The 55,876-nt window shown below is 70.0% G+C and carries 51 protein-coding genes (1 of these 51 cut by a window edge); 30 read left to right on the plus strand and 21 right to left on the minus strand.

Translation table 11 applies throughout. The features are described 5' to 3' along the window. The coding region (locus D7V97_RS46730) for an alpha/beta fold hydrolase (RefSeq protein WP_368668871.1) at positions 1-170 on the minus strand (170 nt) is incomplete at its 3' end. 85 nt (positions 171-255) lie between these two features. Here D7V97_RS46730 and D7V97_RS03405 point away from each other — a divergent pair. The 8 genes from D7V97_RS03405 (at position 256) to D7V97_RS03435 (ending at position 7,966) form a co-directional block, all read left to right on the plus strand. Beyond that, positions 256-816: a nuclear transport factor 2 family protein gene (locus D7V97_RS03405; protein ID WP_120609134.1), complete on the plus strand. Its 561-nt coding sequence runs from the start codon at positions 256-258 to the stop codon at positions 814-816. A gap of 66 nt (positions 817-882) precedes the next feature. Continuing rightward, positions 883-4,476 carry an HYR domain-containing protein gene (locus tag D7V97_RS03410; RefSeq protein ID WP_120609135.1) on the plus strand — a complete coding sequence of 1,198 codons (3,594 nt, stop codon included), beginning with the start codon at positions 883-885 and terminating at the stop codon, positions 4,474-4,476. A gap of 115 nt (positions 4,477-4,591) precedes the next feature. After that, a complete protein-coding gene (locus D7V97_RS03415) occupies positions 4,592-4,840 on the plus strand; it encodes a hypothetical protein (RefSeq protein ID WP_147444674.1) in 249 nt (82 codons plus the stop codon). Beyond that, entirely contained in the window at positions 4,840-5,016 is a 177-nt protein-coding gene (locus D7V97_RS44485) for a hypothetical protein (RefSeq protein WP_158623256.1), read from the plus strand. Before D7V97_RS03415 ends, D7V97_RS44485 begins: the two co-directional genes overlap by 1 nt. Before the next feature lie 12 nt (positions 5,017-5,028). Further along, the gene (locus D7V97_RS03420; RefSeq protein WP_120609137.1) at positions 5,029-5,322 is read left to right on the plus strand and encodes a hypothetical protein; all 294 of its coding nucleotides are present in this window, start codon (positions 5,029-5,031) and stop codon (positions 5,320-5,322) included. Next, complete coding sequence (locus D7V97_RS03425; RefSeq protein ID WP_120609138.1) at positions 5,319-5,846, plus strand: phospholipase D family protein; 528 nt, start codon at positions 5,319-5,321, stop codon at positions 5,844-5,846. Before D7V97_RS03420 ends, D7V97_RS03425 begins: the two co-directional genes overlap by 4 nt. Beyond that, the gene (locus D7V97_RS03430; RefSeq protein ID WP_120609139.1) at positions 5,836-7,185 is read left to right on the plus strand and encodes a phospholipase D-like domain-containing protein; all 1,350 of its coding nucleotides are present in this window, start codon (positions 5,836-5,838) and stop codon (positions 7,183-7,185) included. The genes D7V97_RS03425 and D7V97_RS03430 overlap by 11 nt, the downstream gene beginning before the upstream one ends. Before the next feature lie 25 nt (positions 7,186-7,210). Continuing rightward, positions 7,211-7,966 carry a ZIP family metal transporter gene (locus tag D7V97_RS03435; protein WP_120609140.1) on the plus strand — a complete coding sequence of 252 codons (756 nt, stop codon included), beginning with the start codon at positions 7,211-7,213 and terminating at the stop codon, positions 7,964-7,966. An 18-nt stretch (positions 7,967-7,984) separates the two neighbouring features. Here D7V97_RS03435 and D7V97_RS03440 read toward each other — a convergent pair whose 3' ends face one another. Together D7V97_RS03440 and D7V97_RS03445 are read right to left on the minus strand one after the other, a co-directional pair. Next, on the minus strand, positions 7,985-9,142 hold the full coding sequence (locus D7V97_RS03440; protein WP_120609141.1) for an alkaline phosphatase PhoX: 1,158 nt from the start codon (positions 9,140-9,142) through the stop codon (positions 7,985-7,987). Positions 9,143-9,266: 124 nt separating this feature from the next. Next, on the minus strand, positions 9,267-9,995 hold the full coding sequence (locus D7V97_RS03445) for an SDR family NAD(P)-dependent oxidoreductase (protein WP_120609142.1): 729 nt from the start codon (positions 9,993-9,995) through the stop codon (positions 9,267-9,269). Positions 9,996-10,033: 38 nt separating this feature from the next. Here D7V97_RS03445 and D7V97_RS44490 point away from each other — a divergent pair, with 38 nt between their 5' ends. Beyond that, on the plus strand, positions 10,034-10,195 hold the full coding sequence (locus D7V97_RS44490) for a hypothetical protein (RefSeq protein WP_158623257.1): 162 nt from the start codon (positions 10,034-10,036) through the stop codon (positions 10,193-10,195). A gap of 68 nt (positions 10,196-10,263) precedes the next feature. Next, complete coding sequence (locus tag D7V97_RS03450; RefSeq protein WP_120609143.1) at positions 10,264-12,768, plus strand: hypothetical protein; 2,505 nt, start codon at positions 10,264-10,266, stop codon at positions 12,766-12,768. Position 12,769: 1 nt separating this feature from the next. On the opposite strand, the gene D7V97_RS03455 is transcribed toward D7V97_RS03450, so the two are convergent. Together D7V97_RS03455 and D7V97_RS03460 are read right to left on the minus strand one after the other, a co-directional pair. Continuing rightward, on the minus strand, positions 12,770-13,534 hold the full coding sequence (locus tag D7V97_RS03455; RefSeq protein ID WP_120609144.1) for a glucose 1-dehydrogenase: 765 nt from the start codon (positions 13,532-13,534) through the stop codon (positions 12,770-12,772). 44 nt (positions 13,535-13,578) lie between these two features. Then, positions 13,579-14,565, minus strand: coding sequence for a zinc-dependent alcohol dehydrogenase family protein (locus tag D7V97_RS03460; protein ID WP_120609145.1), 987 nt, complete (start codon positions 14,563-14,565; stop codon positions 13,579-13,581). A 268-nt stretch (positions 14,566-14,833) separates the two neighbouring features. Between D7V97_RS03460 and D7V97_RS03465 the strand changes: the two genes are divergently transcribed. Next, complete coding sequence (locus D7V97_RS03465) at positions 14,834-15,904, plus strand: lysylphosphatidylglycerol synthase domain-containing protein (RefSeq protein ID WP_233582492.1); 1,071 nt, start codon at positions 14,834-14,836, stop codon at positions 15,902-15,904. Here D7V97_RS03465 and D7V97_RS03470 read toward each other — a convergent pair. Next, complete coding sequence (locus tag D7V97_RS03470) at positions 15,822-18,056, minus strand: molybdopterin-dependent oxidoreductase (protein WP_120609146.1); 2,235 nt, start codon at positions 18,054-18,056, stop codon at positions 15,822-15,824. The two genes, D7V97_RS03465 and D7V97_RS03470, sit on opposite strands and share 83 nt — an antisense overlap. Positions 18,057-18,315: 259 nt before the next feature. Between D7V97_RS03470 and D7V97_RS03475 the strand changes: the two genes are divergently transcribed. The 10 genes from D7V97_RS03475 to D7V97_RS03520 all read left to right on the plus strand — a co-directional run bounded on the left by D7V97_RS03475 (position 18,316) and on the right by D7V97_RS03520 (position 29,873). Beyond that, the gene (locus D7V97_RS03475) at positions 18,316-19,011 is read left to right on the plus strand and encodes a dienelactone hydrolase family protein (protein WP_120609147.1); all 696 of its coding nucleotides are present in this window, start codon (positions 18,316-18,318) and stop codon (positions 19,009-19,011) included. Between the two features lie 183 nt (positions 19,012-19,194). After that, the gene (locus tag D7V97_RS03480) at positions 19,195-22,596 is read left to right on the plus strand and encodes an ATP-binding protein (RefSeq protein WP_158623258.1); all 3,402 of its coding nucleotides are present in this window, start codon (positions 19,195-19,197) and stop codon (positions 22,594-22,596) included. Further along, positions 22,593-22,949, plus strand: a complete 357-nt coding sequence (locus tag D7V97_RS03485; RefSeq protein ID WP_120609149.1) for a response regulator — start codon at positions 22,593-22,595, stop codon at positions 22,947-22,949. The genes D7V97_RS03480 and D7V97_RS03485 overlap by 4 nt, the downstream gene beginning before the upstream one ends. Before the next feature lie 2 nt (positions 22,950-22,951). Then, positions 22,952-23,374 carry a hypothetical protein gene (locus tag D7V97_RS03490; RefSeq protein ID WP_120609150.1) on the plus strand — a complete coding sequence of 141 codons (423 nt, stop codon included), beginning with the start codon at positions 22,952-22,954 and terminating at the stop codon, positions 23,372-23,374. A gap of 195 nt (positions 23,375-23,569) precedes the next feature. After that, positions 23,570-24,121: a chalcone isomerase family protein gene (locus tag D7V97_RS03495; RefSeq protein ID WP_120609151.1), complete on the plus strand. Its 552-nt coding sequence runs from the start codon at positions 23,570-23,572 to the stop codon at positions 24,119-24,121. A 112-nt stretch (positions 24,122-24,233) separates the two neighbouring features. Further along, complete coding sequence (locus tag D7V97_RS03500) at positions 24,234-25,046, plus strand: OmpA family protein (protein WP_120609152.1); 813 nt, start codon at positions 24,234-24,236, stop codon at positions 25,044-25,046. Positions 25,047-25,076: 30 nt separating this feature from the next. Further along, a complete protein-coding gene (locus D7V97_RS03505) occupies positions 25,077-27,695 on the plus strand; it encodes a TonB family protein (protein ID WP_120609153.1) in 2,619 nt (872 codons plus the stop codon). Positions 27,696-27,699: 4 nt separating this feature from the next. Further along, positions 27,700-28,587 carry a hypothetical protein gene (locus tag D7V97_RS03510; protein WP_120609154.1) on the plus strand — a complete coding sequence of 296 codons (888 nt, stop codon included), beginning with the start codon at positions 27,700-27,702 and terminating at the stop codon, positions 28,585-28,587. A 68-nt stretch (positions 28,588-28,655) separates the two neighbouring features. After that, positions 28,656-29,309, plus strand: coding sequence for a hypothetical protein (locus D7V97_RS03515; protein WP_120609155.1), 654 nt, complete (start codon positions 28,656-28,658; stop codon positions 29,307-29,309). 141 nt (positions 29,310-29,450) lie between these two features. Further along, entirely contained in the window at positions 29,451-29,873 is a 423-nt protein-coding gene (locus D7V97_RS03520; protein WP_147444675.1) for a hypothetical protein, read from the plus strand. A 14-nt stretch (positions 29,874-29,887) separates the two neighbouring features. Here the strand turns inward: D7V97_RS03520 and D7V97_RS03525 are convergent, their stop codons facing one another. The 3 genes from D7V97_RS03525 to D7V97_RS03535 form a co-directional block, all read right to left on the minus strand. Continuing rightward, positions 29,888-30,457 carry a hypothetical protein gene (locus tag D7V97_RS03525; RefSeq protein WP_120609157.1) on the minus strand — a complete coding sequence of 190 codons (570 nt, stop codon included), beginning with the start codon at positions 30,455-30,457 and terminating at the stop codon, positions 29,888-29,890. Positions 30,458-30,474: 17 nt separating this feature from the next. Then, positions 30,475-30,840 carry a hypothetical protein gene (locus D7V97_RS03530; RefSeq protein ID WP_233582493.1) on the minus strand — a complete coding sequence of 122 codons (366 nt, stop codon included), beginning with the start codon at positions 30,838-30,840 and terminating at the stop codon, positions 30,475-30,477. Positions 30,841-30,969: 129 nt separating this feature from the next. Then, complete coding sequence (locus D7V97_RS03535; RefSeq protein ID WP_120609159.1) at positions 30,970-32,226, minus strand: Hsp70 family protein; 1,257 nt, start codon at positions 32,224-32,226, stop codon at positions 30,970-30,972. Positions 32,227-32,385: 159 nt separating this feature from the next. On the opposite strand from D7V97_RS03535, the gene D7V97_RS03540 reads away from it, so the two are divergent. Next, positions 32,386-33,204 (plus strand): hypothetical protein, encoded by an 819-nt coding sequence (locus D7V97_RS03540; protein WP_120609160.1) that lies wholly within the window; start codon positions 32,386-32,388, stop codon positions 33,202-33,204. A 97-nt stretch (positions 33,205-33,301) separates the two neighbouring features. On the opposite strand, the gene D7V97_RS03545 is transcribed toward D7V97_RS03540, so the two are convergent. From D7V97_RS03545 to D7V97_RS03590, 10 genes are all read right to left on the minus strand, one after another. Then, positions 33,302-34,189, minus strand: a complete 888-nt coding sequence (locus D7V97_RS03545; RefSeq protein WP_120609161.1) for an RNA polymerase factor sigma-32 — start codon at positions 34,187-34,189, stop codon at positions 33,302-33,304. 349 nt (positions 34,190-34,538) lie between these two features. After that, on the minus strand, positions 34,539-36,674 hold the full coding sequence (locus tag D7V97_RS03550; protein ID WP_233582494.1) for a DUF4114 domain-containing protein: 2,136 nt from the start codon (positions 36,672-36,674) through the stop codon (positions 34,539-34,541). Between the two features lie 116 nt (positions 36,675-36,790). After that, positions 36,791-37,681 carry a CHAD domain-containing protein gene (locus D7V97_RS03555; RefSeq protein WP_120609163.1) on the minus strand — a complete coding sequence of 297 codons (891 nt, stop codon included), beginning with the start codon at positions 37,679-37,681 and terminating at the stop codon, positions 36,791-36,793. Between the two features lie 6 nt (positions 37,682-37,687). Further along, complete coding sequence (locus D7V97_RS03560) at positions 37,688-38,227, minus strand: inorganic diphosphatase (RefSeq protein WP_120609164.1); 540 nt, start codon at positions 38,225-38,227, stop codon at positions 37,688-37,690. Positions 38,228-38,318: 91 nt separating this feature from the next. Further along, positions 38,319-38,828, minus strand: a complete 510-nt coding sequence (locus D7V97_RS03565) for a hypothetical protein (RefSeq protein WP_120609165.1) — start codon at positions 38,826-38,828, stop codon at positions 38,319-38,321. Between the two features lie 83 nt (positions 38,829-38,911). Continuing rightward, a complete protein-coding gene (locus D7V97_RS03570; protein ID WP_120609166.1) occupies positions 38,912-40,384 on the minus strand; it encodes a YdiU family protein in 1,473 nt (490 codons plus the stop codon). A gap of 21 nt (positions 40,385-40,405) precedes the next feature. Next, positions 40,406-41,023: a glutathione S-transferase family protein gene (locus D7V97_RS03575; protein ID WP_120609167.1), complete on the minus strand. Its 618-nt coding sequence runs from the start codon at positions 41,021-41,023 to the stop codon at positions 40,406-40,408. Next, on the minus strand, positions 41,020-41,895 hold the full coding sequence (locus D7V97_RS03580; RefSeq protein ID WP_199728686.1) for an SDR family oxidoreductase: 876 nt from the start codon (positions 41,893-41,895) through the stop codon (positions 41,020-41,022). The genes D7V97_RS03575 and D7V97_RS03580 overlap by 4 nt, the downstream gene beginning before the upstream one ends. An 89-nt stretch (positions 41,896-41,984) precedes the next feature. Then, the gene (dps, locus tag D7V97_RS03585; protein ID WP_120609168.1) at positions 41,985-42,548 is read right to left on the minus strand and encodes a DNA starvation/stationary phase protection protein Dps; all 564 of its coding nucleotides are present in this window, start codon (positions 42,546-42,548) and stop codon (positions 41,985-41,987) included. A 153-nt stretch (positions 42,549-42,701) separates the two neighbouring features. Next, positions 42,702-44,072: an FAD-dependent oxidoreductase gene (locus D7V97_RS03590; protein WP_158623259.1), complete on the minus strand. Its 1,371-nt coding sequence runs from the start codon at positions 44,070-44,072 to the stop codon at positions 42,702-42,704. Positions 44,073-44,153: 81 nt separating this feature from the next. Here D7V97_RS03590 and D7V97_RS03595 point away from each other — a divergent pair, with 81 nt between their 5' ends. Next, positions 44,154-44,645 (plus strand): DUF4442 domain-containing protein, encoded by a 492-nt coding sequence (locus D7V97_RS03595; RefSeq protein WP_120609170.1) that lies wholly within the window; start codon positions 44,154-44,156, stop codon positions 44,643-44,645. A gap of 419 nt (positions 44,646-45,064) precedes the next feature. On the opposite strand, the gene D7V97_RS03605 is transcribed toward D7V97_RS03595, so the two are convergent. Next, positions 45,065-46,207, minus strand: a complete 1,143-nt coding sequence (locus tag D7V97_RS03605) for a triacylglycerol lipase (protein ID WP_120609172.1) — start codon at positions 46,205-46,207, stop codon at positions 45,065-45,067. A 127-nt stretch (positions 46,208-46,334) separates the two neighbouring features. Here D7V97_RS03605 and D7V97_RS03610 point away from each other — a divergent pair, with 127 nt between their 5' ends. The 7 genes from D7V97_RS03610 (at position 46,335) to D7V97_RS03640 (ending at position 55,574) form a co-directional block, all read left to right on the plus strand. Continuing rightward, positions 46,335-48,413 carry a S46 family peptidase gene (locus D7V97_RS03610; RefSeq protein ID WP_120609173.1) on the plus strand — a complete coding sequence of 693 codons (2,079 nt, stop codon included), beginning with the start codon at positions 46,335-46,337 and terminating at the stop codon, positions 48,411-48,413. A gap of 81 nt (positions 48,414-48,494) precedes the next feature. Continuing rightward, complete coding sequence (locus D7V97_RS03615) at positions 48,495-50,165, plus strand: sensor histidine kinase (protein WP_120609174.1); 1,671 nt, start codon at positions 48,495-48,497, stop codon at positions 50,163-50,165. Continuing rightward, on the plus strand, positions 50,162-51,514 hold the full coding sequence (locus D7V97_RS03620; protein WP_120609175.1) for a sigma-54 dependent transcriptional regulator: 1,353 nt from the start codon (positions 50,162-50,164) through the stop codon (positions 51,512-51,514). The genes D7V97_RS03615 and D7V97_RS03620 overlap by 4 nt, the downstream gene beginning before the upstream one ends. A gap of 181 nt (positions 51,515-51,695) precedes the next feature. Further along, complete coding sequence (locus D7V97_RS03625; protein WP_120609176.1) at positions 51,696-53,270, plus strand: SulP family inorganic anion transporter; 1,575 nt, start codon at positions 51,696-51,698, stop codon at positions 53,268-53,270. After that, positions 53,267-53,965: a carbonic anhydrase gene (locus D7V97_RS03630; protein ID WP_120609177.1), complete on the plus strand. Its 699-nt coding sequence runs from the start codon at positions 53,267-53,269 to the stop codon at positions 53,963-53,965. The genes D7V97_RS03625 and D7V97_RS03630 overlap by 4 nt, the downstream gene beginning before the upstream one ends. 307 nt (positions 53,966-54,272) lie before the next feature. Continuing rightward, positions 54,273-54,884 carry an adenylate/guanylate cyclase domain-containing protein gene (locus D7V97_RS03635; protein ID WP_120609178.1) on the plus strand — a complete coding sequence of 204 codons (612 nt, stop codon included), beginning with the start codon at positions 54,273-54,275 and terminating at the stop codon, positions 54,882-54,884. A gap of 39 nt (positions 54,885-54,923) precedes the next feature. Continuing rightward, entirely contained in the window at positions 54,924-55,574 is a 651-nt protein-coding gene (locus D7V97_RS03640) for a glutathione S-transferase family protein (RefSeq protein WP_120609179.1), read from the plus strand. 29 nt (positions 55,575-55,603) lie between these two features. On the opposite strand, the gene D7V97_RS03645 is transcribed toward D7V97_RS03640, so the two are convergent. Continuing rightward, positions 55,604-55,876: the 3' portion of an HAD family hydrolase gene (locus D7V97_RS03645; protein ID WP_120609180.1), read on the minus strand. The gene runs 336 nt beyond the window's last position; only the last 273 of its 609 coding nucleotides appear in the window; its start codon lies off the right edge, out of view; the stop codon is at positions 55,604-55,606.

Consider the following 55,876-nt stretch of genomic DNA (forward strand, 5'->3'; position numbering starts at 1 on the left):
GCGGGGGACTGGCCGTGGCCGGTGAGGTCGGGGAGGAGGATGCGGCGGCGCGGGTCCGCCTGGGTCCACGCGACCGCGAGCGAGCGCAGGTTGCGGCCGCTGCCGAGGAAGCCGTGCAGCAACACCGTGGGCACGTCCCCCGTGCCCACCTGAAAGCTTTCGAGCACCACGTCACCACCGCCTTGTCCGCGCCTTGACCCGGAGGCACGCCGTGCCGCTTCATACCGCGAACCCCCTTCCCGTCGAGGTGAACCGGTGCCTTCCGTCTCCTTGTTGTTGCTGACGCTCGCAGCGAACCCCGCCGCGCCCGCGGCCCCGGCTTCACCCGTGGCTCAGGCCGACCCCAAGGTGGCGGTGGCCACGGTGCTGGACGACTGGCACCGCGCGGCGGCGGCGGCGAACGAGGCGCGCTACTTCTCCCTCTTCACGCCGGACGCCGTGTTCATGGGCACGGACGGGGCGGAGCGCTGGACGGTGGATCAATTCCATACATGGTCGAAGCCGTTCTTCGCCAAGGGCAAGGCGTGGAGCTTCAAGTCGGTATCACGCACGGTGTTCCTGTCGAAGGATGGGCAGACGGCGTGGTTCGACGAGGCGCTGGACACGCCCAACCTGGGGCCCGCGCGCGGCAGCGGCGTGCTGGTGAAGGAGCCGGCCGGGTGGCGCATCGCCCAGTACAACCTCTCCGTCCCCATCCCCAATGACCTGATGGGCGAGGTGACGAACCGCATCGCCACGTACGCCAAGACGAAGCCCGCGACGCCCACCACCGCCCCGGTGGCCCCGACGAAGTCAGCGCCCGCGCCCAAGCCCTGACTCCGGCCTGACCGTCCGGGTGGCTGGGTTTGTGCCCCCCGTGACGACGGGTAGAGTGCGCGGAACATGCGTCTCCTTTCAGGGCTCGCGCTCCTCCTGCCCGTCCTCGCCTCCTGCGACCTTCCGGATCCGGAAGAAGTCTCTCTCCGTCCCACGCTCGCGCACGTCGCGGCGCCGCTCGCCGGGGGCGTGGGACCGCCCGTCCTGCTCGGGGACTACCGCACGAGCAATGTCTACAGCCAGGACCAGGCCCAGCTCCTCGGCGCGGTAGGCGGGAAGACGGTCTTCAGGAACGCCGACGGCAACGGCTACGAGCCCTGGGTGACGGACGGCACCCCGGAGGGCACGCACGCGCTGGGTGACTTCAATCCGGGCCCGCCGAGCAGCATGGGGTTCAACAAGGGGGTCCCCTTCGGCTCGCGGCTGATGCTGCCGCTCCATGACGGCGTGCATGGCCTCAAGTGGTGGGTGACGGATGGCACCGCTGAAGGCACGCATCGGGTCGGCGGCGGCATGGCGGACCCGACGCTCACCGTGACCCCTGCCGCGGTGGTGATGAAGGGCGTCTTCTACTTCATCGTCGATGACGGCTTCCTGGCCTGGGAGCTGTGGCGCTCGGATGGCACGGACGCCGGCACCTGGATGCTCGCGCAGAGCCCGTCTGGCCAATACAACCACCACGAGGTCGACTCCCTGGAGGTGGTGGGGGACGCGCTCTACTTCGGCTCCAGCAACAAGCTCTACCGCTCCGACGGCACCTCCCAGGGGACGGGCCTCGTCTACGCGGTGAATGACAGCCAGCACAGCCTGGAGCTGAACCTCTTCGTGCGCGCCGGGCGGCTGTATTTCAACGCGGGCTACAGCGGCAACTGGTCGCTGTGGACCAGCGATGGCACCGGGCCCGGCACGCGCCGCCTCGGCAGCCCCTACGACCACCTGCTGGGCGTGGATGGCGACCGCAGCTTCTACGAAGACCTCAGCGGCTCCAGCCCCACCTGGACGCATTCCCTGTACGTCGTGCGCGGCGCGGATGACTCCACGATCCTGCTCAAGCGGGGGACCTCGAACGGGACCTCGCCCTACTCGCGGCTCCTGGGGAAGGTCGGCGAGCAGCTCATCTTCGGGTGGAACGCCTCCGCCGAGGGCATGGCGCTGTGGCGCACGGACGGCACGCCCGCGGGCACGGTGCTGGTGAAGGACCTCGTTCCGGGCACCGCCTCCTCGTCGCCCCTGTGGGGCGCGGTATTGGGCGACCACGTCTATTTCATCGCGGACACGGACACCGGCTCCGCGCTGTGGCGGACGGACGGAACGGCGGACGGCACGGTGGAGGTGAAGGCCTTCGCCGCGAAGCTGCCCCCCGGGACGGACCTGCGGAAGGTGGGCTCGGCGCTCGTCTTCATCGCGGACGATGGCGTGACGGGCGCGGAGCCCTGGGGCAGCGATGGCACGGCGGACGGTACGCTCCCACTCGGGGACCTGAACCCCGGCGCGGCGGGCTCCGCGTTGACGGAGCTGGTGGCGACCGGGGCCCGGCTGCACTTCCTGGCCACGGTGGCGGGCAAGAAGGAGCTCTGGGCGACGGACGGGACGGTCGCGGGGACGCGGCGGGTGAGGGCGGTAGACCCCACGCTGAACCTGGACTTCTGCGTCGATCCGCTCGGCCGTTTGTTCTTCAGCGCCGTGGAAGACAACCAGGCCCGGCTCTGGCTCAGTGATGGCACCGTCACCGACCTGCCGCCGGTCCAGGTGATGCCGGTGCACAATGGCAACTCAAACCCGGGGGAGTTCCTCTCCGTGGGGGCGACGGCGTACTTCGTCCCGAACCAGGACAGCTCGCAGGGGGGCCGCATCTTCCGGACGGATGGAACCCCCGCGGGGACCCGCGAGGTCATCCCGTTGCCGGGTGCGAGCTCCTCCGGAGGAGGCCCTTCGGGGCTCACGCTGTTCAATGGCAAGCTCTGGTTCAAGGTCGACTCCCGCCTGTATGTCGGCGACCCCGAGACGGGCACCGCCACCAGCATGCAGATGTGGGAGCAGTCCCTGTATGACTTCAAGCCCGCGGGGACGAGGCTGGTGGGCCTCTGGCGGGAGAGTCCGTACTCCCAGCTGTGGACGCACACCGCGAGCGCGACGGGCTCTACGCAGTTCGCCTCGCACTACGACAACCCCTCCACGATGCTCTCGCGGCTGTTCCCCGTGGGCAACTCGCTGCTGTACGCGTACGTGAACAGCTCGACGGGTTACTGGGAGGTGCGGCGGACGAATGGAACCTCCTCCGGCACCGTCCGGGTCGCGCAGCTGCCGATGCGGCCAGAGTCCTTCACCAGCACGGGCAACCTCGCCTTCTTCGTGGCGGGGGGCATGGTCAATCGCGCGGACGCCACGGCTGCCGTCTTCGAGGGGATGACGGCGACGCAGGGGCGTGAGCCCGAGAACCTCCAGGCGGCGGGAGGGCTCCTCTTCTTCACGGGAGCGGCGGACATCGGACGCGAGCCGTGGATGTCGGACGGGACGCAGACGGGAACGCACCGGATCGCCGACTTCCAGCCAGGGGCCGGGTCGAGCACGTTGGTCGCGGCGGCCCTCCACCACGGCACGCCGTACCTGCTCTTGCGCAACTGGGAGGGGACCTTCCTGGTGCGGACGGATGGCACCGAGGCGGGCACGGTGAAGGTCGCCGAGGCGCCGGGCGCGACGTGGCTCGTCTCGCGGGGCGGCGCGCTGCTGTTCAACGCGGCGGACCGCGCCTCTGGCCAGGAGCCGCGCGTGTACCTGCCGGGTGCCAGCGCGGCCACGCTGTTGGGGGACGTGAATCCCGGGCCTGTCGGCTCGACCCCGGGCGTGCCCGTGTTCGCGGGGAGCCGGCTGGTGTTCGCCGCGACGACGGCGACGGAGGGGCGTGAGGCCTTCGCGGTCGAGGTGGACACGACGCCGCCCACGGTGTCGCATGTCCTGTCAGGGACGCTGGGGCGCGGTGGCTTCTACCGGAGTGATGTCTCGGTGAGCTTCACCGTCACCGACGCAGAGTCCGGCACGGCGATGGGCACCCTGGGCTGCGAGCCGGTGACGGTGACGAGCGATACCCCGGGGCAGACCCTCACGTGCACCGCGTCCTCAATCGGTGGCGTCACGACGCGGACGGTGACCGTGCGGCGCGACCTGACGCCGCCCCAGGTGGTGTGCCCGCAGGACCTCGTCGTCACCCAGGGCGCCACGCCTGCCTATGGCGTGACGGCGATGGATGCCATTGACGCATCCCCGGTGGTCACCGTGACGCCCGCCAGCGTGCTCCCGGTGGGACAGCACGTCGTCCGGGCCGAGGCGACGGACGCCGCGGGCAACAGTGCTGCCTGTCAGTTCCAGGTCACGGTCCTCGCGCGGGTCGAAGTGGATGCGGGCACCGGCGCGGATGCGGGCACCGGCGCGGATGCGGGCACCGACGCAGGCACGGGCACGGGCACGGACGCGGGAGTCATTCCCGATGCGGGCACGGCCACGGATGGCGGCACGAATGGAAACGGGACGCCTCCGCCCGGAGGCGCGGGGCCTGACGACTCCGGCTGCGGGTGCTCGGGTTCAGGCTCGGGTCCGGCGGCGAGCATCCCCCTGCTCCTGCTCGCGCTCGCGGGGTTCACCGGCCGGCGGCGGAGGGCTTAGCGCGACAGGGCGGCCCATCCCTCCCGTTTGGACGTGGCCGGGCAGGGAGGCCCTCTGCCGGGTCGTCACTCGACCTTCAGTGGGAGCGTCCCATCTTCCCAGCATGGAACTGCTGGTGGTCCCCCTTCAGCCCCGCTTCGAGCGACTCCTCACGCGGGAGCTTCAGCGGCTGGCGAAGACGATGACGCGCGAGCAGCTCATCCAGCACCGGCTGAAGCAGCTGTACGCCTGGGAAGAGGTGGAGGACCCCGTCACGCGCCGCTTCCTCCGCGCGGCCACGCGGGCCTGGACCCGCGAGGAGCTGGAGGCGGTCGTCGCGGCCACCGTGCGCGCGTACCTGCCCGAAGAGGAGGCGGTGCACTGATGCCCTATCCCAACCTCGGGAACTTCGCGGATCAGCTCGAGCTCGGCGGCTCCGGCACGGCCATCGACCTGTTCGACTTCGGCAATCCCTATCTTCCCGCCAGCCCCGAAGAGGAACTCGAGCGGGCGCTCGATGAGATGCTTCAGCGGCTGCTCAACGAGGGCGGCAGTCCCTAGCAAGGAGAGGCCATGCCCCCGACGCCTGAGTATGAGCGACTGGAAGCCATCGAGGACCTGCTGGATGAGCACCGGCTGCTGATCGACGAACAGCTCGCGGTGCTCTCCTGGCAGGAGCAGGGCGAGGACCTCATGCGCGGGCTGGCGGCGCGGGCGAAGACGTCCGAGGCGAGGGGCGCGGCCACGCGAATCTCCCTGGCGCTGGTGGCGTATCAGGCCTTCAGCCGCCGCCTGCTGCTCACCTACCGCCATCACGAGCAGGGCCTGCGCGAGCGGCTGGAGACACACACACCGGAGGCGAGATGAGCTTCGAGTCCTTCCCGGTGTCCTCCGGCACGCTGCTGAGCAACGAGGACTACCTGCCCTTCGCGCTGGAGCAGTTCGAGCGGGCCCGCAAGCGACTGTGGGTGTCTGTCTTCATCATCGACACCCGGGTGCTCAAGGATCCCCTGCGCTCGGTGCGCGGGCTGGTGGAGCACCTGTGCCGGGCGCAGTGGCGGAACGTGGACGTGCGGGTGCTGGTGGGCGTGTCGGACACGGTGGAGATCCACCTCGCCAACACCACCTCCGCGCTCTACCTGAAGCAGCGGGGACTGGCGGTGCGCCACTTCCACTCGAAGCAGCACGGGAGCACCCACAGCAAGTTCGTGCTCGCGGACGACCTGTTGCTGGTGGGCAGCCACAACTGGACGCATTCGGCCTTCCACGGAGGCGACGAGGACTCCCTGGCGGTGCGCGCGCCGGAGCTGGCGGTGGGACTGGCGAGGGAGTTCGAGCAGCTCTGGGCAGGGGGCGTGCCGGTGGTGGAGGAGGGGTCGCATGCGCACTGAGTGGTTCGAACCGATGGTGCGAAGCTGGTCCGCCCAGGTGCGGTGGGAGCCGGGTGAGCTGGAGCAGGCCGCGGGGCTGTTGATGAAGCTCAGCCAGGCGCATGGCGGTGACATCGCCCCGGACGAGGAGCTGCCCGAGGAGGAGGCGCGCGAGTTCGCGCTGCGGCGGGCCGGTGAGGTGCTCCAGCGACGGATGAACCGCTACGCGCGCGCGCTGGAGGAGGGCACCGCGAGGCCCCTCTTCAGCGCGCCAGCGCGGGAGTCGGGGCGCGGCGGTCCGGCGCTGCCCTTCGTGACGCCGTGCCAATGGAAGGAAGCCCTGGATGTGAATGAAGCCAGCGTCGGGGAGCTGGAGGCCCTGCCGGGAATCGGCCCGGTGCTGGCGGCACGCATCGTGGACTACCGCCGCGAACACGGCCCCTTCGTCGGGTTGGAGGAGCTGGTGCAGGTGGAGGGCGTGGGCGCGCAGGGGGTGGAGCAGCTCCGGGCGCGGGTGACGCTGGGGGGACCCCGGCCGGTGTTCAGGAGCGAGACGCTGGAGGCCTTCGTCCGCAAGCCTTCCTTCGAGCGGTACGTGCAGTGGATGGCGCGCGGCGAGGGCTCGTTCCTGTGGCGCCTCGCGCAGGGAGGGGGGCCCGCGAAGCAGGTGCTGGTGGAGCTGGAGGACTGCCTGCGGGACGTGCGGGAGCACCCGTATGGCGTGGCGCGACGCCTGGGCGCCACGCGGGCCAGCGCGGTGCGTGCGGAGCGGGAGCGTGCGGACCAGGCCCGCTCCATCGAAGCGCATGCCAGCGGTCCTACGCGGGCGGGGGTGCTGCTGCGGCATGGCGAGTACCCGGCGTTCGTGGAGCCGCTGCTCGCGGGAGCGGAGCGCTCGGTGCGGCTGGTCCTCTTCTTCTTCCGGTATGTGGACGCGCGCTATCCCACGCAGGCCCTGCTCCAGCAGCTCATCGCGGCGCACGAGCGCGGGCTGGACGTGCAGATCATCCTGGATCGGGATGCGGAGCGGGATGTCTACCACTCCCGCCTCATCAACCTCGCGGCGTACCAGGCGCTGAGCGCGAAGCAGGTGCCCGTGCGCTACGACAGGGTGGCGCGGCTCACGCACTCCAAGGGGCTGCTGGTGGATGGCCGGCACCTGGTGATGGGCAGCCACAACTGGACGCTGAGCGCCTTCTCCCGCTACGACGAGACGAGCATGTACCTGGACTCGGAGGAGCTGGGGACGCGGTTCGAAGCGCGCTTCCAGGCCTTGTGGAAGGAGGCGGAGGGCAAGGAGTCCGCCCTGGCGACCGGGACCATTGCGTCGCACGCAGGCAGGGACAGACCCTCTCCTTGAAGTGAGAGGGATTGAAGGAGCGGGAATGCCGCTGTGGCTCCAGGCCGGCTTGTGGGGGTTGCTGGCCGGGAGCGCGCTGCTCGTCGGCGCGGCGGTGGGCTATGCCGCGCGCCTGCCCACGCGCCTCATCGCCGGCATCATGGCGTTCGGCGCGGGCGTGCTCATTTCCGCGCTCTCGTTCGACCTGATGGACGAGGCGTTCCACCGGGGCGGCTTCATCCCCACCGCCCTGGGCTTCATCTCCGGCGCCGTCATCTACAGCGCGGCCAACATGCTGCTCGCGCACCGGGGCGCCCGGCATCGCAAGCGCTCCGGTGGAAAGCAGGCGTCGGAGGAACAGCAGGGCGGCAGTGGGATGGCCATCGCCGTGGGCGCGCTGCTCGACGGCATTCCGGAGTCCATCGTCATCGGCGTCAGCCTCATCGCCGGGGGCTCCGTGAGCCTGGTGGCCGTCGCCGCCGTGTTCCTCTCCAACGTGCCGGAAGGGCTCTCCTCGGCGGCGGGAATGAAGCGGGCAGGGCGCTCGAAGGGCTACATCTTCGGCGTGTGGGGCGGCATCGCGCTGCTCTCCGGGCTCGCGTCCCTGCTGGGCTACGTCGTCTTCCGGGGCTTCTCCGCCGCGGTGGTGGCGGGGACCACCGCCGTCGCCGCCGGGGCCATCCTCGCCATGCTGGCGGACACGATGATGCCGGAGGCCACGGAAGGCGCGCACGACCTCACGGGCCTCATCACGGTCGCCGGCTTCCTCTGCGCGTTCGTGCTCACCAAGCTCGGGGGCTGAAGGTGCGGCGTCAGCGGCTCACCGGAAGGGGCCCGTCACCTCGAAGGTAACGCCCCCCGCGCTGGCGCCGGTGGTGCCGCGTTGCGAGCTGAAATACAGCCGCTTCCCGTCCGGGCTGAAAGCCGGGCCGGTGATCTCCGAAGCGGAGTGCCCTACCAGTCGGAGGAACGGCGCCACCACCCGGTCCGGGGTGATGATGCACAGCTCCAGGTTGCCGCCGTCCTCGGCCACGTAGAGGTCGCCCGAGCGCGACACCGTCACGTTGTCCACACCCGTCAGCGGCGAGCCCGGGTAGAGGGTGGCGGAGTAGATGAGCTCCAGCTTCGACGTGGACGGCGTGTAGGCCCAGACGCGGTTGTCGCCCTTGGTGGTGAAGTAGACGCAGCCGCTGTCGTACCAGCAGCCCTCTCCGCCGTTGAACACCGTGGACTGCGAGGCATTGGACTGCTGCGATGCGGGCTGCGATGCGGACACCGTCACCCAGCTCACCGTGGCGCCGGTGAGCGGATCCCCCGTCACCTTCGCCACCGCCAGCGTGCCCGCGCCCAGCGACGGCCAGGCGGAGGGCGTGAAGCGGTAGAAACGCCCGCTGGTGCTGTCCTCGGTGAGGTAGAGCCGCCGGTCCACCGGATCCACCGCCACGGCCTCATGGGCGAAGGTGCCCAGCGCCGGGCGCACCGTGCCCTGCGAGGCGCTCAGCGGGTTGCACTCCCACACCCGGCCGCCGCTGTACTCCTCGCAGGACAACCACGTCCCCCACGGCGTGGGCCCGCCCGCGCAGTTGCTGCGGGTGCTGGACAGGATGCGGTACGCCCCCACCACCGCGCCCCCACCGTCGAAGCGCAGCGCGCTCGCTCCTCCCGAGGACATCTCGCTGTTGGACACGTACACCCAGCCGCCTTCGCCGGTGGTGAAGCACGCTCCGCCATCCGGCGCCGAGTGCCACGTGTAGCCCGTGGCCGCCACCTTGGTGCTCGAACGCGCGACGATGCGGGACGCGAAGCCCGCGGACAGCTGCACCCCGTTGGCATCCGCCGTGCCCGACATGGCCCCGTAGGGGCTGGGGCCCGGCTGCGCGGGGGCGGCGTAGGCGTTGCGCCAGAAGCCGGGGCCCAGGGCCAGGGCTCCACCACCCAGCGCGGAGAGACGAAGGAAATGACGGCGATCCAGACGCATCCAGGCTCCTCCAGAAAAAGATGGAAGCGTGGATTATCCATGTCCCCGGTGGAAGGGCGGTCACCTTGGTGTGAGGAGTAGATGACGGACCGGTGACGGGCACATGCGGTAGCGGAGCGCCTGTTCAGACGGCGGTCCACCCGCCATCGAGGTCGATGACCTGCCCGGTGGCGTAGGAGTTCGTCGCGAGGAAGTAGGCCGCATCGGCCATGTCCTGCACGGTGCCCGGGCGCTTGAGCGGGATGTTCTTCACGAGGCCGTCCATGAACGCGCCCAGCTGCTCGGGCGGCACGCCCCAGTCGATGGCCGTGTCCTTCGTCAATCCGGGCGACAGGACGTTGACGCGGATGCCTCGGGGCGCGAGCTCGACCGCGAGTGATTTGCCCATGGCGTTGACCGCGCCGCACAGGCCCGCGCCGCCCGCGTAGTTCACCAGCGCCGCGTGTCCCGCGATGCCCGAGCACAGGACGATGGCGCTCCCGGCGGCCATCTTCGGCACGGCGTAATGGCAGGCGGACAGCTGGCCGAAGAACCGGTCGTTGAAGAGATCCCGCCATGCCTTCGAGGGGACGGTCTCCACCGCTCCGAACACCGCGCCCCCCGCGCACGTCACCAGCAGGTCCACGCGCGGCACGGAGTCGATGAGCCGCTTCACCTGCGCATCGTCGCCCACGTCGGTGACGACGCCCCGGGCCCCAGGGCCCAGCCGCGCCGCCGCGTCCTCCAGGCGCTGCGAGCGGCGTCCGGCGATGACCACCTCCGCGCCCTCGCTGGCGAAGCGCTCCGCGATGGCGAAGCCAATCCCCGTGCTGCCGCCCGTGATGACCGCGATCTTCCCGTCCAATACCCCCACCGTGTGCCTCCTGGAAAGAGAAACACAGGCAGCAAAGCATGTTGGCCAATCCCATGCGGAAGGTGACGGCGGTTTTCACCGGGTGCCCCGCGTGGATCCAGGGGCTGCCCAACCGCCATGCCCTCACGGGCCAGGGCGCCGCGGAAGGCCCTGGCATCTGCTGGTACTTCAATGCAGTGGCCGCGGCGCGGGGCCTGTGATTCACGAACGCGGGCCTTCAAGGCACCCCGGGATGCAACGAGGCCCCGGGCCGGAGTAGACACGGGGAATGTCCGCCCCGCTCGACAGCGGTGTGCGCCGGGGCGCGGAGGTGCGCTGCCCCGGGTGCACCCGCTTCATCCCGTCCGACGCCGCCTGTCCGCACTGCCTCTGTGGCCCCATCGCGCCGGAGCGGTACGGCGCCGCGCGGGCGCTGCTGAAGTCCGGGGTGGACCGCTTCGCCCTGTCAGCCCGCACCGCAGCGCTGGAGCCCGCCCAGGTGGACGTCCTCGCGGCGCGCTACGCGAGCCAGTGGGGCACGGCGCTGCGCCTCATCGAAGACGCGCGGCGCATCGAAGCGCGGCTGTTGCAGCGCGGGTTCGCGCGCGACCTGGAAGACACCTGGGCGGCGCTGCTGCCCATGGAAGATGACTTCCTGGCCGAGCGGTTCGCGCCCTTCAGCCCGCTGCCCGACTCCCTGGAGTACCTGGCGAACAAGGCGCCGGACCTGGACCTGCGACGACTGGCGGCGCTCGCCTGGGTCCACGAGGGCTCCGCGTCGAACGAGGCCCGCTTCACGGTGCGCTCCCTGCTGCACGAGGACGGGCGCGTGGCGGTGGAGGCGATGCTGGCCCTGACGCGCTGGCACACCGTGTTCTCCCTCCGGCTGAACCCGGAGGAGCGTGAGCGGATCCGCGTGCTGGCCCTGGGCGTGTTGGATGTGCCCGAACTGGGCGCTCGCGCCGCGGTGGCCTGGGCGCGGGTGACAGGGCAGGAGCCCACCGAGGCGGTCTCGGCCGCGCTGCACCGGGGCCTGTATGGCATTGATGCGGACGTGCGCTTCGAGTGCGCGCTGTGCCTGGAAGACGAGGTGGAGGTGGCGCAGGCGTTGGACTCACCCGACGCGCGCACCGTCACCTTCGCCCGGCGCACGCTGAGCGGCTGGGGTTCGCGCCGCCTCTTCGACCGGCTGAAGAAGGACGGGGATGCGCGCTTCGTGAAGGAGGTGCTGAGCAACCTTCCCTCGCCACCGCCCGAAGGCGCCCTGGAAGCGCTGCTCACCGTGTCCGTGCACACGCCCGGTGCGCTCGCGGATCAACTCCTGCCCTTCGCGAAGCGACACCCCTTCCTCTCGTGGGCACCCGAGGACCTCCAGCGCTGGGCCCGCTGGGCGCGTTCGGTGCTGCGCGACCTGCCCGCTGAAACCGCGCTGGACTTCTTCGACTGGGCCGCCACCCCCACCCAGGGCACCGAGCCGTCCGAGGAGGAGATGGAGGCGCTGTGGTGCTTCTTGGAGGAGACGGTGCATGTGCTCGAACGGGCGTCGGCGAAGGACCGCATCGCGTGCTTCAGGGACTTCGCGTTCGTGCGCTTCCTCCACCACGCGGGCGTGGACGAACAGCAACGGCTGAACGCCTGGGCCCGCGAACCGGACAGCGCAGAGGCCTTGCTGGAAGCGCTGCTGCTGTTCCCCTCGCGGCGGGAGCAGGCCGGGCTTGTCGGCTCCGACTCCGGCCATGCGGCCCGGTTGCTGATGGCGGTCTGGGAGGGACCGGGCCAGGACCGCCTGGTGGCGCCGCTGTCCCGCGTGGCTCGCCAGTGGGGCCCGTACTCCGGCCGGGAGGCCCTGCTCGACGCCGTCTGGCAGCGCTTCCAATCCCATCCCTCCGAGCGCGGCGCGCTGCTCACCGCCTTCGCTCCCTGGCGCGACGCCCTGTGGGAGAAGCAACGCGAGGCGGAGCCCGACGCGCTCGTGTGCTTCCAGACGTGGTGGCGCGTGGATCCGGAAGGGCTCTACCCGCAGGCGCAGCACCTGCTGGCGGACATGCCCATGGACGCACTGCCCCGGAGGCTGCGAGCCCTCTGGGACGCGGCCGAAGAAGCCGTGCTCACGCGCCCGCGCACCGCGTCCCTCTCCGTATCGAAGGGGGCCTGGGCGCTGCTCAACGCAGTAGAGTCCGAGGATCCGCGCTTCCTCGCGGAGCTGGAGCACTTCGAGTCGCGCCTTCCCTCCTTCGAGCAGCGCGTGCGCACCACGCCATCCCCGCCGGAGGAGTCCAACATCCACCGCGACTTCCTGGACGACACGCACGACGCGCTGCGGATGATGCGCGAGCGACGGGCCCGGCTCCAGGCGGACGCGGAGCACGAACGCGAACGGGAAATCGAACGCCGCGTGGCCGAATCCCGCCGACGCGACCAGGAGCGCCAGGCCGAGGACGCGCGCCGCGAAGCCGAAGCACTCCAGGCCGTCCAGGCCAGGGAGCGCGAACAGCAGGACGTCCGAGCCCGGGTGGAGGCCCTGCGCCTGCTCACGGACGTCCAGCCCCAGGTGGCCCCCCATCCCCTGGACCGCGAGGTGCTGTTCCCCGGCACCGCGCTGCCCAGGCTTGTGGACTACGCCCGCCTGCTCAAGGCGATGCAGGGGGGCGCGGACGTGCTCCAGCTCTTCCAGGCCCTGGGACTGACGCCCGCCACCTGGGCCACGCAGGCGACTGCGTGGGGGCAGGCGATGGTGGGGCGGATGGAGCTGGGCGTGCGCTTCGCGGAGCTGCTGGGCGCGCGCTGGGCGTGAGCTACTGCGCGGTGGCGCCGCCGTCGAGGATCATCTCCGCGCCGGTCATCAGCTTGGACTCGTCCGACGCGAGGTAGACCACCGCGTTGGCCACGTCGTCCGGCTCGCCGAAGTGGCCCATGGGGATGCCCTTGAGCATGCGCGCGCGCGTCTTCTCCGCCTGGCCGCCGGCCTGGGACAGCGCCTCCACCATGGCGGTCTCCACGTAGCCCGGGTGCACGGAGTTGCAGCGGATGCCGTAGCCCTTGGCCGCGCAGTGCAGCGCCACGGACTTGGACAGCAGGCGCACGCCGCCCTTGCTGGAGCTGTACGCGGGGAACTGGCCCACGCCGACGATGCCGGCGATGGAGGAAATGTTGATGATGGAGCCCTTCGCGCCGGACTTCTTCATGGCGCGGATGCCGTGCTTGCAGCCCAGGAAGACGCCGTCCAGGTTGACCGCGTGCACGAGCCGCCACTCGTCCAGGCTCATCTCCTCCACATCCTTCACGATGCCCATGCCCGCGTTGTTCACGAGCACGTCCAGGCGCCCGAACTTCTCCAGGGTGCGCGCCATCGCGTTCTCCCACTGGGCCTCCTGGGTGACGTCCAGCGTGACGAACAGCCCGGCGTCTCCCAGCTCCTGTGCCACCGCGCGTCCTTCAGCCTCGCGCCGGTCGGTCACCACCACCTTCGCGCCCTCGCGCGCGAGCATCCGCGCGGACGCGGCGCCCAGTCCGCCCGCGCCGCCGGTCACCAGTGCCACCTTGCCTTCGACTCGCTTCATGGTCGTTGCTCCTTGAACCGTGGGGATGTGGGCCGTCGGGTGCGTCAGGCCGCGGGGTTGGGGGTGAGGATGATCTTCCCGTTGCGGCCCGGCTCCTGGGCGCGCGCGACGGCGTCGTGGATGCGCTCCAATGGGAAGGTGCCGTCCACGGGCGCCTGGAGCGTGCCCACGGACATCAGCTCCGCGAGCCTCGCGAAGGTGGCGTTCTGCTCCTCGCGCGGGGCATGGCGCATCCAGCGCATCAGCCAGAAGCCGCGCAGGGTGACGTCCTTGAAGATGGACGCCGCGGCGGACAGCTTGGGGCCCTTGCCGCTCATCGCGCCGTAGTTCACGAGCACGCCGCCGGTGGCCAGACAGTCCCCCAGCCGCCGTGATGAATCTCCACCCACCGCGTCGATGCCCAGCCGCACCTTCGCGCCGCCCGTCGCTTCGCGCACCTGCTTGGGCAGTTCGTCGGTGTCCAGCAGCACCACGTCCGCGCCCTGGGACTTGAGCTCGTCCGCCAATTCCTGGCGGCGCACCACGTTGATTGTCTTCAGGCCCATCACCTGCGCCAGTGTGATGAGGTAGCGGCCCACGGCGGAGTTGGCCGCGTTCTGCACCACCCACTCCCCGGGCTGGAGCGTCACGAACTGACGCAGCATCAGGTACGCGGTGGGCGGGTTGACCATCAGCATGCTCGCCTGGAGCAGGTCCAGGCCCGGCGGCACGGGCAGCAGCTGCGCGGCGGGTGCGACGAGGTGGGTGCGCCAGGTGCCCGCGCCCAGCGGCAGGAACACGAGGTCGCCCGGGGCCACGGCGTCGGAGCCGGAGACTTCCACCACGCGGCCCACGCCCTCGTTGCCCGGGGTGGCGGGCAGCTTGGGCAGCACGCCGTACTCACCGGAGAGGGTGAGCAGGTCGGAGGGGTTGATGGGCGTCGCGAGCACCGCGAGGCGCGCCTCGCCGGGCTGGAGCGGCGCGGGGGATTCCTCCGCCACCTGGACGACATCCGAGGGCGGACCGAAGGCCGAGAAGCGCACTGCTTTCATTGCGTGCTCCCAACGTGAAGGCTTGCCTGAAGGCGGCGCCACCCTAACCGCCTTCGGTCCTGCTGCCGAGCGTGCAAAACAGCCCCACGGGCGGTGCGCGCCTGATCCTCCCCGGCCCCGGCGCCGGTCACGTCTGTCCACACGCGAACGCGAGCACGAGGAGGCTGGCGACCGTCGACAGTCGGCCCTCGCCAGGACGGTGGGGGCTGCACAGTTTGAGGAATAGACCCCTCGGGTGGGGCGCGTGGGATGGGCGAGGAGGGCGGGTGTGAGCAACGTGCACCACGAGGCGGCCCTGGCCGGGCCAATGGCCGTCGTAGCCGGAGGGCAGGCAACCGAACCGGGTGTCTGGAGGCGCAGGCTGCTGATGGTGTTCAAGCCCGTCTTCGCCCTGGGGGGCCTGGGGATGCTGACGGCGATGGTGCACAAGGCGGGCGCCGGTGAGCTGAAGACCACGCTCCTGGCCGCGCTGCCGCTGTTGCCCTGGGTGGTGCTCCTCGAGATGGGACGGCAGACCTGCGACGCGACGGCGACGCGGCTGTCCTATGGCGCACGCGCGGGGCAGGTGCCGCTGGCGGTGCTGGTGCGGGCGCAGCTCATCGGCACGGCGGTGTCGAGCATGGCGCCCGCGGGCCGCACCGCCGCGGAGGCGACGAAGGCGACGCTGCTCACGCCCTACACGGGAGCCGCGTCGGCGACGGCGGCGGCGGCCACGTCCCAGGCGGCATCGCTCGGGGCCGGAGGGCTCATCTCCTTTCCGTGCGCGGTGGCGTCCTATCTCATGACGGGCTGGTCCGCGTTCACGGTGGGGATGGTCGTGCACGGCTTCGTGCTGCTGCTGGCGTCGCTGGGCATGCGGGCGGGGCTGCGCGCGAAGCGGCTGGGCGCGTGGATGCAACGCCGGTGCGGAAAGTGGGGCGCGCACGCGGAGGTGTTCCAGGCGTCGGTGTGCGCCGGAGGGCTGTGTCCCTGGCGGCCGATGCTGGCGTTCCTGGTCAGCCGCGTGTTGCAGGTGATGCAGTACGCGGTGCTCGCGCACGCGGTGGGCATCAACGCGACGGTGGTGCAGGCCCTGTTCACGCAAGGCCTCTACCTGGTGGCGCTGGCGATGGGGTCGCTGGTGCCGGGACAGGTGGGCGTGACGGACGGGATGTTCTCGCTGGCCGCGGGGGCGATGGGGACCTCCGCCGCGAAGGCGATGTCCATCGCGCTGCTCGCCCACGCGGTGCAGGCGGTGTTCGTGCTCGCCGGGGCGCTCACGCCGCTGGTGTGGCGGGTCCAGAAGGTGACGGTGGCGCAGGTGGTGCCGCCGGCCGTACCCGTACCGGTGTGCCGCTGAAGGCGGCGTTGCCGCTGACGGCGTCCAGGGCCTGGTCGTCGGTGAGGTCGTTGATGCTGGCGCCCGCGTGCGCGCCGGCCACCTGGAGGCGGATGCCCGCGCGCTGATGGCCGTAGCCGTGGGGCAGGCTGACGACGCCGGGCATCACGTCGTCGGTGATGGCCACGGGCACGGTGACCTCGCCCACGCGCGAGCGGACGCTGGCGTCGCTCCCGTCGGTGAGCCCCAGGCGGGAGGCGTCCTCCGGGTGCATCAGGAGGGTGCAGCGGGGGCGGCCCTTCACGAGCCCCGGCACGTTGTGCATCCACGAGTTGTTGTCGCGAAGGTGTCGCCGACCGATGAGCAGCAGCTCCCCGTCGCGAGGCGCCGCGTCGTCGGGGAACGCCGCGCGCAGTCGGGCGACATCCGCGACGAGCAGCTCCGGCGCCAGCTGGATGCGCTTGGAGCGACCGCGGAGGCGGCCGGGGAGGCTGGGCTTCAGCGGGCCCAGGTCGATGCCGTGGGGCGCGGCGCGAAGCTTCGCGAGCGACAGGCCGTCCTTCTTGAGCGGGTGGAAGCGAGAGCCATAGGGCCCCATGCGCAGGCCCACGTCGAGCAGGCGCTCCGGCCCCAGGCGCTTGAGGGCCTGGTACTGGAGGGTGGCGCGGGCGCTCCGGCCATCGCGAAGCGTCTCCAGGCGGTGCTGGAGCTCCAGCAGGATTTCCCAGTCCTGGCGCGACTCCGGGCCGGCGGTGAACACGGGCGGTGAGTACTTGGCCGTGTTGCGCACGGCGAGCACGTGGAAGACGAGGTCGTAGTGCCCGCGCTCCAGCACGGAGGCGGGGGGCAGGATGTAGTGGGCGTGCCGGGTGGTCTCGTTGAGGTACGGATCCACGCTCACCATCAAATCCAGCTGGCCCAGGGCGGTGTCGAGCTGTGTGCCATTGGGCGTGGAAAGCACGGGGTTGCCGGCCACGGTGAGGAGGGCGCGGATGCGGCCGTCGCCCGGAGTGAGGATCTCCTCGGCGAGCGTGGCCACGGGAAGCTCGCCGGAGAACTCAGGCAGGCCGCGCACGCGGCTCTTCCAGCGGCCATGGCTGCCGGGGCTGACGCCCAGCGCGCGGGGGCCGCCGATGACGTCGAACGCGGGCTGGGTGAAGAGGGCGCCGCCTTCGCGGTCCAGGTTGCCGGTGACGATGTTGAGGACGTTGATGAGCCATTGGCAGAGGGAGCCAAAGGGCTGCGTGGACACGCCGACGCGGCCGTAGCAGACGGCGCCCTCCGCGGCGAGGAAGTCCCGGGCGATGCCGCGCAGCACCTCCGGAGCGATGCCGGTGTGCGGCGCCGTGCGCTCCGGAGGGATGTCGCGGACGAGGGACACGACGGAGTCCAGGCCGTCCACGAACGCCGCGAGCCGGCCCATGCGCCGGACGTTGTCCGCGGTGTCTGCGAACACGACGTGCAGCAGGGAGAGGAGCGCGAGCGCGTCGGTGCCGGGGCGCACGAAGACGTGCTGGTTGGCGATGTTCGCGGTCTCGGTGCGGCGCGGGTCGATGACGACGACCTTGCCACCGCGCTCCTGGATGGAGCGCAGGCGGGCGCGGACATCCGGGGAGGTCATCAGGCTGCCATTGGACGCGAGCGGATTGGCGCCCAGGACGAGCATGTACCGGGTGCGGTCGATGTCCGGGATGGGGACGAGGAGCTGGTGGCCGAACATGAGGTGGGCCACGAGCTGATGGGGGAGCTGATCGACGGAGGTGGCGGAGAACCGGTTGCGCGAGCGCAGCGCGCGAAGGAGCCCGGGGCCAAACATCATCGCGCCCAGGTTGTGGACGTTGGGATTGCCCAGGTAGGCGCCCACGGAGTGGGGGCCATGTTCCTGCTGGAGCGCATGCAGGCGCCGGGTGATGTCGCTGAAGGCGTCCTCCCAGGACACGCGCTCCCAGCCGGAGGCGGTGCGCTTCATGGGGTGGCGCAAGCGGTCCGGGTCCTCATGGAGGTCGCGAAGGGCCACGGCCTTGGGGCAGATGTGGCCCCGGCTGAACGGATCCGCGTCGTCCCCCTTGATGGACGTGATGCGCCCGTCCGCCACTTCAATGCGAACGCCGCACATCGCTTCACAGAGGTTGCAGGTGCGGAAGTGGACCTGGGACGGGGCGGAAGCGCTCATGGGCAGAGAGCCTACGCCGGCTGCCCGGTTTCCTCCTGGTTTCAGGGGCAGCTGGACCGTTTCCTGCGCGACGAATCGATTCCGAGAAGCGCCGCCTGTCGGGTGAGGCTGGACCTTTCGCAGCGGACGGCTCCCCGTCCGGCGGCTTCCCGCCGGGAGGCGATGACCAGGTTCCAGGGAGATGAACCGTTTTGAAGACAGACGTCCTGTCGGGCGCCTGTCCTGGGATTGAGTGCGCACTGGAAAGGCAAGGCAGGCAATGAACCTTCGAGAGGAAGAGGTCCAGGTCCTGGTAGGGGAGGGCGTCGTCCTGGAAGGCACGCGGGTCGTGCCCGAGGGTGCGCAAGGCGTGGTGCTCTTCGCGCATGGCAGCGGTAGCAGCCGTCACAGTCCGAGGAATCGCTATGTCGCTGCGGTGCTGCAGCAGGCCGGTCTTGCGACCCTGCTCATCGATCTCCTCACGGCTGACGAGGAAGAGGCCGAGCGGTTCACGCGCCACCTGCGCTTCGACATCGGACTCCTAGCGGACCGGCTGACGGGCGCAACGCATTGGCTGCTCCGCGAGCCTCGGACGTCCTCCCTGGCCATCGGCTACTTCGGTTCGAGCACGGGCGCGGCCGCGGCGCTCGTTTCCGCGGCCCGCGAGCCAGAGCGCATTGCTGCTGTCGTCTCCAGAGGCGGGCGGCCGGACCTTGCGGGCGAGGCATTGCCGCGGGTACGGGCGCCGACCTTGCTCATCGTCGGTGGAGACGACGTGCCGGTCATCGGCATGAACCGGGCCGCGCTGCGACTGCTTCGGACGGAGAAGCAACTCGACATCATCCCGGGTGCGACCCACTTGTTCGAGGAGCAGGGCGCACTCGAGCAGGTGGCCGCGCTGGCGGGGCGGTGGTTCGTCCACCATCTCACCGGGCCTGGGCGGGCATGGCTCCAGGATGTCGGGCCACGCCCCTAGAAAAGCCTGCGCCAAGCTGCCTGGTTGCCCCCCTGGTTCCAGGGGCATCCGGACCGTTTCCTGGGTGACGAACCAGGCCTGCGAGGTGTGGCTTGATGCCTTGTTCACCTGGACCCCGGTACGTATATCTCCGCGATGGGCACGCTCCCCGGAAGGCTCGAATGGCTGGCGGGAGGAGGCGAGATGGCGACGCTCATCGCGTCGCTGGACTGGTCACACTCCCCTCTGGGACCCATCGAATCCTGGCCGCAGAGCCTGCGCACCACCGTCAGCCTCTGCCTTGCGTCCAACTTCCCCATCAACATCATCTGGGGTGACGGCCACAATCAGATCTACAACGCCGGCTACCGCGTGGTGTGCGGCGCCGTGCATCCCCGCGCGATGGGGGAGAGCTACCGCGTCACCTGGGCTTCCGCCTGGCCGGCCATCGGGGAACCGTTCGAGCGAGCGCTCGCGGGCGAGACGTCCTACCTCGAAAACCAGCGGATGTTCCTCGAGCGCAACGGCTACCCGGAGGAGACGTTCTTCACCTTCTCCCTGAGCCCCATCCGCGACGAGTCCGGGAAGGTGGTGGGCCTCTTCCACCCCGTGACGGAGACCACCGCCACGATGCTCTCCCAGCGGCGGACCCGGGCGCTGCGGGACATTGCCGACCGCGCCGGGCAGGCCCTCGTGTTCGACGAGGCCTGCACCCTGCTCCTCACGACGCTGGGCCAGTACAGCTTCGACCTGCCGTTCGCGCTGCTCTACGTGACGACCCCCGACGGCACCGAGGCGCGGCTGCGCGGGACGTGCGGGACCCCGGCGGGCGGGCCGCTCGCGCCCCTCGCCCTCCGACTCTCCACCGACGCGGAAGCCGGGACCTGGCCGCTCGCGCGCGCGGTGCGCAGCGGACGGATGGAACAGGTGACGGACCTGGCAGCCCGCTTCGGGCAGGTGTCCGCAGGCCCGTACCCGGAGCCCCTGGAGACGTCGTTCGTGATGCCGATCCGGGTGGCGGGCGTGGACGCGCCGCTCGGGTTCCTCGTCATCGGGGCGAGCCAGCGGCTTCCGCTCGATGATTCGTACCGGGCCTTCGTGGAGATGCTGGGCGGGGCGGCGAGCGCGGCGCTCGGCAACGCGCGTGCGTATGAAGCAGAGCGCCGCCGGGCCGAGGCGCTCTCGGAGATCGACCAGGCGAAGACGGCCTTCTTCAGCAACGTGAGCCACGAGTTCCGCACGCCGCTCACGCTGATGCTGGGGCCGGTGGAGGACCTGCTGGGGGGCCTGCGCGGGGACCTGTCGGAAACGGCCCGCGGCGAATTGCAGGTCGTGCACCGCAACGCCCTGCGGCTGCTCAAGCTGGTGAACGCGCTGCTCGACTTCTCCCGCATCGAGGCCGGCCGCGCCCAGGCCACGGTGGAGCCCACCGACCTGTCCGCGCTCACCCGCGACGTCGCGAGCGCGTTCCGCTCCGCCGTGGAGCGCGCCGGCATGCGGCTCGTGGTGGACGCGGAGCCGCTCGGGGAGCCGGTGCTCGTCGACCGCGAGATGTGGGAGAAGATCGTCCTCAACCTCGTGTCGAACGCGTTCAAGTTCACACACGCCGGGGAGATCCGCGTCACGCTGAAGCGGGAGGACGGCTTCGCCGTGCTGTCGGTGCGGGACACGGGCATCGGCATCCCGGAGGCGGAGCTCGACCGCGTGTTCGAGCGCTTCCACCGCGTGCAGGAGGCGAAGGGGCGCACCCACGAGGGCAGCGGCATCGGCCTGGCGCTCGTGCACGACCTCGCGAAGCTACATGGCGGTTCGGTGGAGGTGCGGAGCGTCGTCGACGAGGGCTCCACCTTCTTCGTCCGCGTCCCGCTCGGAAAGGCCTACTGGATGGAGGCGCCGGCTCCTGGAGCAGCGCCGCGCCTCGTGGCCAACCCGGTGCGCGTGGAAGCGTTCGTCGAGGAGGCGCTCCGCTGGCTGGTGGCGTCGCCCGCGCAGGGGGACTCCGGAACGGGAGCACCGTCCGCCACGCCCACGCCGGTGCTGCCCATGTCGGACGCGGAGCAGAGGGCGCGTCCACGAATCCTGCTCGCCGACGACAACGCCGACATGCGCGACTATGTCCGTCGGCTCCTCGAGCGGCGCTACCAGGTGACGGCTGTGCCGAACGGGGCGGAGGCGCTCCGCTCGGCGCGGGAGTCGCGGCCGGACCTGGTGCTGTCGGACGTGATGATGCCGGTGATGGACGGCATCGAACTCGTGCAGCAACTCCGCGCGGACGAATCGCTGCGCACGCTCCCGGTCATCCTGCTGTCCGCGCGCGCGGGCGAGGAGGCCACGGCGAGCGGGCTGGAGCTGGGCGCGGACGACTACCTGACGAAGCCGTTCGCGGCCCGGGAGCTGCTGGCCCGGGTGCAGGCGCAGCTCACCATGGCGGCCATGCGGATGCGGGCGGCGGAGCAGGAGGAGCACGCGGAGAACCTGGCGCAGCAGCAGCGGTGGCTGGAGGCGGTGCTCAACCGCCTGCCGACGCCCACGCTGCTCGTCGATCCGGACTCGCGCCAGTTCACCTTCGCGAACCACGCCGCGCATCAGCTCGCGGACGGCCAGTTCCCCTCCACCCTCGACGCCACGGAGCGCGGCCCGTCGTTCCGCCTCACCGATGACGCCGAGCGCCCGCTCGAACTGGACCGCGCGTTGGACACGCCGGTCCGCGACCTGGAGGCCGTGGGGCACTCGCCCACGGGGCGCCTCCACCTCGTGGTCGACTCCGACGTCGTGCCGGCAATCGGGCAGCAGCCGTCGCGGACGATCCTCACGCTCCGGGACATCTCGCGGCTCAAGCAGGTGGAGCGCGAGCTGAAGCTGCTGCTCGGCGCGCGCGACGAGTTCCTCTCCATCGCCTCGCACGAATTGAAGACCCCCATCACGTCGCTGCGGATGCAATTGCAGCTGGCGGAGCGGGGCGTGAAGCCCGAGGAGAACCGCGCCCCCAGTCCGGAGCGGCTGGCGAAGACGCTGCGCGTGTCGTTGATCCAGGTGGACCGGCTGACGAGCCTCGTCGACGACCTGCTCGACGTGGCGCGCATCCGGACGGGCACGCTCGACCTGTCCTTGCAGGAGGTGGACTTCGCGCAGCTCGCCTCCGACATGGTGGAGCGCTTCTCCGGGCAGCTCGCGCAGGCCGGCTGTCGGGTGGCGCTGGACCTTCCGCCCGTGCTCGTGGGCGTCTGGGATGCGCGCCGGTTGGAGCAGGTGCTGACGAACCTCGTCTCCAACGCGATGAAGTACGCGCCGGGCTCGGCGCTGGAGGTGCGGCTGACGGAGCAGGGGGACTTCGTCCGCCTGGAGGTGCGCGACGAGGGGCCCGGCGTTCCGGAGGCGCAGCGGGAGAGCATCTTCGACCGCTTTGATCGCGGCATCGCTTCGCGCAACGCCGGAGGGTTGGGCCTGGGGCTCTTCATCTCCAAGCAGATCGTCGTGGCCCACGGCGGAAGGATTTCGGTGGAGGAGGGGCCGGAGGGGGGCGCGAGCTTCGTGGTATTGCTGCCCCGCGACGCCTCGTATTCGCAGCCGCAACCCGAGGTCACCGCGCAGGAGAGCCGGGCATGAGCCGTTGCATCCTGGTCGTGGAAGACGACTTCTACATCCGTGAGTCCATCCGCGAGGTGCTCGAGGAGGAGGGCCACACGGTGGTGTGCGTGGAGCACGGGGCCCAGGCGCTCGCCATGCTGGAGACGATGAAGACCTGCCCCGACGTCATCCTCCTGGACCTGATGATGCCGGTGAAGGACGGCTTCCAGTTCCGCACCGAGCAGCGCGCCGACGCACGCTTCGCCCACATCCCGGTGGTGGTGATGAGCGCCGACCCGCAGCTCGACAGCCGCCGTGAGGTGCTTGCGGCCCGCTCCTACCTGCGCAAGCCGGTGGACATCGACCTGCTGATCGCCGCCGCGGCGGTGTAGGGATGACCGAGACGATGGGCTTCCTGGGCGTGTCGGTCCATGACGCTGAAGTGACCGGCGTGAGGATGGACCGGGAGAAGGAGTTCCTCCAATTGGAGCTGGTCCTCCACGCCCTGGAGACCGTCTGGGTGGAGTTCCACGGCGCCGAGGAGTGGTGGCTCTCGCCCCTCGGCACGCAGAACGTGCTGTTCGACATCCGTGAACATCGGGCGGGGATGGACGGAACGGCGAAGTATTGCGCCGACATGGAGGTCGCCTCCTACTGGACGGAGAAGGTCCTCGCGGGTGAGCTCACGATGTATGAGATCGATCCCTCCGTGGGATTGGGTGGCTTCGTGGTGGCGCGCACCGTGACGGTGAAGCGCACGGCTCGGGATGAAACGCCGGAAGGACCTGCTGGAGGAACCGGCCGTGTCGGGCAGTAGCGCCGCAGCGACCGGCCCTGATTCCGCCCCCGGCCACCCCCCAGCCGGGGAGTCATTTGAACCTCCAACAGCCTTGCCAGAGAACGCGGATTGCCGTCCAATGGTGCACAAACCAATGATCGCGCCCGGTAGCGGTTTCCAGGACAGTGCACACCGTTGCGATCACCGGCTCGGAAGAGGGTGAAGGGGAAGGCGATGACGGGGACGGCGTGGAAAAAGGGAGCGCGAGGGTTCGCGCTGGGGATGCTCCTGCTGGTGGGCGGGGTCGCCCAGGCGGGACAGGCGGGCGGGGTCAACATGCCGGATTCCCTCCAGGTGGAGGGACGCACACTCGCGCTCACCCACATGGAGCTGAAGAAGAAGCTCTTCTTCAATGTCTACGTGTGGAGCCTCTACATGGAGGAGGAGCCCACGTGCTTCCAGCAGGCCGTGTCGTCCAACAGCCTGAAACGACTGCACTTCCGGTTCCTGCGCACCATCAGCAAGGACCAGCTCGTGGGCAGCTTCCGCGAAGGCCTGCGCCAGAACCCGGCCATGCGCGAGGACGCCCTCAGCCAGTCCCTGGAGAAGCTCCTCTCGTCGCTCCATGACGTGCGCAAGGGGGACGACCTCGTCCTCACCTACCTGCCAGGCTCCGGCCTCCACGTCTCCGGCGGCGCCAGCGGCGGCGTCCACATCCCCGGCAAGCCCTTCGCGGATGCCCTCTTCAGCTCCTGGCTGGACACCCACCCCATCTTCCCCCGGTAGCACTCCCGGCTGGGAAGTTGGTCCTCAAACCAGAAGCGCGTTTCTCCTAGGATGATGGCGCGGGAGCGGTAGGCTCGGACCCGCCAACATCTTGTCAGGAGGAAGCGTACATATGCGGACACGTCTGGTTCTGGCGGCCCTGGTTGCCCTGTCCACGGGTTGCGTCTCGCAGGGCAAGTTCAACGAGAAGGCCCTGGAGGCGGAAGGGCTGACGAAGAACCTCACGGACGAGAAGGCGGCCCGCGCGGCCGCCGAGGCGAAGATCAAGGCGCTGGAGGAGCAGCAGGCCGCGCTCAACCAGGAGAAGGCCGCGCTGGAGACGCGCCTCAACGCGTCCGAGAGCCGCCTCACCGGCGCCGCGGCCGAGCGCCGCGCCCTGGAGGAGAAGAACGCGCAGCTGACCGCGCTCAACGACGAGCTGGCGCGCAACTCCAAGAAGCTCGCGCAGGCGAAGGAGGAGCTGGAGAAGAAGAGCGCCGAGTACGAGAGCCTGGCCCAGAGCCTCAAGCAGGAGATCTCCGACGGCAAGATTGAGCTGTCGGAGATGAAGGGCCGGATGACCGTGCAGCTGAAGGACAAGATCCTCTTCGCGTCCGGCTCCGCGCGCGTGGGCAAGGAAGGCCAGGAGGCGCTCGTGAAGATCGCCGACGCGCTCAAGACGGTGCGCGGCCGCATCATCCGCGTGGAGGGGCACACGGACGACGTGCCCACGGGGGGCGGACAGTTCCCCAGCAACTGGGAGCTGAGCCTGGCGCGCGCGATGGCGGTGGTGCACTCGCTGCAGGATTCGGGCGTGGATCCGACGTCGCTGTCGGCGGCGGGTTACGGGCAGTATCAGCCCATCGTCGCGAACGACACGCCGGAGCACAAGAGCCAGAACCGGCGCATTGAAATCGTGCTCGCGCCGGGACTCGGAGGGCGCTAGGAGGTTGCGCGGGAGACCCGCGCACCCTTCATGAAAACGCTCGCTTGCGTCGTCTGTCTATTGCTTGCGACCGGGGCTGCCGCTCAGGCCCCGGACGCAGGTGTTTCCGCTGGCGATGCCGGCGCCCCCACCGGCGTGCTGACGAAGCCGCCCGCGCTCCTGCGCCAGGTCGAAGCGACCTACCCGCCGGACGCCGCCGCCCAGCAGCTCGAGGGCACGGTGGTGATGTTCATCGACATCTCGGAGACGGGCGCCGTCACGAATGTCGAGGTCACCCAGCCCGCCGGCCACGGCTTCGACGAGGCCGCGGTCGCCGCCGTGAAGCAGTTCCAGTTCGAGCCCGCGGAGGTGGACAACGTCCCCGCGCCGGTGCGCATCCAGTACGCCTACCAGTTCGTCTTCCGCGCGCCGGAGGCGCCCCCTGAAGTCGCCACCGACGGCGGCGTCGCCGAGCCGCAGGGTCCGGTGAACTTCAGCGGCAGGGCGCTGGAGCGCGGCACGCGCAAGCCGCTCGTGGGCGCGGAGGTGGTGCTGACGGAGCTGGATCGCTCCACCGTGACGGACAGCGAGGGCCGCTTCTCCTTCCGGGGCGTCCCGGTGGGCACGCACCCCGTCGTGGTGGTGATGGGCAGCTACGACCGCTTCCGCACGCAGGAGACCATCGCGGAAGGGCAGGAGACACAGGCCACGTACTACGTGCAGCGGCGCATCTTCAGCCCCTACGAGACGGTGGTGCGGAGCGACCGCGAGCGCAAGGAGGTGACGCGCACCACCATCCAGGTGGCGGAGGTGCAGCGCATCCCGGGTACGCAGGGTGACACGCTCAAGGTGGTGCAGAACCTGCCGGGCGTGGCGCGGCCCGCGTTCAACGGCGGCGCGCTGGTCATCCGTGGCACCAGCCCCCAGGAGTCCGGCGTCTTCCTGGACGGCCTGCGCATCCCCATCCTGTATCACTTCGGTGGGCTCACCTCCGTGTACAACTCGGAGCTGCTGGAGGCGGTGGACTACCTGCCCGGCAACTTCTCCGCGTACTACGGCGACATCACCGGCGGCGTCATCAACGTGCGCAGCCGAGAGCCGCGCACGGACCGCCTGCACGCCACGGTGGGCATCAGCCTCATCGAATCCAACGCGGTGGTGGAGGGCCCCATCACGGACACGCTGAGCTTCGCGATCGGCGGCCGGCGCTCGTACATCGACGTGGTGTTGAGGGCGGCGCCCATCGACGACGACAGCCTCCAGGTGGCGCCGCGCTACTACGACGCGCAGGCGAAGCTGGTGTGGAAGCCGAACAAGCGTCACACCTTCACGCTGCAGGGGCTCACGTCGCGCGACCGGCTGGCGCTGTTGTTGGACCAACCGGCGGACAACGACCCGTCCGTCAACGGCGGCCTGGACGTGACGACGGGCTTCAACCAGCTGCGTCTGCGCCACCAGTACCGCGAGGGCAAGCTGACGCTGGACACGCACGCGCTCATCGGCAACACGCTGCTGGACTTCTCCATTGGCGAGCGCGGCCTGCGCATCGCGTCCACGGACCTGTTCCTGCGGCCGACGATTGAGTACGCGTTCAACGACGCGGTGACGGTGGCGGGTGGCCTGGACGTGGTGGCGAACCTGGCGAAGGTGCGCGCGAGCATCCAGCAGCCGCCGCGCGAGGGTGAGCCGCCGACGCCGCTCGTGGCGGAGGACCTCATCAACATCGACGGGGCGTTCACCCAGTACTACCCGTCCGCCTGGGCGGAGGTGCGGTGGCGGCCGGTGAAGGACCTGCTGGTGGTGCCGGGCATCCGCACGGAGAGCTACATCTTCACCGAGCAGCAGGAGGTGAAGCGCACGGTGAACCCGCGGCTGGCGGTGCGCTACGCGCTCACGGAGACGCTGACGTTGAAGGGCGGCGCGGGCGTCTACCACAGCCCGCCGATTCAAGATGAGCCGTCCCCGGGGTTCGGCAATCCGGACCTGGGGGCGAAGCGGTCGCTCCAGTTCAGCGTGGGCGCGGAGTGGCAGGCGCGGCCCGAGTGGTTCGTGGGCAGCGAGGTCTTCTACAACGACCTGGACGACCTCATCGTGCGCTCGAACGCGCGCATCGAGCGCGACGGCGAGTCGGTGCCGGAGGTGCTGAAGAACGGCGGCGTGGGGCGCATCTACGGCTTCGAGTTGCTGGTGCGCCGGGCGTTGACGGACCGGCTGTTCGGCTGGATTTCGTACACGCTCAGCCGCAGCGAGCGTCAGGACGCGCCGGACGCGCGCTGGCGCCTGTTCGACAACGACCAGACGCACGTGCTGACGACCATCGCCAGCTACAAGCTGCCGAAAGGCTGGGAGGTGGGCGCGCGGTTCCGCTTCGCGTCCGGCAACCCGACGACGCCGGTGCAGGGCGCGAAGCGCGACGACACGACGGACGTGTTCATCCCGTACTACGGCCCCACCAATTCGCAGCGGCTGCCGTCGTTCAACCAGTTGGACATCCGCGTGGACAAGAACTTCATCTTCGACACGTGGAACCTGGACGTCTACCTGGACCTGACGAACGCCTACAACAACCAGTCCGTCGAAGGCGTGGCCTACAACTACAACTACACCCAGCGCGAGTTCTTCAAGGGCCTGCCCATCCTGCCCATCCTCGGCGCCAAGGGGAGCTTCTGACGCCATGCGCACTCCCGTCCTGTTGTCCGCCGCCCTGCTGGTGTTGAGCGCGTGCGGTCCCGACTTCGAGTTGCCGAGTGAGATCCGCCGCGTGCGCGTGCTGGCCATCAAGGCGGAGCCCGCGGAGCTGGCGTTGGACCCCAACGCGTCCACGCTGCCGCCGCCAGTGACGTTCAACGCGCTGGCGGTGACGCCGGACGCGCGGCCGGTGACGGTGACGTACGCGCTGTGCCGTCCGGACGTGAACCCCTACGGGGACACGGGCTGTCCGGGGGGCAACGGGGTGGCGTTGCAGAACGGGGTGCTGTCCCTGAGCGACCCGGCGGTGCAGGCGCTGCTCATCGCGTCGTTCCAGGCGGCGACGGGGAGCACGGGCGGAGGCACCGGGGGCGGGTTCGACTTCAACGACCCGGCGGTGCGCGAGGTGCTGGCGGCGGGGCTGCCGTTGTTCGTGGGGTATGAGGCGACGGACGGCAGCGGGACGCCGGAGGGAGTGGAGCGCGGCGTGCGGCGCATCACGTTGCGCTCGACGGAGACGCCCAACGTGAACCCGGTGATGCAGGACGTGCTGTGGAACGACGCGCCGCTGGTGGGGCCGTTGCCGCTGGACACGGAGGTGACGTTCACGCCGGTGCTCGCGGAGGGCAGCGCGGAGGTCTACCCGACGGCGGACGGGACGAGGACGGAGCAGGTCTTCTACAGCTGGTTCGCGACGGGGGAGGGCGAGGTGAACTCGTTCCGCTCACTGGAGCCGGTGGACGGCAAGCCCGGCGATCCGACGACGACCTACCAGACGCCCAAGGCGGCGGAGCGAATCACCCTCTGGGTGGTGGCCCGCGACGGCCGCGGCGGCGTGGACTGGGCCATCCGCACGGTGGACGTGGGGCCCTGAGGCCCGCTGTCATCACGGCGGTGTGCGTGTGCCTGTGGGGGTGCGCGTCTCCGCCGCCTCCTGGCGTCATGCGCTTCGATCCGCTGCGGATGCCCGCCCGGCTGGAAGGCCCGATGCCGGGCACACCGCTGTTCGATACCGCCTGGGATGCGCTGCTCGCGGCCTGTCCCCTCATCCTGGCCCAGCCCAACGCCTCGGCGGGAAACGCGGGGGCCACGAGCTTCGATGTGCGGTGGCGCATGTCGAAGGAGTATTGCGCGTGGCTGTACTACGTCCCGGATGAACGGTACGCGCTGAGCAAGCTGGTGGAGAGCTCGGACCCCACGCGGAACGGCTTCGAGCAGGGCTGCCGGGCACCCGCGTTCGTCGAGGACTCGCGCTATCCACCCGACAGCCTCAAGTACCTCTACTTCCTCCACAACCACCCCGCGACTCCCACCAACCTCTCCGAGCGTGACATCGCCGCGCTGGCGAAGATGGCGCGGATTCATGGCGGGTACATCGAGACGAAAGCGGGTCGACTTCCGATTGGGGTCATCGCCTTCTATTCAAACTCCTCCGCCGCGAGCCCCACCTCCTGTGACGGCTTCTACGAATACACCTACGGTGGCGCGGAGGTGGTGCGGTGGACGCCCGACGAAGAGGGGCACTGGCAACGAACGCGAGCCGGTACGGTCACCTGGACGAGCGGCACGGAGTTCCGCTTCGTTCCGACACGCTAGCCTGGAGGTTCGCGGATGCCGCGACAGGGAGACGCCATGCACTTGAGACATCTTGCAGTGGCAGGAGGCGTGTGGCTCTTCGCGAGTTGTGTGCGCTCGCAGAGCGCTCTGCCCGCATCCTGGGAAGGGGACCGGAGCATCGTGTTCCCGCCGTTCTACGCGCAGTCCGCGCTTCAGGTTGGAGCCGAGGCGAAGGTGTATGCGTTGGATGGCAGGCTGCTCCAGGCCGTCCGGGCGGCCATGGATGACTTCATTCCTCCTGGGAGCCGCGAAGAGCGGCCTTGCTGGGGGAAGCCGGAGTCGTACCGCTCCCGTGTCATCCGCGAAGGCGACATCTTCTTCATCCTGATCCACGAGGATCCGGATGCCTGCGGAGCGCAGTACGTCGGCGTGGATACCGGTGCCCGCTATGCCGTCAGCATCGACGGCCGGATTCTTCGTCGCAGCGTAGGGGCGGAGCCTGATGCAATTCAGGTCCCAGAACCAGTTGATGCCGGGATCCCTGGGGCGGAAAGGATGCTGGAGCCCGAGTCCCATCTTCAGGTGGATGGAGGAACCCTCTGAGGCCTGGTATCCCTTCAAGGGACGCTGGTGGGCTCGCTGTCGAAGAGCGCGTCGAACAGGGTGGTTTGGGGGGGACGCGTCCACTCCACGACGACCGGCACTGGAGTGGCCGCCACTTCTCGAGGCAGCTCGCTGACGTTGTAGCGGGCTTTCAGCTCCTGGGCGATGAGGCGTGCCGTCCCCGTCATGGCTTCAGGCAGTGGGTCCAGGTGCAGCTGGGCCTTGCTCCGCTTGCGTCCCTGGTATTCGAACGAGATGCCATACACGGTGAAGACAGGCGCCAGGATGCTCATGCAGCCCACGACCGCCCAGGGAATGGGCGGCATCGGAATGCCCTTCGCGGGATAGGCGACGCAGCGGAAGCTGACCCGAGTCGGTCCGGTGCCATCGCCCAGGGTGAAGCCTGGAAGCAGCGTGTCCAGGTGCTCAAGGAATCCGTGCCACTGCGGGAGGTCTTGTATCGCCTCGTCCCAGCGCTTGAAGAGACGTACATACTCCGGGCTGGTTTCGTCCGAGTCTCCTGGTCCTGGCGCTGGCCAGAAGTGTCTGGCGATGGCCAGCAATTCTGCCGTGCTTGGGAGCATGCCCGAGGACTCCGATATCAAAGGGTAAAGGCACCAAACTGCACCGGAAACGACTTCGCATGACACCGGACCGGGACCTTGGCGCCAACAATGGACGCCGGTACGGTCGTCCGCAGCGTTGCCTTCAGCGACTCGCAGAGCATCCCAAGTGGGGACTCCAGTGTGGCGGCCCCGAAAATGGAATGTGTGGCTTCGTTGATGCGATCCGCAGCAATGCGCTGGGCGAGTGAAGCGGAAACAGGGCCCTCCTGGGTGTGAAGAGGCGTTTCAACGCCGAACTTGCACACGATGGATTCACCGGTGTTGTCACGAGAAATCCGGATGTGGATGCAGGCAGCCTGCCAGCCGCCGACTTCACCCGGCGGCGTCTCGACGATGGTCACGAAGCGGATCTGCCGGGGCTCAATCCGCCCCGTGACGAAGGTCCTGTCCGTGGGTCCGACACACGCCGCCGACAGCGTCAGCGCGGCGCCCGCTGCGAGCCAGCGCCGTGCTGTCGGCCCACCCATGCTTCACCCCGCGAGCCACGAAGAGGCGCGTCCCAGGCCCTCCGCCACGGAGGTGAACGCATCCGCGGTGCGCACGCGGTCCTCACCGAAGCGCTTCACGTACAACTCCCGCACGGCGGGAATCTGGGACGAACCACCCGTGAGGAACACGGCGTCAATGTCCCTGGCCTCCGGGTGCTTCGCCAACAGCCCTTCGGTGCACTGCTCGAGTTCATCCAGCAACGTGCGGCTCGCCGTGTCGAACTCCGCGCGCGTGATGGGCTCGTGGAGCTGGATGCGCCCCTCCTCGAAGTCGATGGTCGCCACGTCCGCGCTCGACAGGCGCACCTTCGCCGCTTCGATGGACCGGAACAGCCGATAGCCCAGGTTGTCCATCACCAGGTCGTAGAGCGCTTGAATCTCCGCCGGACGGTCGCTCGTGTCGAGCATCACCTCCAGCAGCTCCTGCGTGGACTTCTCCCGGATGAACGACATCTCGTGCCAGTTCAACAGCTTCGCCAGCACGTGCTGCGGAATCGGCAGCCGCTTGTGGCTGAAGCCCTTCACCTTGTAGGTGGACCCCGCCCCGAAGCGCGGCAGCAGCTTGTGCCGCATGATCTCCGCGTCGAACCGGTCACCACCGATGCGCACGCCCGTGGACCCCACCACGTCCGGCCTGCGGTCCAGGTTCCCCCGCCGCGACGGCCCCAGTTTCATCAACGTCAGGTCCGTCGTACCGGCGCCGAAGTCCGCCACCAGCACCAGCTCGTCCCGCGTCAGCCGCGCCTCGTACGCGAGCGCCGCCGCGATGGGCTCGATGAGGAACTGCACGTGCGTGAAGCCCGCGAGCTCCGCCGCCTTGCGCAGCCTCTTCTCCGCCAGTGCGTCCGCATCCGGATCCGGGGTGAACACCGCCGGCCGTCCCAGCACCACCGCATCCGGCGGCTCGCCCAGGTGCGCCCCGGCCGACTCGCGCACGCGGCGCAGCAGGATGGCGACCAGGTCCTCGATGGTGAACGTGCGCCCCTTCACCTGCGTCGCCCGGAAGGACGTGCTGTGCAGGAAGGACTTCACGGACTGGATGAACCGCCCGTTGTTGTCATCCAGGTACCTGTTGATGGCATCCGCACCCGCGAAGATCTCCTTCTCGTCCTCCGCGAAGAAGAGCACGGAGCGGAAGAGCCGCGGCTCCGGCGTGTGGGGCTGCAGGGGCAGCACGGTGCCATCCGGCAGGGCCAGGGCGGTGTTGCTGGTTCCGAAGTCGAGTCCGCAGGCGCGCATGGGGGGGCGCCCCTTATCGCCATTCCTCCGGGCGCGGTAGCCCCAAAGTGACTGCCCGCCGCACGGAAGGCAGGTCACCAGGCGCTCACGCCCCCCTGGCTTGGTTCCCCACGGGCGCTCGCCATCTTTCCCGTGTCTTCCCTTCGACAGGAGAACCCCATGAAATCGCGCGCAGCATGGCTGACAGCGGGAGTCGCGGCACTGGTGGTGGGCACCGCCTGCCAGGACGGCGACAAGAGCCGCCAGGAGACCACCACCACCACGACCAAGGTTTCGGCGAACCAGGAAGTGGAGCAGGCCCAGGAGCGCTCGGAGAAGGCCTTCGACAGCGCGCGGGACGCCCAGAAGGAAGCGTCCAACCAGCAGCGCGAGGCCGCCAACGCCCAGGAGGACCTCCAGAAGAAGCAGCAGGAGCTCCAGGAGGCGCAGGCCCGGGCCCAGAAGGAGTCCCAGGAGGCGCAGGCCAGCCAGCAGCAGGCCCAGTCGAGCACCCAGCAGGCCCAGTCGGTCGCCCAGCAGGCGCAGGCCAGCGCGCTGGAGGCCCAGCGCCGGCTCCAGCAGAACCTGGGCACGCAGCAGCGCCAGGTCGTGGGCCAGAACGCCCCTGTCCAGCCGCCGTCAGGCACCCCGCGGCAGACGCTGGCCGTCGCGTCGCCGCAGGCCGCGCCGGAGCAGCAGATCTCCGGGCAGGTGCTGAGCGCGAGCGACCAGGAGGTGCTCCTCAGCCAGCGCGGTGAGCCGCAGCTGCGCCTGAAGATCAGCCCCTCCACGCAGGTGCAGGTGGATGGCCGCGACGCGAGCGCGGCGGACATCCGCGAGGGCGCGCAGGTGCGAGCCTCCTACCGCACTGACGCCAGCAGCGGCGAGCCGCAGGCGCTGCGCATCGAGGCCCAGTCCCAGGCCCAGCCCGCGGCGCCCGCCGCCCCGGAGAGCGGCGAGTCCTCGCCCGGCGCGGCCCCGCAGCCCCAGCCGCGATAGACAAACAGGACCCCGGACATGCCACGGCCCCGTGCCTTCGCGCTTCCCACGCGAGGGTCCGGGGCCGTGCCGTGTCGCAGGTGCCAAGCCTCGCGCGTTACGCCGCGAGTTCCGCCTGGTCCAGGCCGGCCTCGGCCATCAGGTTCGCCAGCTCCGCCTTCAGCTTGTCCTTGGCGCGGATCTCCAGCTGACGGGCGCGCTCGCGGGAGAAGCCGAAGTGCTCGCCCAGCTCGCTCAGGGTCATCTCCGAGTCGCTCATCACGCGCTGCTCGATGATGAAGCGCTCGCGCGGATCCAGCCGCGTCAGGGCGCGCTGCACCAGCGTGCGGGTGATGCCCGCCTGCTGCCGGTCCGCGACCTCGTCGCCGTGGGAGGCGACGTCGGACTCGACGAAGTCCAGGTGCGTGGCGTCGCCGTCCTCACCGACCGGCGCGTCCAGGGACAAATCCCTGCCGCCCATGCGCTGCTCCATCTCGCGCACTTCGGTGGGCTTCACGTTCAGCTTGCGGGCGATCTCCTCCGCGTTGACGATGTGGCCGTCGCCGGCGCCCAGCTTCTCCAGCTCGCGGCGGGTGCGAGCCAGGCTGAAGAACAGCCGGCGCTGTGCCTGCGTCGTGCCCAGCTTCACCAGGCTCCAGTTGCGCAGCACGTAGTTCTGGATGTACGCGCGGATCCACCACACCGCGTAGGAGATGAGGCGGATGCCCTTCTCCGGGTCGAACTTCTGCACGGCCTTCATCAGGCCGATGTTCGCCTCCTGGATGAGGTCCGACATCTTCAGGCCGTAGGAGCGGTACTCGTACGCCACCTTCACCACGAAGCGCAGGTTGCTCGTCACCAGGTGGTGGCCCGCGGACAGGTCGCCGGCGCGGAAGCTGCGGGAGAGCGCCTGCTCCTCCTGCGGGCTCAGCAGCGGGTACTGGTTGATCTCCGAGAGGTACGTGGAGAGCGAGTCAGCAGAAGAGAAGGAGTTGGAAGCCTGCATGGGGGTCTCTCGGGGAAGAGGGCGGGATGTGTTCCGCGCGTTTGCTGCGACGGGGAGACCTTTAGCAATGCAGGTGCCAATGCCAGCGGACGGCCAACCTCAATGATTCTGGTGAGTTGCGCGAAATGGCTTCGATGCTTAGGGCGGAAACCGGCAGTTTTTACAGAGCCCTGATCCGAAGCTTCTTCTGGGTGCCCTGAAGGGAGGGTTGTCTGCCCTCCGACCTGGGCGCCGGGGAGATCACATCCCTCCCTCAGGTGGGAAGGAGATGGGGACGCGCATCGCCCCACACCAGGGGTGCAGGGCGGCAAGTGTCCGGAAACGACGCGTGCCCGGCGCCCGGCCGCCGTCAGGGCGTGGCGGGCACGGACTGGAAGCCCACGTCCACGTTGAGGAGGGTGGCCTGGCAGAAGGGGTTCAGGTCATGAACGAACTGGGCCCTCCAGCAGAGCTGATTGCCCGGGGTGCTGGAGAGATCCACGGTGGTGGTGTCCAGGCCCGGGTTCAGCGCCAGCCGTCGCCAGGTGGGCGTGGGATTGACGACGCAGTAGCTGGAGTCGCACACGTTGCAGTCCGTGGCCACGTCATAGGAGGCGAGGACCTGGGGACCGCAGGGGCCTGGCGCCGTATCGCTCTTGCTGAAGCGCACGTTGGAGATCTTGCAGCCCGGGTGGGCCGGAGCGATGGCGCGTGAGCGCACGGAGCCCACCATCGCGCTTCGAAGCTGGAAGACGATGTCGTTGAAATCCCGGTCGCCTCCTCCGGGGAGGTCCTCGAAGCCCAGCATCCACCGGCCGGGGGTGGTGCTCGACGTGCTCAGCACGGCGTGCGGCATGCTGCCGTTGCCCGAGGCGGGGACGCTGATGGCATCCATCGGGAGCACGGTGTTGCCGTAGTCCACGGTGTTGAGTCGCGCGAGCGTCTCCCCGTCCATCCACCCGCACAGCTTCTGCGAGGTCGTGCCCACGTAGCAGGCGTCGGGCGAGGAGACGGGGTTGCTGGGGTCGCACACATCGCTGTACGCGCACCCGATGTTCCGGGCCGCGACGGGAACCTGGCCCAGGGGGTCCTGGTCCAGGTTCCACTTCGACTTGGAGAAGAAGACGGAGATGGGCGTCTTCAGGTGCAGGGTGCACTGCCCGTTGGCCGCCTTGCGCAGGCATGGGTAGACCGTGCCGTTGTCCAGGGAGTGGGAGGAGTCGAAGTTGCTGACGAGGAAGAAGACGATCTCCCTGCCACCCTCGATGAGCCCCAGGTCCACCGTCCGGTCCGCGGCGCTGATGCCCGGATCCGGGTTGACGGACCGGCGGCGGCCCTCGGCGTCATAAGCGGAGACGTCGTAGTCGGGGATGCCGTTGTTGGTGGTGGAGGTGTCCGCCACGGTCCCCAGCTGCTGATAGGTCTTCGTGTCCGAATCATCGTCTCCCAGCAGGAAGACGAGCTTCCCCACGCCCTTGAAGTTGTTCTCGGCGGTGGCGGGCTCCAGCAGGTTGGGGATGCGTGGATGGAGGCCGGTGTCCGAGAAGCCATTGCCAGGGGTGGTGGTGGAGGCGCGCCCGACGACATCGATGTTCAGCAACTCGTACGCGTGGCCGGGCCGGGCATCCTCCAGGGACTGGCTGGGGGCGAAGGCGCTGGTGCAGGAGGCGTCGAGCGCCAGCTCGGGCTGGCTGTAGGTGAAGCCTCCCGAGGAGAAGGTGCGGAGGCAGCGGCGGTTCAGCCCGATGTAGGGACGGGACTGGGGCCCGGAGGGAGGCGACAGGTTGTAGAGGTCCTCGTGCAGGTCCGCGATGCCATTGGCATTGGCATCCCTCAGCGTGTCGTCCTGGGGGTTGACGTAGCCGCGCGCCACGAGGTCGTCGTAGTACATCCAGCCCAGGGCGTTGCTCGCGGCCGCGTACTCGTAGACGAACGAGACGGTGAGCTGGTGGTCCGCCTGGAACATGATGCGCTCCGCGGAGATGGGCCCGAGGGGAATGTTCATCCGCACCGTCTGCTCCGGCGTGATGAAGGCACCCACGAGTGTCTGGAAGGCCGCGAGCGTGAAGGGCGGCTGATGGTCGATGCCCAGGTCCTGCACCACGCTGAAATCAAACAGCGCGGAGGTGGACAGGCCCAGCCCGTTGGTGACGGTGACTCCCACGGGCGCGCTGCCCTCCGCCAGACATGCCGGCGCGGTCCACTGCTGGCTGCTTGTGTTCGGACCGTTCACCGGCGTGCCCAGCGAACCCGCGCTGGCGCTCCAGGAGAAGGTGAGCGGGCTGCCCTGGGGGTCCGTGGCCTGGACCTCCAGCTGCGCGGTGCCGCCCGGGCTCAGCACCTCCTCGGACTGCGAGGCGCTGGTGAGCTGGGGCGGAAGAAGGACCAGGCTGGTGGGGCCTCCCGAGACAGGGGCGCCCGCGTGGGCCGGGCGCGCGGACGGAAGAATGATCAGCAGGACACTCCCGGCCACGAGGGCCAGGAGTCGGATGGGATGGGATTGCAAGGACAGACGCTCCGGTGTGATGACGGCCCGGAGCCCTTTAGCAGACAATCCCTGGAGGCCGCATGGGCCGGCGTGTGAGGCGCAGGGCGTGGTGGGCACGCCTTGACCCATCACCGTCAGGTCAATGCCTTGCGCAGCCGCTTGGGAATGGCCTCCGCGTGCCAGCGCTGCACCTCGCGGGCGATTTCGGCGGCGTGTGACGCGCGCTCCTCGCGGGCGCGGGGCAGCAGCACCTTGCGCGCGGCCGTGCGTTGCACGGGCGGGGCCTCGGCGGCGGCGCGCTCGAACAGCTCCAGGCGCACGTCCGCGTCGTGCAGCTCGCCCAGGCCGTCCTGCAGGGGCACCAGCACCTCCAGCAGCGCGCCCACGGTGCGGCGGAAGACGGGCTGGAAGACCTCCAGCTCGTATCTCAGCTTCTTCACCTCCTTGCGCAGGGCGTGCGCGGACGCGGCGTCGGGGGCGTCCGCGTAGCGCTCCAGGCGCTTCTCCACGCGGCGCAGGCGCTGGCGCAGCTGGGCCCGCACCTGCTTGCCGGCGAAGCGGTGGCCGTCCTCCAGCGTGTCCAGGCGCTTCAACAGACGCGGCACGGTGCGCGCCGTCCAACGCTCCAACTCCGCGCGCAGCGCCTTCTCCTTCGCCTCCAGTCCGGACAGGTGCGCCTTGCGCAGGTCGTCGAGGCCCTTCGCCGCGTCCTTCTTCCCCTTCGCGGCGGTGCCCATCCACGCGTCCTGGACATGCAGGTCGCGCACGGCGCCCAGCGCGTCCTGGAGACGCTTCACGCCCGCCTCCACGCGGGACAGCTTCCCGGTGGCCTGGAACACCTGGAGCGCGGCGCGCAGGCGGCGGGTGGCTACGCGCATGTCGTGCACGCCGTCCTCGTCCAACTCGCCGTCGAGCTGTGCCTCCGGCTGGCGCGCGTCGGCGAGGCGTCCGGCGAGGATGCGGCGGGCCGCGTCGCCCAGCTCGCTGTCGGGGCCCAGACCCCGGATGGGCGTGGGAGGGGGCATGGCGCGTCAGTCCTCCTTGAGGGCGTATTGCTGCACCAGGTGCTCGGCGGACTCGGGGCCTTCCCAGCCGAGGATGCGCGCGTCCTTGTCCGCGAAGTGCACCACCGCGAGGAAGAAGTGCTCCAGCTCCTCCCGCTCGCGCTGGGACAGGTCCTGATAGGAGCGCAGGCCGTCCGCGCGCGCGGCGTTCACCGGGACGAGCAGGATGCGGTCATTGCGCTCGCGCTCGCCCTTCTGGTTGTCGCGCTTCTTCTGGTCCACCATCAGCACGCCCAGCGGCCGGCAGGGCAGCACGACGCCGGGCCACGTGGGCACGTCCCAGTAGACCAGCGCGTCCAGCGGATCTCCGTCCGGGCCCAGGGTGCTGGGAATGAAGCCCCAGTCGAACGGGTAGCGGAAGCCGCGCGTCAGCGGACGCGACAGCGTGAAGGCCTGGAGCTTCGGCTCGTATTTGAGCTTCACCGTCGAACCGCGAGGCGACTCGACGACGACGTGCAACGCATCCTGGAAGCCGCGCAGCGGCAGACGGGTGAAGTCGGTGGCCATGGACCTTCAAGGCTTGCGTCGCCCCTGCCTGACGGCAAGTGCCGGGGCAGGGTGGGATTCACTCGTCAACCCTGGGCCGCGCGGAAGGGCCCTACCCGACGGGCCGGCCCAGGGGCAGTGTGATGTCGCGCCGCGCGAGCAGCCGCTTCGTCGCCCGCGCCGCGGCGAGTCCTCCCAGCGTGTACCAGGCCACGGTGAGCCAGGCGGTGGACGGACGCGCGCGCGACGGCGCCTTGCCCAATCCCATCCGCGGCGGCAGCACCACGGCGCCCAGGCCGGCGAGCAATCCCAGCACCGCGCCGCGCAGGTAGGGCCGCTGGGGCCGACCCACGGCGACCAGCGAGAAGAAGAGGCCGTTGGACAGCAGGTCTCCCGCCAGCGTCTGCCGGTGCAGCTGCCTGCCCTTGGCGGGCACACCGCCGAAGAAGCGAATGCCCTTCTCCAAGGCGCGCATGCCCAACACATCCATGCGCGGCGGATGCTTCAAGACGCGCCGTGCGCCCTCGTGCACCAGGGTGAGCGCGGTGGCACCAACAAGGCCCGGACCGAGGGCGCGGAACACGAGGCGGGGAGGCGCGGGAGGCGCGGGAGGTTCAATCATGCCCTCCAAGCTAGGCACCCCGTCCGCCGGCTTCCCGCCAGGAGGGGCCCGCCTGCCTGCTAGGCATCCGGTGCCAGCGCGCGTCAGGAGCTGCAGCTCACCACGAGGTGTCGTCCCCACGACGGAGGCGCTGCTGCATACGCTTCCGAGCCCGGGTGTTCGTCGAAGGGCGCGGACACGAGCGCGAGCACACGGTCCACCTCCGCGAAGTCTCCCTCCTGCGCGCGGGCGATGGTCTGCTGCGCCACCCAGTTGCGCAGGACGTACTTCGGATTGACGCGGTCCATGCGCGCGTGGCGGACAGAGTCCTCGCTGCCCTCGGAGCCCAGTCGTGCCCGGTAGCGCGCGGCCCACGCGTCGAAGCCCTCCGGCGGCAGGAAGTGGTCGCGCAGCGGCGTGTTGCGAGTGTCAGGCCGCGAGTCGAACCGGTTCAGCGCGCGGAAGAAGCGCGAGTAGTCCACGTGCGAGCGTGCCATCAACCCGAACAGGTCCTCCACGAGCGCGCGGTCCCCGTCACGCGCCTCCGTGAGCCCCAGCTTCTCGCGCATGCGCGCGAGGAAGTGCGCGGCGAACGAAGGCTGGAAGGCGCCCAGCGCGGCGCGGGCTTCCTCCTCGGAGATGAGCGTCAGCAGCGCTTCACCCAGACAGGCCAGGTTCCACAGCGCGATGCGCGGCTGCTGATCAAACGCATAGCGGCCCTGCGGGTCGGAGTGGTTGCAGATGAAGCCAGGCTCGAAGTCGTCCAGGAAGCCGTAGGGCCCGTAGTCCAGCGTGAGCCCGAGGATGGACATATTGTCGGTGTTCATCACGCCGTGCGCGAAGCCCACCGCCTGCCACCCCGCCACGAGCCGCGCGGTGCGCTCCACCACCTCCGCGAAGAAGCGCGCGTGGCGTCCTTCCTGTCCCTGCACCAGCAGGTGCGGCAGGTGGCCGGTGATGACGTGGTCGGCGAGCGTGGCCACGTGGCCGGGCTGCCCGGTGTGGTGGAAGAACTCGAAGGTGCCGAAGCGCACGTGCGACGGTGCCAGCCGCACCAGCATCGCGCCCGTCTCCACGTCCTCGCGGTACACCGGCGTGCGGCTGCCCAGCACGCACAGCGCCCGCGTGGTGGGGATGCCCAGGGCGTGCAGGGCCTCGCCGGCCAGGTACTCGCGCAGGGTGGAGCGCAGCACCGCGCGCCCGTCGCCTCCGCGCGAGAAGGGCGTGGGGCCGCCTCCCTTCAGGTGCAGGTCCCACTTCGCGCCGTCAGGGGCGCGCACCTCGCCCAGGAGCAGCGCGCGGCCGTCTCCCAGGCGTGGCACGTACCCGCCGAACTGGTGCCCCGCGTACACCATGGCCAGGGGCTCCATGCCGGGCAGCAACCGGGCCCCGCCGAACACCTGCGCGAACTCCGGGTGCGTCGCCGCGTCCGCGTCCAACCCCAGGAGCCGCAGCGCCGCCGGGTTCACGCTCACCACGTGCGCGTCCGGGAAGGGCGCGGGAGCCACCCGGGCGGCGAACCCGGGCGGCAGGCGGGCGTAGGTGTTGTCGAAGACGAGCTGTTCGAGCGGGGCCATGGCCTTGTGCCGCGATGGACGTCAGGGGACCTGCATGCCCCGCTGCACGGCGGGACGGCTGCCCACGCGGTGCAGGTACTGGGGGATGCTGTGCAGGTCCTGGAAGAGCTCGGGGAAGAAGTTGCGCCCGGCCATCAGCCACGGGTACGTGGCGATGTCCGCGATGGAGTAGGTGGTGGCCAGGTAGTCGCGCGAGCCCAGCTGCCGGTCCAGCACGCCCAGGATGCGTTTGGCCTCCTTCTGGTAGCGCTCGATGGCATAGGGAAGCTTCGCGGGGGCGGCGAGGCTGAAGTGGTGGAGCTGGCCAATCATGGGCCCCACGCCGCCCATCTGGAACATCAGCCACTGCGTCACCTCCGCCTTGCCGCGCGGATCCGAGGGCATCAGCGCGCCCGTCTTCTCCGCGAGGTACAGCAGGATGGCGCCGGACTCGAAGAGCGCCAGCGGACGGCCGCCCGGCGCCGCGTGGTCCACGATGGCCGGGATCTTGTTGTTGGGATTGATGGCCAGGAACTCGGGCTTGAACTGCTCACCCTTGGAGATGTCCACCGACTTGACGGTGTAGGGGAGGCCCAGCTCCTCCAGCGCGATGGAGATCTTGCGGCCGTTGGGCGTCTTGAACGTGTACAGGTCGATCATGTCGTCACTCCCGTGAGCTGTTCGCTCACCTGCCAGAGCCGCTCCGCGAGGGCTTCGTCCCGGGCGGCGGACGAAGGCTTCGCCTTGCGGCATTTGATGAAGTACTCCCCGCTGACGTCCGCGACCTCGGGCGAGGACGCCAGGTACACCGACGTGCGCGCGCCCTTCTCCGCGGAGATCATGAACGGCGCGCCCAGCTGCACGACATAGCGGAAGAAGCCCTGGCTGTTGTGCCCGAAGCCCGTGCGCACCAGCCCCGGGTGCAGCGCGTTCGCCGTCACCTTCGTGCCCTGGAGGCGCTTCGCGAGGCCGCGGGTGAACAGGATGTTGGAGAGCTTGGCGTTGCCGTAGACGCGGATGCCGTCGTAGCGCTGGTGTTCGGTCTGCGGATCATCCAGGAAGCGGGCGTTCGCGAAGCGGTGCCCCTCCGACGACACGTTGATGATCCGCCCCTGGTCGCTGGCCACGAGCAGGTCGCGCAACAGGTGCGTGAGGAGGAAGTGGGACAGGTGGTTCGTGGCGAACGTGGCCTCGTAACCATCCACCGTCACCTGCCGCCGGTCGATGATGAGGCCCGCGTTGTTGACGAGCACGTCCAGGCGCGGATGGCGGGCGCGGAACGCCTCGGCCAGGGCGCGCACGGATTGAAGCGACGACAGGTCCGCGAGCAGCGACTCCACGCGCGCCTGCGGAGCGGCTTCGCGCACGGCGGCGACGGTGGCGGAGGTGCGCGCCTCGTCACGGCCGGACAGCACCAGCGTGGCCCCGCGTCGGGCCAGCGCCTTCGCCGTCTCCTGGCCAATGCCGCCCGTGGCCCCGGTGATGAGGCACACCTTGCCATCCAACCGGGGGTCCTGAGCCTGTGCCGCCATGTGACGCGACCTCCTGGAATCCAGGGACGCGTTCTATACGGACTGGGGCTTCCCCGCGCAGGAGAACCTGCGCGGGGAGGGTGCGACGGTCAGGTCGCGGCCTGGCTGATGTCCTCGGCGGCGCGGCCGCGGCGGGTGCCGCCCCGGGGCGGAACGGTGGTGCCCACGCGGGCATCGCCGTTGAGGTGGCTCTCCAGGAACCAGAGGTCCTCCTCGGTCTCCCCCAGCGTCTGGGTGAGGATGTCCGCGGTGACCGGGTCATTCACCTCGTCCGACCTGGTGATGCCGTCGCGGAGGCTGGCGGCGTAGCGGCCGACGCGCTCGACCAGCGCGCGGATGTGCGCCTCGCCGTCCACAGCCTGCAGGTCGTACTCGGGCAGCTGGCTGTTGTTGCTGGCCAGGCGGATGGTGCCCTGGGCGTAGCCCCCCAGCGCGCCCGCGCGCTCGGCGTAGGAGTCCGCGTGCTTGCGCGCGTGCTTGGCCACCTCGTCGAAGAGCAGGTGCCGGCTGTAGAAGTGCGTGCCGCGGATGTTCCAGTGCGCCTGCTTCACCTGCCAGTGCAGGTCGACGGCGTTGGCGAGCAGCGTGTTGAGCATGTCGATGAGCTCTTCGCGCGCATCCTGGGGAAGGTTCACGTGGCTGGTGGAGTACATGGTCCGTATCCCTCGTTATGTGGTTTGCGCGCGGCGGGGCGTCGCGGCGCTTCCGGTAGGGTGGGGACGGCCTGCTTCGTACGCCACGTCAGGGAAAGCCCTGCCTGGTCGCATGGCCAGCCTGAGGACCAGGCGGCCGGACGGCCGACGCGCTCACGTGGCGTCGGGAGCGGTCAAGCGGGCGGCCAGTTCCGTGGCGGCGCGCTCGCCGGACTCCACCGCTCCATCGAGGTAGCCGCAGCCCTCGATGGCGGTCTCCGTGCCCGCCCAGTGCACCCGGCCGAACGGGGCCCGCAGCGCGTCACCGACGGCGGTGAGCGTGCCGGGGCGGGGCAGGCCCACGTAGCAGCCGGTGCTGAACGCCTCCGCCTTCCAGTCCAGCTCCACCACCGCGAGGGGTGTGAGCGCCTGGGGGCCGAAGAAGCGCGCGAAGCCCTCCAGCGCGGCCCGGTGGATGTCCTGGGCGGGGCGGCCGGTCCACGCGCGCGCGGTGTCGCCCAGGAAGAAGCCCACGAGCGCGGGGTGGTGTCCGTCGGAGCCGCAGTCATCGAAGCACAGCCGCACGGGGCCCACGTCGCTGACGGCCTCGCCGGACAGGCCCGCCTCGCGCCAGAAGGGCGTGGCATAGGTGGCCACGACCTTGATGACGCTGCCCATGGGCAGGTCCGCGTGGACGCGGCGGCGGCCCGCGGGGAGGTCCGCGCCGAAGTCGATGCGTTCAGCGAGCGCGGGAGGCGTGGCCACCACGGCGTAGCGCGCGCGGAAGGTCCGGCCGTCCTCGGTGGTGACGGTGACGCCGCGAGCATCCTGGAGGACCGCGCGCACGGGGGCGGAGAGGACGACGCGGCCCGGGGGCAGCTTCTCCGCGAGCCGGCGTGAGAGGGATTGCGCGCCGTCCACGAAGCGCTCCGCCTGGGCGCCGCCCTCGATTTCGGTGAGGGGCATGAGGCCGCCGTTGGAGTGCACGTAGGAGAGGAAGTGCAGGAACGACAGCTCTGAAGGCTCCGCGGCGAACACCGCGCGGGTGGCGATGTCCAGCGCGGCGCGAGCGCCCCACGTGGGCACATGGCGCTGCTTCCACTCCTCCACGGTGAGGGTGTCCCATTCGGCGGCGTGGGGCGCGGCGGAGGGCCGTTCCCGGGGGACGCGCTTCGCCAGACCGTCCAGCTTCCACACCGTGCGTTGCAGGTCCAGGAGCGACAGGAGGGGCAGCGACGGCACCTTGCCCTGGTACGTGCGGCGCTCGCCGCGCACCTCCAGCACCTTGGTGCCCTGGTGGTGCTGGGGGAAGCGGGCGAGGCCCAGGCCATCCGCGAGCCGCAGGACGTGGCGTTGGCGGGGGCCCACCCACTGGCCGCCCAGGTCCACGAGTCCGCCGCCCACGTCGCGGGTGAGGGTCCGGCCGCCCACGCGGTCGCGCGCTTCGAGCACGGCCACGGTGGCGCCGGTGCGGGAGATGTCCCGGGCGGCGGTGAGGCCCGCGAGGCCCGCGCCGATGACGACCACGTCCACGCTGGTGTCCATAGGGCCGCGGACTCTATGCCTGAAGCGGCGCATGGCTAGGATGCGCGTGGGAGCAGTCTGTCGGGAAGGGTGGAGGACCGGATGTTCGCGTTGGAGATGGTGGAGAAGGTGCGGCAGGTGTCACCGGGCGCGGCGAACGCGCTGACGACGCTCGCGGTGAAGAACATCGTCCCGCTGGCGGCGGCGATGGGCTACCGGGTGGACGAGGTGACGGACGCGCGCGTGAAGGCGACGGTGCCGCTCAACCGCAAGACGAAGAACCACGTGGGCAGCGTGTACCTGGGCGCCCAGGTGACGGTGATGGAGTTGACGATGGGCGTGATGCTCTTCCGCCGCTTCCCGCCCAGCCAGTACAAGCTGCTCGTCAACCGCATGGAGGTGGTGTTCCACGCGAAGGCGAAGAGCGCGGTGAGCGCGGTGTGCGAACCCTCGGAGGAAGTGCTCGCGGGGCTCGCGTCCGCGCTCAAGGCGAAGGGAGACAAGGCGGAGGCGTGGATCCCCGTGCAGCTCCTGGGCACCGACGGCCAGCGCGTCGCGGAGGCGCGCTTCCTGGCGGTGTTCAAGCGCGGCTAGGAGGGGTCTTCCCGTCGACGCCCTGCCCAGGAAGGTATTCCTCGGGCGGGGCCGAGAAGCCGTTCCAGAACACCCAGAGGCGACGACAGTTCGGGCATTTAAGGAAGCTGTTCATGGCCCCGTAGACGGCCTCCGCATCGACCTGTCCCGAGAACTGGTCGAAGGCCGTGTCCGAGATGAACAGCCACTCATCAGGGCAGGGGATCTGGCCGTACGAAATCCGTTGCCCGCACCTGCATTCCAAGCTCGGCACTGGTGGCCTCCCAGGGTGATCACATCCTGAATGATGGTTGCTCCCGCTCCCCGGACCAGGACGTTGCCAAGCTCCGCATGTGTCACGGAGGTCTGGCTCAGGTCGAGCACGACGCTTGTTCCCATGTGCGGTGGGAAGTGGCCCCTCCGCCAGTCTTCAAGCGCGGCTAGCGCGGCGGCTCTTCCTCCATCAGGAAGTCGCCAATGGCCTTCCACATGGCCTCGAACTGGGGCCGGCGGAAGCCGGAGCCGGAGATGAGCCAGTCCACGTGCGGGGGCTGGTGCGCCGGCTGGTCGAAGTGGCCAATCGCATCCAGGTGGTCCGCCCTCACCGCCGCCAGCACGCGCCCGTACACCTGCGAGCGCGTGGGCACGATGCCGTCGCACGCGGTAGGGCCCGGCATCGCGCCGTAGGCCTGCACCAGCGCCGCCGTCTGCGCGGGCGTGTGCAGGGGCAACTGCGTCAGCGGCATGCGCTGCGTCTGCCCGTACACGAACGCGTAGATGGTGTGCGTCAGCTGCGCGTACGGGTCCATGCCCGCCGCCAGCCGCGTGCGGAAGGACGGCGGCCGGGCCTGCGTCACCACGGAGCCGTACCGCACCCCGGGCCGGTCATGCGTGGAGGCGTTGAACAGGTCGATGCCTTCCGGCGTGAGCTGCGGAATCAACGACGTGTCGCGCCCCACGTCTCCCAGGAACTTCGCCACCGCGTCGCGCCGCTCGCTGGAGAAGTCCCCCAGGAGCTGATCATAGAGCTGATCCAGCAGCGTCGCCTTCCACCCCAGCTGATCATCCGCGCGCGCCATCAGGTGCCCGAAGCGGAACACCACGCTCAACGGCAGCCGGCCGAACCGCAGCACGTACATGGTGAACAGCGACAGCAGCTTCAAGAGCTGCTGCCCGAACAGCCCCAGGAAGAACGTGGCCAGCGGCGTGCCCGCGTGCGGCGCGGACAGCGTCACCACCGTGCGCACCCTGCGTGCGAAGGGCTCCAGCTCCAGCCCCTCCGCCAGCTGCGCACCCGGGCTCACGAACAGCCGGGCGTCCAGCCCGCCCGTGGAGTGGCCCACCAGGTGGATGGGGCCGTCGTCGCCGGAGGCCGTCTCGTTCACGGCCTTGAGGAGGTCCGCGGTGCGCTGACGGATGGACGCCGTGGGGTGCGAGACGACCGTCACCACCTCCGCGTCCACCCCCCTGCGGGCCAGGTCCTTCTTCAGGAACTCGTACGTGTGGCCGAAGTAGAGGAGCTCGCCCAGGTTGGTGAAGCCGAAAAACCCGGGGACGAGGTACACGTGGTGCTTCGCGGACATTGCGCCCCAGCATACCCGACCCCCCGCGCACCGGCTTGGAATACCCGGCGGCCTGCCTGGTTGACGCGCGCCCGTCCGCATTGACAGAACCGGGCGCCTTTTCCCTCTTGCCCAAGGAAGACTCCCCGTGCACCGCAGACTGCTCGCGCTCGGCCTGCTGCTGTCCCTCCCCGCCTCCGCCGAAGAGGGCATGTGGACCTATGACGCCTTTCCCGCCGACGCGGTGAAGAAGGCCTACGGCTTCGCGCCGGACCAGGCCTGGCTGGACAAGGTGCGCCTGGGCTCGGTGCGGCTCGCGGGCGGGTGCTCCGCGAGCTTCGTGTCGCCGGACGGCCTGGTGATGACGAACCACCACTGCGTGCGCAGCTGCATCGAGGACCTGACCACCGCGAAGGACGACCTGCTCGCGAAGGGCTTCCAGGCAAGGACGGCGAAGGAGGAGCGGCGCTGTCCCAAGATTGAAGCCAACCAGCTGGTGGAGATGACGGACGTCACCGCGCGGATGAACACGGCGACGAAGGGGCTCACCGGCGCCGCGTTCAACACCGCGCTCAAGAAGGAGACGGCCGCCGTGGAGGCCGCGTGCGCCACCGGCACTGACGTGCGGTGCGACGTGGTGACGCTCTACAACGGCGGCAAGTACCAGCTCTACAAGTACCGCCGCTTCCAGGACGTGCGGCTCGTCTTCGCGCCCGAGTTCTCCATGGCCGCCTTCGGCGGGGACGCGGACAACTTCAACTTCCCGCGCTACGGCTACGACGTGTCCTTCGTGCGCGTGTGGGAGGGCGACGCCCCGGCCAAGAGCCCGCACTACCTGCCGTGGGCCAAGGAGGGCGTGAAGGAGGGTGACCTCGTCTTCGTCTCCGGCCACCCCGGCGGCACCGAGCGCAAGAGCACCGTGGCGGAGCTGGAGTTCCAGCGCGACGTGGCCCTGCCCAACACCCTGCTGTCGCTGGCGGAGATGCGCGGGATGCTGCGCGAGTACGCCAGCGGTTCGCCGGACCGCTACCGGCTGGCGCGCTCGCGCCTGCGCGGCGTGGAGAATGGCCTCAAGTCCCTCAAGGGCCGGCAGCAGGCCCTGGCGGATCCCGCGCTGCTCGCGCGCAAGCGTCAGGAAGAGGCGGAGCTGAAGAAGCGCATCGACGCGAACCCCCAGGCGAAGGCCTCCACCCAGGGCATGTGGGAGGAGACGGCGAAGGCGCTGGATACGTGGCGCCGGACGATGGACGACTACCGGATGAAGGGGGCGGGGGACGCGTTCCGCTCGGAGCTGTTCACCCACGCGCAGCAGCTGGTGCGCGCGGCGGAGGAATTGCCCAAGCCCAACGCGGAGCGCCTGCGCGAGTACACCGACGGCCAGCTCCCCGCCCTGCGCCAGCAGCTCCTGCGCGAGGCGCCCATCCCCGCGGAGCTGGAGACGCTGGGGATGACGTTCGGCTTCAACAAGCTGCGCGAGACGCTGGGCGCGGATGACGCGTTCGTGCGGCTGGTGCTGGGCAAGGAGGCGCCGGCGGACCTCGCGCGCTCGCTGGTGCGCGGCACGAAGCTGGGCGACGTGAACGTGCGCAAGGCGCTCTTGGAGGGCGGCAAGGCCGCGGTGGAGGCCTCGAAGGATCCGATGATCCTCCTGGCGCGCAAGGTGGACGCGGAGACGCGCGCGTCGCGCAAGCAGTACGAGGACACGGTGGAGGCGGTGCTCAAGCGCAACGGTGAGCGGCTCGCCAAGGCGTACCTCGCGGTCAACGGCACGTCCGGCGCGCCGGATGCGACCTTCACGCTGCGGCTCAACTACGGCCAGGTGAAGGGCTGGGACGACAACGGCAAGCCCGTGCCCGCGCTGACCACGTTCGGCGGCGCGTACGGGCGCGACACCGGCAAGGAGCCCTTCAAGCTGCCCGACCCGTGGGTGAAGGCGAAGGGGAAGGTGCCGGACGAGACGCCGCTCGACATGGCGACGACCAACGACATCATCGGCGGCAACTCCGGCTCGCCGGTGGTGAACCGCGACGGGCAGGTGGTGGGCCTCATCTTCGACGGCAACCTGCCATCGCTGGGCGGCCGCTACGCCTACGTCCCTGAGTCCAACCGCGCGGTCGCGGTGCACGGTGACGGCATCCTCGCCGCGCTGGAGCACGTGTACGGCGCCACCCGCGTGGTCAACGAGCTGAAGGGCGCGCAGCAGGCGCCCGTGGCCCCGGGCCGCTGACGAACACGCGCAGGCGGTGGAGGGGGACAGCCGCAGGTCCTCCTCCACCCGTGCGGGGCGAAATGTGTTGATGATGGGCGCATGTCGTCGCCCCCGGCCCATCCCTCGCTGCCCTCTCTCGTGCCCCCACCGGGCGAGCTTCTTCGCGCGCAGAGAAAAGCGGGCCGGTCCGCCGTCGTCAGCCTGATGCTGCTCTGGGGCGCCGCCCTGGTGAGCCCCTTCGTGGCCTACCAGGAGGACGTGAAGACGGCGGAGGGCGAGCTCCTCGACCACCTGTCGGACCGCGCGGGCCTCCAGGCCCAGGCACTGGGCGCGCATATCGGACTGCTGCGCTCGGAGCTGCAACGGCTGGCGGAGCACCCGTCGCTCAGACCCGAGGATGGCGCCACGGGACCCGAGGTGGCGCTCCTCGAGAATGCCTTCAGCCACACGTCGCTCTTCTCGGCGGGAGTCGCGCTGGTGGCAGCGGACGGCCAGCGCATGTGGAGCGACCCGGCGGACATGCCGCTCGGGCGCACACCGCTCGCCGCGCGCCCGTGGTTCCGGCGGATGGTGGAAGAGCGGGTGCCTTCGGTCGGACTGCTGGACGAGGAAGGTGGAGGGCTCGTCGCGGTCGCGGTCCCCATCGTGCGCGACGCGCGTGTCGTGGGCCTCCTCGTGGGCGAGCTCGCGACGGCGAACGAGCTGCTACCGACGACCCCTCGCGGGACGGACGAGTCCGTGGTCGCCCTGCTCGGCGAGCGCGGTCGGCTCCTCCTCCCAGCAACGCCCCCGCCACTGCTGCGCCAGCCGGAGCTCGCCACACGCCTCCGCCCGCTGGTGGACGCTCCCGCGGCCATCACGCTCGGAGGCACTCGGCTGCTCGGCGCGGCGGCGCTCGTTCCCGGAACCGACATGCTGCTCGCCGTGCTCGATGACGAGGCGCGGGATCGCGAGATGCTCAAGCGCCGCTACCTCGGCCAGCTCGGCTTTCACACCGCGCTGCTTGGCGGAGTGCTCCTGCTCTTCACGGTGCTCCTGCGTCGCTCCTACCGTTCGCTGGTGGCCGCCGAAGAGCAGTTGCGGCGCCAGGAGACGATGGCGGCGCTCGGCACGGCCTCTTCGCTCATCGCCCATGAGGTGAAGAACGCGCTCAACAGCATGCAGGCCGCGCTCAGCATGATTCGCGCGAAAGGGGGGGAGACGACCTTGCCCGTCCAGGCGCTGCGTTCCCAGGCGGACCGGCTCGGCCACCTTGCCCGTTCATTGCTGGGCTTTGCTTCCCCCCATTCCATGCAGCGGCGCAGCTGCGAGATGCACCTGCTCGTCCAGGACGCGCTTCAAGCCGTGAGGCTCCTGCCGGAAGCCGCGGATGTCGCCATCGAGACCACGCTGCAGGAGGGGCTCTTCGTGAAGGGGGACCCGACGCTGCTGGTCTCCGCGGTCGACAATCTCATGCGCAACGCCGTCGAAGCCGGCGCCGTCGCCCATGATGTAGGCCAGCAGCCCACGCCTCGCGTCGAGGTCCGGCTCCTTCGCGAAGCCGCGGAGGTGGTGCTCGTCGTGGAGGACAACGCGGGAGGAGTGCCCCCGGCCTTCGAGCCGCGGCTCTGGGAGCCCTTCGCGGTGGGGCGGTCGAAGGGGATCGGGCTGGGGCTGCCGATGGTGCGCACGGCCATCCGTGCGCATGATGGGGGAAGCGTCTCCTACACCCGCGTGCCCGGAGGCAGCCGCTTCACGGTTCGCCTTCCACTCGAGAAAATGGCGTCATGAGCACCTCCCTGCTGCTCGTCGATGACGACAGGACCTTCTCCTCGCTCGCGGCGTCCATGCTGAGCCAGGAAGGTTTTCGCGTCCGGGTCGCGCGCTCGCTGCACGAGACCCGCGTCGCGCTCGCCGCCGAGGCGCCGGATCTCGTCGTGCTGGACCGGAGGCTGCCGGACGGAGATGGGCTCGTGTTCCTGCCCGAGCTGCGTGCCCAGCTTCCGGCGACGGTCGTGCTGATGGTGACCGCGCACGGCGATATCGAGAGCGCTGTCGAAGCCATCCGGGCGGGTGCTCGTGACTACCTGAGCAAACCCGTCGAGATTGACGACCTGGTGATGCGCGCGCGCCGCGCGGCAAGCGACCTCCAGCTGCAGGAACGGCTGCGACAGGCCGAGAGCGTCCTCGAAGGACGGCATCGGATGGCGGAGCCTCGCTCGCCAGCGATGCAGCAAACCCTCCAGATGCTGGCGCGGATCGCCACCACTCCGCGCAGTCCCGTCCTGCTGCTCGGGGAGACAGGCACCGGGAAGGCGGTGCTCGCCCGCCACCTCTATGCCCTGCGCCAGAAGCAGGGGGCCTTCGTGCAGATCAACTGCGCCGCGCTTCCGGACACGATGATGGAGAGCGAGCTCTTCGGACACGAGCGCGGCGCCTTCACGGATGCGAAGACAGCCAGGCGCGGGCTCGTGGAGCTCGCGAGCGATGGGCTCCTCTTCCTCGACGAGGTGGGTGAGCTGCCGCTCGCGCTCCAGGCCAAGCTGCTCACGTTCCTGGACAAGGGGGCCTTCCGACGACTCGGTGGCACGACGGAGCTCACGAGCACCGCCCGCATCGTGGCAGCCACCAACAAGGACCTCGAAGCGGAGGTCGCCGCCGGGCGCTTTCGCGAGGACCTCCTCTTCCGGCTCAGCGTGTTCCGGGTGGACGTGCCCCCCTTGCGCGAGCGCCGCGAGGATGTGCTGCCACTCGCACGCGCGCTCGTGCTGGAGCTCTGCTCGGAGCTCGGCCGGCGCCCGGTGCCCTTCTCTCCCGCCGCGGAGGAGCGCCTGCTGAGCTATCCCTTCCCCGGCAATGTGCGCGAGCTGCGCAACGTGCTCGAGCGAGCGCTCGTGCTCGAAGGCGGGCCTGTGCTCGAGCTGCCGTCCCTCGCCAAGGGGGGCGGCACACCCCCCTCGGTCGACCCCAACGCCTTCTCCGTGTCAGGCCCACCGAGGCCGCTCGAGGAAGTGGATCGACTCTATGTCCGGCACGTGCTCGAGCAGCTTGGCGGCAGGCGCATGGAGGCGGCCCGCGCACTGGGCCTGTCCTATCCGACCTTCCTCCGCCGCCTCGAGGAGAACCCACCCTCGGAGTGAAGGACTTAAAAAGTCTTTCATCGGCTGAGCCGCGGGCTTCAAGTTTCTTTCATCCCCGGGTCCTCATGCGTCACGCCCCCGCCGGGAAAGGCCCGGGATCGGGTGGCACGACGATTGCCTAGCCCCTCCTGTCACGTCGAGCCCCTGTACGGGTTCGGCCGATGACAGGGGAGTTCAAGCAATGACTTCGGTTGGAAAAGCTGCGGAGGCGAGGCCCTCGTTCAAGGAGATCCTCGCCTCGGATTTGCCGGCTTCGCTGGTGGTGTTCCTGGTGGCGCTGCCCCTCTGCATGGGCATCGCGCTCGCCTCCGGAGCGCCCATCATGGCGGGACTCATCGCTGGCGTCGTGGGCGGCTTCGTGGTGGGCCTGATGGGCGGCGTGCCGCTGCTCGTGAGCGGCCCCGCGGCGGGCCTCGCGGTGATGGTGTTTGGCTTCATCCAGCAGCTGGGCTTCGCCGTGACGTGCGCGGCGGTGGCCGCGGCGGGTCTCGTGCAGGTGGCGCTCGGCGCGCTGAAGGTGGCGCGTTCGGCGCTGGCCATCTCGCCGGCCGTGATCCACGGAATGCTCGCGGGCATCGGCATCCTCATCGTGCTGGGGCAGGTCCACATCGTTCTCGGCGGCTCTCCGCAGAGCAATGCCTGGAACAACCTGCGGGAGCTGCCCGGGCAGGTGATGGACCTTCATGGACCGGCCACGCTGCTGGGGCTGCTCACGCTGGGCATCCTCATCGCGTGGCAGTTCCTGCCGAACGGGCGGCTGAAGAAGGTCCCGGGTCCGCTGGTGGCGGTCGTGGGCGGAACCGCGGTCGCGGCGGTGTTGAATGCGAACGTGGCACGGGTGCAGCTGGCGGCGGATGCGCTGTCGGCCATCAAGCTGCCCGCCCTTCCTGAAGGGGCGGCGTGGGGTGCCTTCTTCGTGGCCGTGCTGTCCCTCGCCCTCGTGGCGAGCGCCGAATCGCTGTTGAGCGCGGTGGCGACCGACAAGCTCCACACGGGGGCGCGGGCGAACCTTGATCGCGAGCTGCTCGCGCAGGGCGTGGCGAACACCGTCTCCGGTCTGGTCGGCGGTCTGCCCATCACCGGCGTCATCGTGCGCAGCGCGGCGAACATCAACGCCGGCGCGAAGACGCGCTGGTCGGCGGTGCTTCATGCGGTGTGGATGCTCGCCTTCGTGACGCTGCTGGGGAGCCTCGCGTCCTACGTGCCCCTGACGGTGCTCGCCGGCCTGCTCGTGCACGTGGGCCTGAAGCTCGTGAACCTCGCCCACATCCGGGAGCTGCGGCACCGGGGCGAGCTGCCCGTGTACCTCATCACCGTGGCGGGCGTCGTGGGCATCAACCTGCTCGCGGGCATCGGTCTGGGACTCGGCGCGGCCATCCTCCGGCTCCTGTGGCAGCTCGGCCAGGTGCGCGTGGAGCGCCAGGTCGCCAATGACGTTCACCAGGTCTGCATCAGCGGAGCGCTGACGTTCGTCGGGGTGCCGAAGCTGTCGACGGCGCTCGCGCAGATTCCCTCGGGCTCCAAGGTGGAGGTGGACGTGGCGGTGAACACGCTCGACCACTCCGGCTTCGAGGCGCTGGAGAGCTGGGCCGACACGCATCGCAAGACGGGCGGCACCGTGATCATGGAGCCGCTCGAGGACGTCTGGAAGCGGCGTGACGCGCGTGCGGCCCCCGCCGTGGAGCCTGCCGTGGCGCTACCCCCTTCGTCCCCTGTTCATCACGCTTCGTCTCTCGCTTCCGGAGGTGCTCAGTGAAGAAGCTCATCAGAGGTCTGCTCGATTTCCAGCGTCACACCCTGCCCTCGTACCGGACGACCTTCGCGAGGCTCGCGAAGGGGCAATCCCCTGACTGCCTCTTCATCAGCTGCTCGGACAGCCGCGTGGTGCCCAACCTGCTCGTCTCCACGGACCCCGGTGACCTCTTCACCGTGCGCAACGTGGGCAACCTCGTTCCGCCCGCCGTGCGCAACGGACAGGCGGATCGCTCGGAGGCGGCGGCGATCGAGTTCTCCCTGGGCTTCCTGCCCATCGAGGACGTCGTGGTCTGCGGCCACTCGAGCTGCGGCGCGATGAAGGCCATCCTGGCCGGAGGCGTCGTGGACGGCGCACCGAACCTCGAGCAGTGGCTCGCGCACGGAACGCCCTCGCTCAAGGCGTTGCGGGAGAACACCCAGGTGGGCGTGGGGCTGCCCGAGGCGGATCGCCTCTCCCAGCTGAACGTCCTCGAGCAGCTCGAGCACTTGAAGACCTACCCCATCGTGCGGGACCGGCTCGCGGCGGGAACGCTGCGGCTGCACGGCTGGTGGTTCGACATCGGGGCGGCACAGGTTCACGCCTACCGGGCGGACCTCGGCCGCTTCGTTCCCATCGACGAGACCGAAGGGGATCGGCTCCTGATGGAGCTGAGCGACGCAGCGGGAGAGCAGCCGGGTCTCCGCGCCGTCCAGTAGGGCGGCATCGAGCCTCAGCGACCCTGCGTCCAGCGCGGATCGCTGAGGCTCCTGACTCGCAGCCAACGTCTCCCACCGCAGCGCGTCGGGTGCCTGACACGCACGGACCAGGATGCCCTGGGTGCTTGGTGCATTGCGTCAGCGGAGCACTACGTTGGGGGCGCGGACAGGGTGTCCGCCTCTGACTTCGCACGGTTGCGTCCCCCGGGGCGTCCCCGTCCGGGCAGGTTCCCGACCGGGTTGGGAGCCAGGGCCCGTCGTGCAGTAGCATCGCGTTCGTCTGCGCCGGGGGGAGGGAGGATGCACGATGGTGGTGGAGGCCCCGGAGCCCCGGAAGATGTCGGCCATCATGTTCACGGACATGGAGGCCCCCGCAGGTCAACGCTGGCGGGATGAGTCGCTACAACAAGACCTGCACGAGGAGCATGGACGGCTCGTGCGGGATCTGCTGCCGCGCCATGGTGGGCGCGAGGTGAAGCAGTTGGAGGAGGGTGGCTTCCTGCTGGAGTTCGAGGCGGGGCTGCCCGCGGTGTCGTTCGCGCTGGAGTGGCGCGCCGCCGTGGACGCGCGCAACCGGATGGCGCCGTCGGACAGGCGCATGTCCGTGCGTGCCGGCGCGCACCTGGGCCTCGTGGTGCACCGCGACGGCGACGTGTTCGGCGAGGGCGTCAACCTGGCGGCCCGCATCGAATCCCTGGCGCGCCCGGGCACCGTGTACGTCAGCGAGACGGTGGCCGCGCAGGTGGCGGGATGCCTCCAGGCGCCCCCGGTGCGGCTGGGCCGCAACGAGCTGAAGAACATCCGGCTGCCGGTGGCGGTGTTCCGCATCGACACGCCGGTGGAGCCCCGCGCGGAGGGCGCGCTCATGTCTCGCGTGCGTTCACTCCTGGGCCGTCGGCGCGTGCCCCTGGGCGGTTAGGGCCTGACGGACGGGCGCGCGGCGGTAAGGTGCCGCGCCATGTCCGAACTCACCCTGGTCGTTGGTTCCAAGAACTTCTCCTCGTGGTCGCTGCGCCCCTACCTGGCCCTGGCCCACACCGGCCAGCCGTTCCGCGAGGTGCTCGTTCCGCTGGACACGCCGGAGACGGCGGCGCTCATCGCCATGCACTCGCCCAGCGGCCGGGTGCCGGTGCTCAAGCACGGTGACACGGTGGTATGGGACTCGCTGTCCATCTGCGAGTACCTGGCGGAGGCGTTCCCCGACGCGCGCCTGTGGCCCCAGGACCGCGCGACACGCGCGATGGCGCGCTCGGTGACGTCGGAGATGCACTCGGGCTTCCAGGCCCTGCGCACGCACCTGCCCATGGACATCACCGCGCGCAAGACGGTGCCGGGCGGGGACGCGCCGGGCGTGCACGCGGACATCGCGCGCGTGCAGGCGCTGTGGGCCGGCTGCCGCGAGCGCCATGGCAAGCAGGGCCCGTTCCTCTTCGGCGCCTTCACCATCGCGGACGCGTTCTACGCGCCGGTCATCACCCGCTTCGTCACCTACGGCGTCCCGTTCCGTCCGGAACTCACCGCGTACCGCGACGCGGTGCTCGGGCTGCCCGCGATGCGCCAGTGGACCGAGGCCGCCGCGGGCGAGCCGCCCCTGGCCCGCTACCGCTAGGCCAGCGCCAGGCTCACGGCCTCACCGCCTCACAGGCCCAGCGACTTCAGCTGCGCGTCGAACGCGGGCGCGTCCGTGAAGACGAACCCGCGCAGGCCCAGGGCCCGGGCCGCGTCCACGAACTCGGGCAGGTCGTCGAAGAAGGCGGCCTCGTCCGGCGCGCAGCCCGCCTTCTCCAGCGCGATCCGGTAGAGGGCCGGCTCCGGCTTCACCGCGCCCACCTCGCAGCTCAGCACCAGCGCGTCGAAGCGCTGGAGCAGCGGCAGCAGGGGCTTCACGTACGCCACGTGCAGCGCGTTGGT

Origin of the sequence: Corallococcus sp. CA053C, assembly GCF_003611675.1 — a bacterium.
Taxonomy (GTDB): domain Bacteria; phylum Myxococcota; class Myxococcia; order Myxococcales; family Myxococcaceae; genus Corallococcus.

What these genes read in the sequence shown, in the direction of transcription:
- D7V97_RS03410 (WP_120609135.1), top strand. Translation starts at nt 883, where the DNA reads ATGCGTCTCCTTTCAGGGCTCGCGCTCCTCCTGCCCGTCCTCGCCTCC.
- D7V97_RS44485 (WP_158623256.1), top strand. Translation starts at nt 4,840, where the DNA reads ATGCCCTATCCCAACCTCGGGAACTTCGCGGATCAGCTCGAGCTCGGC.
- D7V97_RS03420 (WP_120609137.1), top strand. Translation starts at nt 5,029, where the DNA reads ATGCCCCCGACGCCTGAGTATGAGCGACTGGAAGCCATCGAGGACCTG.
- D7V97_RS03425 (WP_120609138.1), top strand. Translation starts at nt 5,319, where the DNA reads ATGAGCTTCGAGTCCTTCCCGGTGTCCTCCGGCACGCTGCTGAGCAAC.
- D7V97_RS03430 (WP_120609139.1), top strand. Translation starts at nt 5,836, where the DNA reads ATGCGCACTGAGTGGTTCGAACCGATGGTGCGAAGCTGGTCCGCCCAG.
- D7V97_RS03435 (WP_120609140.1), top strand. Translation starts at nt 7,211, where the DNA reads ATGCCGCTGTGGCTCCAGGCCGGCTTGTGGGGGTTGCTGGCCGGGAGC.
- D7V97_RS03440 (WP_120609141.1), bottom strand. Translation starts at nt 9,142, where the DNA reads ATGCGTCTGGATCGCCGTCATTTCCTTCGTCTCTCCGCGCTGGGTGGT.
- D7V97_RS44490 (WP_158623257.1), top strand. Translation starts at nt 10,034, where the DNA reads ATGTTGGCCAATCCCATGCGGAAGGTGACGGCGGTTTTCACCGGGTGC.
- D7V97_RS03450 (WP_120609143.1), top strand. Translation starts at nt 10,264, where the DNA reads ATGTCCGCCCCGCTCGACAGCGGTGTGCGCCGGGGCGCGGAGGTGCGC.
- D7V97_RS03455 (WP_120609144.1), bottom strand. Translation starts at nt 13,534, where the DNA reads ATGAAGCGAGTCGAAGGCAAGGTGGCACTGGTGACCGGCGGCGCGGGC.
- D7V97_RS03460 (WP_120609145.1), bottom strand. Translation starts at nt 14,565, where the DNA reads ATGAAAGCAGTGCGCTTCTCGGCCTTCGGTCCGCCCTCGGATGTCGTC.
- D7V97_RS03470 (WP_120609146.1), bottom strand. Translation starts at nt 18,056, where the DNA reads ATGAGCGCTTCCGCCCCGTCCCAGGTCCACTTCCGCACCTGCAACCTC.
- D7V97_RS03475 (WP_120609147.1), top strand. Translation starts at nt 18,316, where the DNA reads ATGAACCTTCGAGAGGAAGAGGTCCAGGTCCTGGTAGGGGAGGGCGTC.
- D7V97_RS03480 (WP_158623258.1), top strand. Translation starts at nt 19,195, where the DNA reads ATGGCGACGCTCATCGCGTCGCTGGACTGGTCACACTCCCCTCTGGGA.
- D7V97_RS03485 (WP_120609149.1), top strand. Translation starts at nt 22,593, where the DNA reads ATGAGCCGTTGCATCCTGGTCGTGGAAGACGACTTCTACATCCGTGAG.
- D7V97_RS03490 (WP_120609150.1), top strand. Translation starts at nt 22,952, where the DNA reads ATGACCGAGACGATGGGCTTCCTGGGCGTGTCGGTCCATGACGCTGAA.
- D7V97_RS03495 (WP_120609151.1), top strand. Translation starts at nt 23,570, where the DNA reads ATGACGGGGACGGCGTGGAAAAAGGGAGCGCGAGGGTTCGCGCTGGGG.
- D7V97_RS03500 (WP_120609152.1), top strand. Translation starts at nt 24,234, where the DNA reads ATGCGGACACGTCTGGTTCTGGCGGCCCTGGTTGCCCTGTCCACGGGT.
- D7V97_RS03505 (WP_120609153.1), top strand. Translation starts at nt 25,077, where the DNA reads ATGAAAACGCTCGCTTGCGTCGTCTGTCTATTGCTTGCGACCGGGGCT.
- D7V97_RS03510 (WP_120609154.1), top strand. Translation starts at nt 27,700, where the DNA reads ATGCGCACTCCCGTCCTGTTGTCCGCCGCCCTGCTGGTGTTGAGCGCG.
- D7V97_RS03515 (WP_120609155.1), top strand. Translation starts at nt 28,656, where the DNA reads ATGCGCTTCGATCCGCTGCGGATGCCCGCCCGGCTGGAAGGCCCGATG.
- D7V97_RS03525 (WP_120609157.1), bottom strand. Translation starts at nt 30,457, where the DNA reads ATGCTCCCAAGCACGGCAGAATTGCTGGCCATCGCCAGACACTTCTGG.
- D7V97_RS03535 (WP_120609159.1), bottom strand. Translation starts at nt 32,226, where the DNA reads ATGCGCGCCTGCGGACTCGACTTCGGAACCAGCAACACCGCCCTGGCC.
- D7V97_RS03540 (WP_120609160.1), top strand. Translation starts at nt 32,386, where the DNA reads ATGAAATCGCGCGCAGCATGGCTGACAGCGGGAGTCGCGGCACTGGTG.
- D7V97_RS03545 (WP_120609161.1), bottom strand. Translation starts at nt 34,189, where the DNA reads ATGCAGGCTTCCAACTCCTTCTCTTCTGCTGACTCGCTCTCCACGTAC.
- D7V97_RS03555 (WP_120609163.1), bottom strand. Translation starts at nt 37,681, where the DNA reads ATGCCCCCTCCCACGCCCATCCGGGGTCTGGGCCCCGACAGCGAGCTG.
- D7V97_RS03560 (WP_120609164.1), bottom strand. Translation starts at nt 38,227, where the DNA reads ATGGCCACCGACTTCACCCGTCTGCCGCTGCGCGGCTTCCAGGATGCG.
- D7V97_RS03565 (WP_120609165.1), bottom strand. Translation starts at nt 38,828, where the DNA reads ATGATTGAACCTCCCGCGCCTCCCGCGCCTCCCCGCCTCGTGTTCCGC.
- D7V97_RS03570 (WP_120609166.1), bottom strand. Translation starts at nt 40,384, where the DNA reads ATGGCCCCGCTCGAACAGCTCGTCTTCGACAACACCTACGCCCGCCTG.
- D7V97_RS03575 (WP_120609167.1), bottom strand. Translation starts at nt 41,023, where the DNA reads ATGATCGACCTGTACACGTTCAAGACGCCCAACGGCCGCAAGATCTCC.
- D7V97_RS03580 (WP_199728686.1), bottom strand. Translation starts at nt 41,895, where the DNA reads ATGGCGGCACAGGCTCAGGACCCCCGGTTGGATGGCAAGGTGTGCCTC.
- dps (WP_120609168.1), bottom strand. Translation starts at nt 42,548, where the DNA reads ATGTACTCCACCAGCCACGTGAACCTTCCCCAGGATGCGCGCGAAGAG.
- D7V97_RS03590 (WP_158623259.1), bottom strand. Translation starts at nt 44,072, where the DNA reads ATGGACACCAGCGTGGACGTGGTCGTCATCGGCGCGGGCCTCGCGGGC.
- D7V97_RS03595 (WP_120609170.1), top strand. Translation starts at nt 44,154, where the DNA reads ATGTTCGCGTTGGAGATGGTGGAGAAGGTGCGGCAGGTGTCACCGGGC.
- D7V97_RS03605 (WP_120609172.1), bottom strand. Translation starts at nt 46,207, where the DNA reads ATGTCCGCGAAGCACCACGTGTACCTCGTCCCCGGGTTTTTCGGCTTC.
- D7V97_RS03615 (WP_120609174.1), top strand. Translation starts at nt 48,495, where the DNA reads ATGTCGTCGCCCCCGGCCCATCCCTCGCTGCCCTCTCTCGTGCCCCCA.
- D7V97_RS03620 (WP_120609175.1), top strand. Translation starts at nt 50,162, where the DNA reads ATGAGCACCTCCCTGCTGCTCGTCGATGACGACAGGACCTTCTCCTCG.
- D7V97_RS03625 (WP_120609176.1), top strand. Translation starts at nt 51,696, where the DNA reads ATGACTTCGGTTGGAAAAGCTGCGGAGGCGAGGCCCTCGTTCAAGGAG.
- D7V97_RS03635 (WP_120609178.1), top strand. Translation starts at nt 54,273, where the DNA reads ATGGTGGTGGAGGCCCCGGAGCCCCGGAAGATGTCGGCCATCATGTTC.
- D7V97_RS03640 (WP_120609179.1), top strand. Translation starts at nt 54,924, where the DNA reads ATGTCCGAACTCACCCTGGTCGTTGGTTCCAAGAACTTCTCCTCGTGG.